The 57671-nt window shown below is 53.9% G+C and carries 38 protein-coding genes, 4 tRNA genes and 3 rRNA genes (2 of these 45 running past the window's edge); 19 read left to right on the forward strand and 26 right to left on the reverse strand.

Annotated features, from left to right (window positions below; genetic code table 11):
* The 3 genes in view from NH461_RS14090 to fabD are tightly spaced (at most 41 nt apart) and all read right to left on the reverse strand, a layout consistent with a single transcriptional unit that may run on beyond the window.
* A protein-coding gene (locus NH461_RS14090; protein ID WP_261600956.1) for an SDR family NAD(P)-dependent oxidoreductase crosses the window boundary here: on the reverse strand, positions 1-1890 show its beginning. 2880 nt of this gene lie to the left of the window's left edge; 1890 of the gene's 4770 nt are visible here — the first part of the coding sequence; it begins with the start codon at positions 1888-1890; its stop codon lies off the left edge, out of view.
* Positions 1891-1931: 41 nt separating this feature from the next.
* A complete protein-coding gene (locus NH461_RS14095) occupies positions 1932-6452 on the reverse strand; it encodes a type I polyketide synthase (RefSeq protein WP_261600957.1) in 4521 nt (1506 codons plus the stop codon).
* Between the two features lie 4 nt (positions 6453-6456).
* A complete protein-coding gene (gene fabD / locus NH461_RS14100; protein WP_261600958.1) occupies positions 6457-7719 on the reverse strand; it encodes an ACP S-malonyltransferase in 1263 nt (420 codons plus the stop codon).
* 227 nt (positions 7720-7946) lie between these two features.
* On the opposite strand from fabD, the gene NH461_RS14105 reads away from it, so the two are divergent.
* Entirely contained in the window at positions 7947-8690 is a 744-nt protein-coding gene (locus NH461_RS14105) for a thioesterase II family protein (protein WP_261600959.1), read from the forward strand.
* An 18-nt stretch (positions 8691-8708) separates the two neighbouring features.
* Here the strand turns inward: NH461_RS14105 and NH461_RS14110 are convergent, their stop codons facing one another.
* The 8 genes from NH461_RS14110 to NH461_RS14145 form a co-directional block, all read right to left on the reverse strand.
* Entirely contained in the window at positions 8709-9776 is a 1068-nt protein-coding gene (locus NH461_RS14110; protein ID WP_261600960.1) for an SGNH/GDSL hydrolase family protein, read from the reverse strand.
* Positions 9777-10467: 691 nt separating this feature from the next.
* Positions 10468-10544 (reverse strand) — tRNA-Asp (locus NH461_RS14115).
* A gap of 14 nt (positions 10545-10558) precedes the next feature.
* Positions 10559-10674 (reverse strand): 5S ribosomal RNA (rrf, locus tag NH461_RS14120).
* 149 nt (positions 10675-10823) lie between these two features.
* Positions 10824-13712 (reverse strand): 23S ribosomal RNA (locus tag NH461_RS14125).
* A gap of 304 nt (positions 13713-14016) precedes the next feature.
* Positions 14017-14092, reverse strand: a tRNA-Glu gene (locus NH461_RS14130).
* A gap of 67 nt (positions 14093-14159) precedes the next feature.
* Positions 14160-15725: ribosomal RNA gene (locus NH461_RS14135) — 16S ribosomal RNA — on the reverse strand.
* The 16S, 23S and 5S rRNA genes sit together here with 2 tRNA genes alongside, the layout of an rRNA operon.
* A gap of 524 nt (positions 15726-16249) precedes the next feature.
* Positions 16250-16477 carry a hypothetical protein gene (locus NH461_RS14140; protein ID WP_261600961.1) on the reverse strand — a complete coding sequence of 76 codons (228 nt, stop codon included), beginning with the start codon at positions 16475-16477 and terminating at the stop codon, positions 16250-16252.
* Between the two features lie 100 nt (positions 16478-16577).
* The gene (locus tag NH461_RS14145; protein ID WP_261600962.1) at positions 16578-18017 is read right to left on the reverse strand and encodes a PLP-dependent aminotransferase family protein; all 1440 of its coding nucleotides are present in this window, start codon (positions 18015-18017) and stop codon (positions 16578-16580) included.
* 577 nt (positions 18018-18594) lie between these two features.
* Here NH461_RS14145 and NH461_RS14150 point away from each other — a divergent pair.
* From NH461_RS14150 to NH461_RS14180, 7 genes are all read left to right on the forward strand, one after another.
* Positions 18595-19416: a hypothetical protein gene (locus NH461_RS14150; RefSeq protein ID WP_261600963.1), complete on the forward strand. Its 822-nt coding sequence runs from the start codon at positions 18595-18597 to the stop codon at positions 19414-19416.
* A gap of 27 nt (positions 19417-19443) precedes the next feature.
* Complete coding sequence (locus NH461_RS14155; RefSeq protein ID WP_261600964.1) at positions 19444-23298, forward strand: zinc-dependent metalloprotease; 3855 nt, start codon at positions 19444-19446, stop codon at positions 23296-23298.
* A gap of 198 nt (positions 23299-23496) precedes the next feature.
* The gene (locus tag NH461_RS14160; RefSeq protein ID WP_261600965.1) at positions 23497-24516 is read left to right on the forward strand and encodes an ABC transporter permease subunit; all 1020 of its coding nucleotides are present in this window, start codon (positions 23497-23499) and stop codon (positions 24514-24516) included.
* A complete protein-coding gene (locus NH461_RS14165) occupies positions 24517-25563 on the forward strand; it encodes an ABC transporter permease (RefSeq protein ID WP_261600966.1) in 1047 nt (348 codons plus the stop codon).
* Positions 25564-25698: 135 nt separating this feature from the next.
* Positions 25699-27507: an extracellular solute-binding protein gene (locus NH461_RS14170; protein ID WP_261600967.1), complete on the forward strand. Its 1809-nt coding sequence runs from the start codon at positions 25699-25701 to the stop codon at positions 27505-27507.
* Positions 27508-27521: 14 nt separating this feature from the next.
* The gene (locus NH461_RS14175) at positions 27522-28520 is read left to right on the forward strand and encodes an ABC transporter ATP-binding protein (RefSeq protein ID WP_261600968.1); all 999 of its coding nucleotides are present in this window, start codon (positions 27522-27524) and stop codon (positions 28518-28520) included.
* Positions 28513-29499 (forward strand): ABC transporter ATP-binding protein, encoded by a 987-nt coding sequence (locus NH461_RS14180; RefSeq protein WP_261600969.1) that lies wholly within the window; start codon positions 28513-28515, stop codon positions 29497-29499. The genes NH461_RS14175 and NH461_RS14180 overlap by 8 nt, the downstream gene beginning before the upstream one ends.
* Before the next feature lie 29 nt (positions 29500-29528).
* On the opposite strand, the gene NH461_RS14185 is transcribed toward NH461_RS14180, so the two are convergent.
* From NH461_RS14185 to NH461_RS14220, 8 genes are all read right to left on the reverse strand, one after another.
* Positions 29529-30329 (reverse strand): helix-turn-helix domain-containing protein, encoded by an 801-nt coding sequence (locus tag NH461_RS14185; protein WP_261600970.1) that lies wholly within the window; start codon positions 30327-30329, stop codon positions 29529-29531.
* 224 nt (positions 30330-30553) lie between these two features.
* A tRNA-Leu gene (locus tag NH461_RS14190) sits at positions 30554-30638 on the reverse strand.
* 85 nt (positions 30639-30723) lie between these two features.
* Positions 30724-31719: a LacI family DNA-binding transcriptional regulator gene (locus NH461_RS14195; protein ID WP_261600971.1), complete on the reverse strand. Its 996-nt coding sequence runs from the start codon at positions 31717-31719 to the stop codon at positions 30724-30726.
* 213 nt (positions 31720-31932) lie between these two features.
* Complete coding sequence (gene chbG / locus NH461_RS14200; RefSeq protein ID WP_261600972.1) at positions 31933-32682, reverse strand: chitin disaccharide deacetylase; 750 nt, start codon at positions 32680-32682, stop codon at positions 31933-31935.
* A gap of 58 nt (positions 32683-32740) precedes the next feature.
* Positions 32741-34054 carry a 6-phospho-beta-glucosidase gene (locus NH461_RS14205; protein WP_261602918.1) on the reverse strand — a complete coding sequence of 438 codons (1314 nt, stop codon included), beginning with the start codon at positions 34052-34054 and terminating at the stop codon, positions 32741-32743.
* 12 nt (positions 34055-34066) lie between these two features.
* Positions 34067-34375, reverse strand: a complete 309-nt coding sequence (locus tag NH461_RS14210) for a PTS lactose/cellobiose transporter subunit IIA (RefSeq protein WP_261602919.1) — start codon at positions 34373-34375, stop codon at positions 34067-34069.
* 60 nt (positions 34376-34435) lie between these two features.
* Entirely contained in the window at positions 34436-35770 is a 1335-nt protein-coding gene (locus NH461_RS14215; RefSeq protein ID WP_261600973.1) for a PTS sugar transporter subunit IIC, read from the reverse strand.
* Between the two features lie 123 nt (positions 35771-35893).
* Positions 35894-36199 carry a PTS sugar transporter subunit IIB gene (locus NH461_RS14220; RefSeq protein ID WP_261600974.1) on the reverse strand — a complete coding sequence of 102 codons (306 nt, stop codon included), beginning with the start codon at positions 36197-36199 and terminating at the stop codon, positions 35894-35896.
* Between the two features lie 413 nt (positions 36200-36612).
* On the opposite strand from NH461_RS14220, the gene NH461_RS14225 reads away from it, so the two are divergent.
* Together NH461_RS14225 and NH461_RS14230 are read left to right on the forward strand one after the other, a co-directional pair.
* The gene (locus NH461_RS14225) at positions 36613-37905 is read left to right on the forward strand and encodes a carbohydrate-binding protein (protein WP_261600975.1); all 1293 of its coding nucleotides are present in this window, start codon (positions 36613-36615) and stop codon (positions 37903-37905) included.
* A gap of 234 nt (positions 37906-38139) precedes the next feature.
* Entirely contained in the window at positions 38140-39552 is a 1413-nt protein-coding gene (locus NH461_RS14230) for a hypothetical protein (RefSeq protein WP_261600976.1), read from the forward strand.
* A 242-nt stretch (positions 39553-39794) separates the two neighbouring features.
* Here the strand turns inward: NH461_RS14230 and NH461_RS14235 are convergent.
* A tRNA-Leu gene (locus NH461_RS14235) sits at positions 39795-39879 on the reverse strand.
* 179 nt (positions 39880-40058) lie between these two features.
* Complete coding sequence (locus NH461_RS14240; RefSeq protein WP_261600977.1) at positions 40059-41792, reverse strand: AMP-binding protein; 1734 nt, start codon at positions 41790-41792, stop codon at positions 40059-40061.
* An 88-nt stretch (positions 41793-41880) separates the two neighbouring features.
* Between NH461_RS14240 and NH461_RS14245 the strand changes: the two genes are divergently transcribed.
* Both NH461_RS14245 and NH461_RS14250 read left to right on the forward strand, forming a co-directional pair.
* Positions 41881-42189, forward strand: a complete 309-nt coding sequence (locus tag NH461_RS14245; RefSeq protein ID WP_261600978.1) for a hypothetical protein — start codon at positions 41881-41883, stop codon at positions 42187-42189.
* A 15-nt stretch (positions 42190-42204) separates the two neighbouring features.
* Positions 42205-42699 carry an RDD family protein gene (locus NH461_RS14250; protein ID WP_261600979.1) on the forward strand — a complete coding sequence of 165 codons (495 nt, stop codon included), beginning with the start codon at positions 42205-42207 and terminating at the stop codon, positions 42697-42699.
* Positions 42700-42765: 66 nt separating this feature from the next.
* On the opposite strand, the gene lptG is transcribed toward NH461_RS14250, so the two are convergent.
* Together lptG and lptF are read right to left on the reverse strand one after the other, a co-directional pair.
* Positions 42766-43836 (reverse strand): LPS export ABC transporter permease LptG, encoded by a 1071-nt coding sequence (gene lptG / locus NH461_RS14255; protein WP_261600980.1) that lies wholly within the window; start codon positions 43834-43836, stop codon positions 42766-42768.
* Positions 43836-44936: an LPS export ABC transporter permease LptF gene (gene lptF / locus NH461_RS14260; RefSeq protein WP_261600981.1), complete on the reverse strand. Its 1101-nt coding sequence runs from the start codon at positions 44934-44936 to the stop codon at positions 43836-43838. The genes lptG and lptF overlap by 1 nt, the downstream gene beginning before the upstream one ends.
* Positions 44937-45129: 193 nt before the next feature.
* On the opposite strand from lptF, the gene pepA reads away from it, so the two are divergent.
* From pepA to NH461_RS14280, 4 genes are all read left to right on the forward strand, one after another.
* Positions 45130-46638 (forward strand): leucyl aminopeptidase, encoded by a 1509-nt coding sequence (gene pepA, locus NH461_RS14265; RefSeq protein ID WP_261600982.1) that lies wholly within the window; start codon positions 45130-45132, stop codon positions 46636-46638.
* A 50-nt stretch (positions 46639-46688) separates the two neighbouring features.
* A complete protein-coding gene (locus NH461_RS14270; protein ID WP_261600983.1) occupies positions 46689-47141 on the forward strand; it encodes a DNA polymerase III subunit chi in 453 nt (150 codons plus the stop codon).
* Positions 47142-47169: 28 nt separating this feature from the next.
* Positions 47170-50031: a valine--tRNA ligase gene (locus NH461_RS14275; protein ID WP_261600984.1), complete on the forward strand. Its 2862-nt coding sequence runs from the start codon at positions 47170-47172 to the stop codon at positions 50029-50031.
* Between the two features lie 316 nt (positions 50032-50347).
* Positions 50348-50749 carry a DUF2061 domain-containing protein gene (locus NH461_RS14280; protein ID WP_261600985.1) on the forward strand — a complete coding sequence of 134 codons (402 nt, stop codon included), beginning with the start codon at positions 50348-50350 and terminating at the stop codon, positions 50747-50749.
* A gap of 90 nt (positions 50750-50839) precedes the next feature.
* On the opposite strand, the gene NH461_RS14285 is transcribed toward NH461_RS14280, so the two are convergent.
* Entirely contained in the window at positions 50840-51859 is a 1020-nt protein-coding gene (locus tag NH461_RS14285) for a M48 family metallopeptidase (protein ID WP_261600986.1), read from the reverse strand.
* A complete protein-coding gene (locus NH461_RS14290) occupies positions 51856-53001 on the reverse strand; it encodes a YjgN family protein (RefSeq protein ID WP_261600987.1) in 1146 nt (381 codons plus the stop codon). The genes NH461_RS14285 and NH461_RS14290 overlap by 4 nt, the downstream gene beginning before the upstream one ends.
* Positions 53002-53239: 238 nt before the next feature.
* Here NH461_RS14290 and NH461_RS14295 point away from each other — a divergent pair, with 238 nt between their 5' ends.
* Positions 53240-54145 (forward strand): bifunctional helix-turn-helix transcriptional regulator/GNAT family N-acetyltransferase, encoded by a 906-nt coding sequence (locus NH461_RS14295; RefSeq protein ID WP_261600988.1) that lies wholly within the window; start codon positions 53240-53242, stop codon positions 54143-54145.
* Positions 54146-54225: 80 nt separating this feature from the next.
* Here the strand turns inward: NH461_RS14295 and rraB are convergent, their stop codons facing one another.
* Entirely contained in the window at positions 54226-54624 is a 399-nt protein-coding gene (gene rraB, locus NH461_RS14300) for a ribonuclease E inhibitor RraB (RefSeq protein WP_261600989.1), read from the reverse strand.
* A gap of 876 nt (positions 54625-55500) precedes the next feature.
* Between rraB and NH461_RS14305 the strand changes: the two genes are divergently transcribed.
* Both NH461_RS14305 and arcA read left to right on the forward strand, forming a co-directional pair.
* A complete protein-coding gene (locus NH461_RS14305) occupies positions 55501-56946 on the forward strand; it encodes a YfcC family protein (RefSeq protein WP_261600990.1) in 1446 nt (481 codons plus the stop codon).
* Positions 56947-57668: 722 nt separating this feature from the next.
* On the forward strand, positions 57669-57671 hold the 5' portion of the coding sequence (arcA, locus tag NH461_RS14310) for an arginine deiminase (protein ID WP_261600991.1). It continues 1218 nt past the right edge of the window; 3 of the gene's 1221 nt are visible here — the first part of the coding sequence; the start codon lies at positions 57669-57671; its stop codon lies off the right edge, out of view.

Below are 57671 nucleotides of genomic sequence, written 5' to 3' on the forward strand. Positions count from 1 at the left end.
CACGTCTGCCCCTTTCACATAGTAGCTGGCGAGGAAGGTTTGCTTGATCAGCGACACGCTGGCTTTACCGGCCAGCTCTGTCACCAGCTTGGCGGCCTGGTGCGTCTGCTCTTTTCGCTCCTGCTCGGTCAGCTCGCCCGGGGCCTTCTGCCGTTTGCTGTCACTGACCACCTTATGCTCTGCAAACAGGAACCAGTCTTCCGTGCATTGCTGATAGCCCGATTGCAAAACTGTCTCAATTTTTGCCCGCAAATCCGCGACGGAAGTTGCAATGATCGCGGCTCTCAGATTGTAGTGCCCGCGGCCGGTTGACGCGGTATAGCACACATCCTGAATTGCCAATGATGCCCCTTCACCGGCAAAATAGGTCCGGTAATGTTGCAGTAAGGCTTCAAAGGAAGTCGCGGTTTTGGCTGAGACCGGGAACAGATACGAGGACTCAGGCGCTGCGCTGCGAGCAGGCTGCGCCGGCGCTTCCTGCACCACGACATGGCAGTTGGTGCCGCTGAAGCCAAACGAGTTTACCCCGGCAATCCGCGGTATATCCCCGTCCGGCTGCCAGGGTGTCAACTCGCTGGAGACATAAATCGGAGACTGGGAGAAATTGATGAACTGATTCGGTTTCTCAAAGTTAATCGTCGACGGCAGCTTTTTCGCCTGCAATGCCATCACCACTTTGATCAGCCCGGCAATCCCGGAAGCGCCGACCAGGTGGCCCATATTCGACTTGGCCGTTCCGATGGCACAGAATTGCTTTTTGCCAGTAAAGCGCTTAAAGGCATTGGTCAGCGCTTTGATTTCGATCGGATCCCCCAGGGCAGTCCCGGTGCCATGCGCTTCAATGTAGCTCACATGCTCCGGGTTGATCTCCGCATCTTGCCAGGCTTTTACCAGCATCTCTTCCTGCGCCAGCGCGTTGGGCGCCGTATAGCCGTTCGAGCGACCGTCATTATTGGCCGCACTGCCTTTGATCACCGCATAAACACGATCGCCGTCCCGGATTGCCTGATCCAGCCCTTTGAGCATGACGACCCCGGCCCCTTCGCTCCAGACCGTGCCGTTGGCGCGATCATCAAACGTTTTGACGATCCCGTCGGCCGACTCATAAGTCGCCAGAGACGTATCGGCACCGATCACCGGGTTATACTGAACGCCGCTGACCCCGCCGGCCAGCGCCATGTCACACTCACCACTACGGATGGCCATACACGCCTGATGCACCGACACCAGCCCTGCCGAGCAGGCCGTATCCGTGACGATGCTGGGCCCTTTGAGATCGAACAGGTAAGAAATCCGGCTGGACAAAATCCCGGTCCAGGTCCCGGTGACCCCCAGCGGCTCGTCTTCGACCATGATGTCAAAGCTCAGGCTTTTGGTATGGTTACGGCCGACAAACACCCCGGTATTGGTGCCCAGTACTTTATCGCCGCCGTAGCCGGCATCCTCCAGCGCGTGGTAAACCTCTTCCAGGAAAATACGCTGAATTGGGTCAATCACCGCCGCTTCACGCGGGGAAATACCAAATAACGCGGCATCAAACTGATGGATTTGCTCGAAATAGCCTTGCTTCTGAAAATGAATTTTATCTTCGTGAAAATCCGTGATCGCCCGATCCGGGTACTGCTTATTGAAAACATTTTCGATGTAGTACTGAATTGCTTTTTTGCGTGCCGGTGGCAAGTCGCGGATCAGGTTGGTCCCACGGACAATGTTCGTCCAGTAGGCTTCTTTATCCGGCCCGCCCGGAAAACGGCCGGCCATCCCGATAATGGCAACGTCCTTGTTTTTCTTCGAACTGCTTTGTAACTCATTGAGCAGTTTTTTTGCTTCTTCTTTCGATAACGTATTATTCGCCACCTGGCTAAAAATATACTTTTTCACGTCAGACATAACGCTTCCTTGACCATTCATTCTAAAAACTGTTTCGAAGATTATTGAATAGACTGTGCATTCGCTTCTTCGACTGAAATATCGCCGGATTCCAATTGGCTCAATAAAGTATCGAGGTCGACCTCTGCCGACTCACGTATCTCTCGCGGGACATCCGTCGGCTGAGTCACGGCCCGGATATGCTCGGCCAGCTGCGATATCGTGGGGTAAGTGAAAATATCCGTCACATCGATGATGCTGCCGTATTGCTTCTCTATCTGCTGGATCACCTTAATCGCCAGAATGGAATCCCCGCCGACATTAAAGAAGCTGTCAAAGAGATCGATTTCCTTCAGCCCGAGTACCGACGCCCACACGGTGGCCACAAACTGGTCAATATCATCCGTCGAACCGTCCGCGCCGCCCTTCAGCACCACGGCTTCATCATCCAAATCGGGCCGGCCGGCCCGGGCCACATGCAGCGGAAAACCGAGCGTCACCGGGAGGATTTCCTCCGATGTATAAGCTGCATTAAGACGGCCCGGCATCACCACGCCTTGCGCTTGGTGCGACAACAAATGCTCGAGGATCTGGATCCCTTCCCGGGTCGTGAGAGCCTCGACCAAACCATCCAGCTTGGCATTTTTGTCCACGGCCATCCCGATTTCCGACCACGCCGGCCATTGAATCGACAGCGCCGGCAGCCCCTGCTGTCGGCGACGCGCCGCCAGTCCGTCCAACCACGCGTTGGCAAAGGTGTAATCCGATTGCCCCATCCCGGCGAACACTGCCGTCACCGAGGAGTACAAGACGAAGAAATCGAGCGGATCTTCACGGGTCAGCGCATCCAGCACACCCGCGCCCAATACCTTGGCCTGAATCACCTGTCTGAATTCATCTTCATCCTTGCGGAACATAAACCCGTCACCCGCCAGACCCGCAGTGTGGATCACGCCCCGGATCGCACCGAACTGCTGGCGGATCTGCGCCAGCGCATTTGCCATTGCGACCTGATCTGCAACATCGAGCTGATGATGGGAGGCCGAAACACCTGCGCTTTGCAACTGCGCAATCAGCTTGGCCAGACGTTGGGATTTAGGGCTGTTGCCCTGAGGCTCCGTGCGGCTGAGCAAGCACACATGGCCGACCGGCTGTGAGGCCATCAACAACGCTGCCTGCTGTGCCAGTGCCCCGGAAGCGCCGGTGATCAGATACACACCATCCGCCCGGAACGCCGGTTTGGCTTCGCGGCCCTGTGGCGCACGCTTGTGCAGAACCGGACTGAAGCAACCTTGCTTGCGAAGGACCAGTTGCCGGAACCCATCGCGCTGTACCAGAAGTGGCAATACCGCGTCAGCCCGAACCTCAGCAGACCAATCGATACAGGTTACCGACACATGCTGCAGCTCCTGGTAAACCACCTTCGCCATGGCATACAGGGCGTGGGCCGCCGGATAGATCGGCGCTTCATCCGCCAGTGCAAATCCCCCTTCTGCTATCAGGGTGATCTGAAGCGGTTTCTTGCGGTGATTCAGCACCAGCGTCTTGGCACACTGAAATAAAGTCAGCGCCGTTTGCTCAAGCGTTTCCGCCAGCGCTTCATGCCGGGCATGCCCGAGACAGACGACCAACCGTTCGGCATCTAACAACGACGCGTGAATGTCCTGCACCTCCGTCAGGCTCGCCAGGCACTGGAGCTGGTTGTCCTGTGCCAGTGCCTTCGCAAGCGCTTGCCCGGTCGGATGATCCGGACTGCCCAAGAGCACGATGTGCTCCCCTTTCGGCGCTTGTTGCACCGCCGGTGAAGACATCTCGAGCAGGGTTTCAAAGCCATCGCTCAGAACCGCACGGAAGTTTTGTTTGTATTGCTTGATCACATAATCACGGATCGCCACGACCGCCCGACCCTCGGGATCAACAACATCAATGTCGTACTTGACTGTTTGCGGAGACGGATCCTGGCCTTTTTTCATGGTTAACCAGGCGGTGAAGCGTGCCGGCAACGGGCGAAAGACCCGGACCGAACGATAAGAAAAAGGCAAATAGGTTTCCTGGCCCGCCAGCCCGTTGGCAATATTGACGCAGTGATCCAACAGTGCCGGATGAAGCTGATAATTCGCAACTTCTGCGCTGAATCGATCCGCCAGTGCAAACTCTCCGATCACTTGCGACTGCAGCCGTCGAGCCTGGATCAGGCTGTTCCAGCGCGGACCGACATCACTGACATCCATCTGGTTGATTTGTGCTTCGGTGACAGTGTCAAAATCCCGGAGCGCATCGCCGCGCGGGATGTCGATAGCCGGTAGATCCTGCGGCGCACGGTGAATTTCTGCCTGCGCGTAAGTGTTCCAGGAATCTCCCTGCTGCCCGACCACGACAAACCGCACATGTGTCTCTTCGTGGATCAGGACAAACTGGATATCACGCGCTTGCTGGGGTGCGACAATCACCGGCTGGAAGAACAAAACGTTCTGTAATTGCACCCCGTCATACCCCAGGTAAGTGGTCGCGAGATGCGATGCCACTTCAAGATAGGTCGTTCCGGGAATAATATAATTGCCGTCGATAACGTGTTCGTTTAAGACCCAATGCTTCTCAACATCAAACCGCGTTGCAAAAATCGCGCGGTCGTAGGATGCCGCCAGCAGGCAGTCAATCAGGGGATGATGAACCAGCTGCGTTCCCTGTACCCGGGCCACGGTGGGCACCGGAACCCAGCATCGTGTAGTCGCAAACGGATAAGTCGGCAGGGAAAGGCGCTGATGCCGGCCGTTGGCGTAAAACCGCGCCCAGTCCACGGTTGCGCCCTGCAGGTAATACGTCGCGGCCTTGGACGACAGCCTCCCTGGCATCTCCAGTGCCTGAAGTGCCTCTGTCAGCTGACGTAGTTCGGCATCCGTGCGCTCACCATCCTGTTTGTCGGCTTTGCCCGGCGGAACCACCTTATGGAATCCGTAATGCGGGCTGTCACTCAGGCTGGCAGATTCCAACTGCTGCAACTGTCGGATCAAATCGGCAATGTCCTGTACCTGCAATACCACCCGGTGGGGGTGGTGACTACGCCCGCAGGCCAGGGTAAAGGCCAGATCGCCTAAAGCAATGTGCTGCGCCGGACGAGAAAGAAACGCAACCAGGTCGGCAATCACCCGCTCCAGCGCCGCCAGGCTCACCGCAGAGAGCGGGATCCAATAAGCGTCTGCTTCCGATCGTGATTCCACCTGAGGTGCCCGGTATTCTTCAAAAATCGCGTGCGCATTGGTCCCGCTCAACCCAAACGCGCTCAATGCGGCGCGCCGGGGCACATCCAAGGCAGGCCAGTGTTTCAAGGTTTCGTTGACGTAGAGCGGGCTGTTGATAAAGTCGATTTGGCTATTGGGCGAATGGAAGTGCTGTGTCGCCGGTAGCTTTTTATCTTTCAGCGCCATCACGACTTTGGCCATGCCCGCCAGGGCCGCCGCATGATCCAAGTGCCCGACATTGCTTTTGACCGACCCCACCGCACAGTACTGGGCTTTCTGGGTCAGCCGCTGATAAGCTTTGCGGATCGCCGACACTTCAACCGGATCCCCCAGTTTAGTTCCGGTCCCGTGGGCTTCGTACAGCGCGATCGTTTCAGGATTAATGTCACCGGATTGCAGGACATCCCGGATCAGCTGATGCTGAGCATCCGCATTCGGTGCCGTGATCCCGACAGAGCGACCATCCTGATTCACCCCGGTCGCTTTCACCACCGCATAGATCTGATCCCCATCGTTTTCCGCATCTGCCAACGGCTTCAGAATAAAAGAAACGACCCCTTCCCCTGAACCAATGCCATCTGCGCGTTCATCAAAGGTTTTACAGCGCCCGGATTCAGAACGAAGTCCCAGCTCATTCTCCGTGGCAAACGGCAACAGGCGGACTTTGACGCCACCCAGCAGGGCGATCCCGGATTCTTTTCGCACCAATGACTGACAAGCCAGATGTAACGCCGTCAGCCCGGAAGAGCAGGCCGTATCGACAACCAGACTGGGTCCCTTCAAATCCAGCAGGTACGCCAGCCGACTGGCAATCACCGACTGAATATTTCCCGGTGCGGACAAATCCTCCAGGCTATCGGGCGCAACTTTCGCCACATATTCCCGGTAGGTCGGATCGAAGTCGCTATTAAACCCGACGAAAATGCCGACATTTTTTCCGACCAGCGCATCCCGGCCGTAACCGGCATCTTCAAATGCCCGCCAGGCACTCTGCAAGAGGAGCCGCTGGTTTGGATCCATCCCACACGCTTCGTTGTACGAGAGATTAAAAAACTCGTGATCAAACTGATCAATATGGGAGAGAAATGCAGCGGGATAAAAAGCCTCCGGACCTGCTCCGTCGGGGCCGGTATCCACAGTTCGCGCAGGCGGAAAAGACGTTATAAAATCCTGCCCAAGCTGGATCCTACGCCAGAATTCATCGAGGCTCTCCGCTGCACCGATGCGGCAATCGATCCCGATCACCGCAATATCCAGCGCCTTGGCGCGCCGTGTTCTCTGGGTTTTATCCGGCTCGGAGCAGCGACCCTCTGCTTGATTCACCTTCAGAAAATCATTAAACATCGGACTAACCTACGATCTCTGCCACAGAAAAGTCGGTGATGAGCGTCTTCAATTGCACTTCATCGGCAATCTGCTGAAAGCGTTGCTTCTGCTCAAGCGCAGACACGCCCTTGGTGTCCAGAATGGTTTTCAACAGCCCCAGCGCCGAGCGCGCCGTTTCCGGGCTGACATCCCCGGCTTCGTGCAGTGCCTTGAGCTGGTTATAAGGCTGGACCACTCCTTGCTCATAAGCCTTGAGATCATCGTTGGTATTTCGGGTACTGACCGCCACAGCCATACACTTGTTCAGTACATTAATCTGCTGATCCTGATTAAACTGCGCACGCGCCGAGCGGTTCATCAGCAGCGATCCCAGCTGCTCGCGATCCGATTTCAGATCAAAAGCAAGCGTCTCGATCGCAACATGATGTTTCGCCAGTTTCTTCAGTACTGAACCAGGGCCGAGTTCGAGCGCCAGGCTCACGCAAGCTTGCTGAACAAAATCCATGGTTTGTTTCCAGCACACCGGCTGCACTAACTGCTCAACCAACAGCCGCTTGATTTCTGAGGCACTTTCATAAGGTTGTCCGGTGACATTTGAAATGACCGAAACTGCTGGCTCCCTGAATGAATATTTCTCAATTTCCTGGGCAAACCGATCAGCCGCAGGCTGCATGAGAGGCGAGTGAAAAGCGCCGCTCACCTTGAGACGCTGGTTTTTAATACCCAGTAACTCCAGCTCTGCCTGTAAGGCTTCAATTGCCGTCACCGCACCAGACACAATAATCTGATCGCCCGCGTTGATATTCGCCGGCGTGACCTGTGCATCCGGGGTCGACACTTGCTCGCAATAACGGGCCACCGACGCATCATCTGCACCAATCACCGCCAGCATGCCCCCCTCACTGTTAGCAGCCGCTTGGGCCATCAGTGTCGCCCGTTGGTCAACCAGACGTAGCGCATCTGCAAAATCCAGTACATCCCCAGCGACCAAGGCGGCGTATTCTCCCAGGCTATGGCCGGCGACCAGCGTAGGCGTCACACCGTATTCCTCGTGAAATAATCGATAGAACGCCACATTCAAGGTCAGAATTGCCGCTTGGGCATTCTCAGTTTGCATTAAAACATCAGGTGATGCGTTAAAACATAAATCCGCAATATCCTTCGCTAAAACATCTGACGACTCAGCAAATGTTTCACGAACAACTGCATATTTATCAAATAATTCTTTTCCCATTCCAACATATTGAGCCCCTTGACCAGGGAACAACAATGCTAATTTTCTCATGCCTAACCCTTAAAACAATCATCCAATAATAATTCACTCACTTTTACATATAATGGATAACTCAATGAATAGATGTTTCTCACGTTTGGAAATATCTCCAGAAATAACCTGAAAACATATGAAAAAATCACTAAATTCACAGCACAGTTCAAACAAAACAAAAATAAGAAAAAATAAACCGTGCAAGAATGTATTATTTAACCACTCAACAATATTAAGGATTAAAAATGTCAAAGTGGTTTTACCGATTTAATTCCGACAATGTGAAAATGAGAGTGATATTCCTCCCTTATGCCGGAGGGAGCGCCTCTATTTATCAGGATTGGATCAAACATCTCTCGCCAGGAATTGAAGCCATTCTGGTTCAACTGCCTGGCCGGGCAAGCCGATTTGGGGAATCCCTCATTTCATCCATGGATGAGATCACTTCAGAACTCTCTGATATTATTGACGAATTATCCGATCTGCCTTACATTGTTTTCGGGCACAGTATGGGAAGCCGGATTGGATACCAGTTACTAACTCATCTCCGTGAGTCCGGTCACCCATTACCCAAACACTTCATTGCGTCCGGTTGCAAGGCACCACATCAGGAAAGGCATATGTCAGGAAGTCACTTACTTCCAGAAGATGAGTTCATCAATGAAATAAAACGCTTGAATGCAACGCCTGAGGAAGTACTACAAAACAAAGCATTGTTAAATCTTTGCATTCAAATATTAAGAGCGGACTTTGAAATTGCTGACCATCAATCACCCATTCCAAAATTAAAACACAGCACCCGGTGTACTTTATTTTTTGGATTATTGGATCAGGAAGTCGATATGGATGATATTGAAGAATGGCAAAAGCATTTTTCGGATAAAGTTAATGTAAAGTTATTTAATGGTGAACACTTTTTCATCCATAGCCACAAAGAAAAAGTAATCAATGAAATAAATAAAATATTTATTCAGGAAGAGAGGAATTAATCATCTCTCCCATTCATATTAATTTTTCTTGATTAAAGACAGTTCATTAATTCTTGAAACCAGATTATCCGCCATCACCCGATGCTCTGAGGCAATCGGGTGCCACATACAGCCCAGATGCTCCGTCATATAATAATGGGTATACACCTGCAGGATGCCTTGAGCGAATAGCTGAGATTCCATAGCGTGAATCGCCTCTCGATACCAATCTTTTGAAATCACAAGGATCGGAATTTCGCCGTATCTGCCACGCAGCTGCGAAATAAAGTCCACATAAGATTGAATCCAAACCCCGTAAAAGGTCGGCAGATCCGGCCATGGTTCATGCGGTTGAAGTGGGGTACTAAAGTCATTGCCGCCTAAATTAATCACGATTAAATCAGAGTGCTTATCTTCAAATTCCTCTCCGGCCGTAAATACCGAACCCGCTTTGTTCCAATAGTATGGCAGGTTATGATAAGGCTGATTTCCGTTCCAGTTTCGAACTAGTCCCAGGCCAGAATAAGCCACAATCGTTCGGCTGGCCCCTAATGCATCTGCTGCCAATGAGGCGTAAGACAGGCGGTTATTGGTCGTATTCGAAACCTCATCCAAGGTACATTCTCGCTTGTCGGACTCCACACCATATCCGACCGTAATGGAATCCCCGAAAAAGAGAAGATGCGGTTTATGCTCCCACCAACCTTGAATCATGCCGTCGGCTTCAAATCCATGTACCTGAAGCATGGCATCATAGCTTTCATTTCTTTTTACCAACTCGACACGCACATCACGTGGCTCAGTAAAACGCAACAGTTCATAATCATTCAGCCCGATCGTCGTAGTTAACTGACTTTCGACTACGTCATCCACCACGACATCAAACTGCGTTCCCCGACCATCCATCTTCACAGCCAGACGAGTCCCATTGAACTGAAATTTAATTTTAGACCCCGGCCAACTCAACTCGACATTGCCAGTATTCCAATCTTTGACCACCCGACCTTCATAATTAATCCGGTAATCCGTCGCAGACAGCGTCTCTGCATATAACTGCCCGCTCATTACCATTAAACATGCCGAAAACAGCACTTTTATCCATGACATAACCACCCCACAAAATGCAACAGAAAGCATAAAGAGATAAAAACTAGCAACCTTTTATTGCAGTAACAACGCCATCTGTAGTGAATTAACTCACTATGAACGAAGTATTTTGAGCCGCTCGGGGTGGGGCGCAAAAATACTGAAAACCAATAATGAAAGTACAGATATTTTGGATTCATATTCAGTTTCTGATGACGCCATTTATATCGGGGAATGAGGTGTGGAACTCGTACGGCGGAAGGGCGAACCGTAAATAACAAGTATAAAAAAACCAAGCATTTATGCTTGGGTTTAGTGCAAGTGGCGGAACGGCTGGGCCGGCACTCCGGCGAGACTCATTCGACCGTAGGGCGAAACATGATCTTCAGACGTAAAAAAGCCCAGTCTTTTAACTGGGCTTCTTAAAGAGTGGCGGAGCGGACGGGAATCGATGGTCCGGCATTCCGGCCCGCGAAAAAGTGCGTAGCACTTTCGGGAGCGTAAAATGTAAAAAAGCCCGAATCATTCGACTCGGGCTTAGTAAAAGTGGCGGAGCGGCTGGGCCGGCACTCCGGCGGGACTCGAACCCGCGAATGCCTACGGCAGCGTGACAGGCCGCTGCTTTCAAGGTAAATAGGCTAACCAACTGAACTACCGCTCTTGTACTGCACATACAAAAAATCCCCAGCATTGCTGCTAGGGACTTAATGATTGGCGGAGTGGACGGGACTCGAACCCGCGACCCCCGGCGTGACAGGCCGGTATTCTAACCAACTGAACTACCACTCCGCACTAAATTGGAAGCCTGGCGATGTCCTACTCTCACATGGGGAGGCCCCACACTACCATCGGCGCTGCTGCGTTTCACTGCTGAGTTCGGCATGGGATCAGGTGGGTCCGCAACGCTATGGTCGCCAAGCAAATTCGACGTGAAGGGATTCACTAATATCGCGATGCCATGGATGGCAAGGAGCGATGTGACCCTACACTAAATCTGGAAAAGTTAACTAGTTTCTCAAACACATCATTCAAGTGCTCGTGGAGTCCGTAAAACCCCTTGGGTGTTGTATGGTTAAGCCGCACGGGCAATTAGTACAGGTTAGCTCAACGCCTCACAGCGCTTACACACCCTGCCTATCAACGTCGTCGTCTACGACAACCCTTCAGAAGGCTTAAAGCCTTAGGGATGACTCATCTTGAGGCTCGCTTCCCGCTTAGATGCTTTCAGCGGTTATCGATTCCGAACTTAGCTACCGGGCAATGCGTCTGGCGACACAACCCGAACACCAGCGGTTCGTCCACTCCGGTCCTCTCGTACTAGGAGCAGCCCCTCTCAATCATCCAACGCCCACGGCAGATAGGGACCGAACTGTCTCACGACGTTCTAAACCCAGCTCGCGTACCACTTTAAATGGCGAACAGCCATACCCTTGGGACCGACTTCAGCCCCAGGATGTGATGAGCCGACATCGAGGTGCCAAACACCGCCGTCGATATGAACTCTTGGGCGGTATCAGCCTGTTATCCCCGGAGTACCTTTTATCCGTTGAGCGATGGCCCTTCCATTCAGAACCACCGGATCACTATGACCTGCTTTCGCACCTGCTCGAACCGTCATTCTCGCAGTCAAGCGGGCTTATGCCATTGCACTAACCTCACGATGTCCGACCGTGATTAGCCCACCTTCGTGCTCCTCCGTTACGCTTTGGGAGGAGACCGCCCCAGTCAAACTACCCACCAGGCACTGTCCGCACCCCCGATAAGGGGGCGACGTTAGAACATCAACACTACAAGGGTGGTATTTCAAGGACGGCTCCACAGATACTGGCGTACCTGCTTCGAAGCCTCCCACCTATCCTACACATGTAGGGTCAATGTTCAGTGCCAAGCTGTAGTAAAGGTTCACGGGGTCTTTCCGTCTAGCCGCGGGTACGCAGCATCTTCACTGCGATTTCAATTTCACTGAGTCTCGGGTGGAGACAGCGTGGCCATCATTACGCCATTCGTGCAGGTCGGAACTTACCCGACAAGGAATTTCGCTACCTTAGGACCGTTATAGTTACGGCCGCCGTTTACCGGGGCTTCGATCAAGAGCTTCTCCGAAGATAACCCCATCAATTAACCTTCCGGCACCGGGCAGGCGTCACACCGTATACGTCATCTTTCGATTTTGCACAGTGCTGTGTTTTTAATAAACAGTTGCAGCCACCTGGTATCTGCGACTCTCAATAGCTCCATCCGCGAGGGACTTCACCGTCAAGAGCGTACCTTCTCCCGAAGTTACGGTACCATTTTGCCTAGTTCCTTCACCCGAGTTCTCTCAAGCGCCTTGGTATTCTCTACCCGACCACCTGTGTCGGTTTGGGGTACGATTCCTTACTATCTGAAGCTTAGAGGCTTTTCCCGGAAGCATGGCATCAATGACTTCAGTGCCGTAGCACCTCGACATCGGGTCTCAGCCTTGAGATGGTCCGGATTTGCCTAAACCATCAGCCTACACCCTTGAACCTGGACAACCGTCGCCAGGCCCACCTAGCCTTCTCCGTCCCCCCATCGCAATAGTAAGAAGTACGGGAATATTAACCCGTTTCCCATCGACTACGCCTTTCGGCCTCGCCTTAGGGGTCGACTCACCCTGCCCCGATTAACGTTGGACAGGAACCCTTGGTCTTCCGGCGAGGAGGTTTTTCACCCCCTTTATCGTTACTCATGTCAGCATTCGCACTTCTGATACCTCCAGCAGCCCTTACAGACCACCTTCAACGGCTTACAGAACGCTCCCCTACCCAATGTAGTAAACTACATTGCCGCAGCTTCGGTGTATCGCTTAGCCCCGTTAAATCTTCCGCGCAGGCCGACTCGACCAGTGAGCTATTACGCTTTCTTTAAATGATGGCTGCTTCTAAGCCAACATCCTGGCTGTCTGAGCCTTCCCACATCGTTTCCCACTTAGCGATAACTTTGGGACCTTAGCTGGCGGTCTGGGTTGTTTCCCTCTCCACGACGGACGTTAGCACCCGCCGTGTGTCTCCCGGATAGTACTTACTGGTATTCGGAGTTTGCAAAGGGTTGGTAAGTCGGGATGACCCCCTAGCCTTAACAGTGCTCTACCCCCAGTAGTATTCGTCCGAGGCGCTACCTAAATAGCTTTCGGGGAGAACCAGCTATCTCCAGGTTTGATTGGCCTTTCACCCCTAGCCACAAGTCATCCGCTAATTTTTCAACATTAGTCGGTTCGGTCCTCCAGTGCGTGTTACCGCACCTTCAACCTGCCCATGGCTAGATCACCTGGTTTCGGGTCTAATCCCAGCAACTGCACGCCCAGTTAAGACTCGGTTTCCCTACGGCTCCCCTAGATGGTTAACCTTGCTACTGAAATTAAGTCGCTGACCCATTATACAAAAGGTACGCAGTCACACCACGAAGGTGCTCCTACTGCTTGTACGTACACGGTTTCAGGTTCTATTTCACTCCCCTCACAGGGGTTCTTTTCGCCTTTCCCTCACGGTACTGGTTCACTATCGGTCAGTCAGGAGTATTTAGCCTTGGAGGATGGTCCCCCCATCTTCAGACAAGATAACACGTGTCCCGTCCTACTCGTTTTCACTTTAAATGCGTTGTCGGCTACGGGGCTATCACCCTGTATCGCGGCACTTTCCAGAGCCTTCACCTGACGCATAAAAAGCTTAAGGGCTAATCCGGTTTCGCTCGCCGCTACTGCCGGAATCTCGGTTGATTTCTCTTCCTCGGGGTACTTAGATGTTTCAGTTCCCCCGGTTCGCCTCAACACGCTATGGATTCACGTATTGATAACTGCTTCTGCAGCTGGGTTTCCCCATTCGGAAATCGCAGACTCAAGTGGCTCTTACTGCCTCATCTGCGCTTATCGCAAGTTAGTACGTCCTTCATCGCCTCTGACTGCCCAGGCATCCACCGTGTACGCTTAGTCACTTAACCATACAACCCCAAAGGGTCTGTATCGTAAACAACCAAGGTTTCCATCTGAGTAAAAGATGGAATAGTTTGTTTTGCCGGACTCTTTGTCTGTCTTCACTTTGAAAAGTGAAAGCAAACTTACACAAGACACTTGAATGTGTTTTGCTTGAGAACTCGTTTCTCTTTCGAGAAACAATAATTTCAATTCATCCATCGTGATGACGAACCAATCGAATTTACTAGTCAGCTTTCCAGATTGTTAAAGAGCATGTGTTTGCCTTTCGGCATCCACTTTCTAATCACACTCGTAAGTGTATTTAGAAAGTGGCGTCCCATAGGGGAGTCGAACCCCTGTTACCGCCGTGAAAGGGCGGTGTCCTAGGCCTCTAGACGAATGGGACACTGTTGTCTTTTACTATTAACCAGGCAATCTGTGTGGACACTGCATCAAACAATGTGTCATATCGTTAAGGAGGTGATCCAGCCCCAGGTTCCCCTAGGGCTACCTTGTTACGACTTCACCCCAGTCATGAACCACACCGTGGTAAACGCCCTCCCGAAGGTTAAGCTATCTACTTCTGGTGCAGCCCACTCCCATGGTGTGACGGGCGGTGTGTACAAGGCCCGGGAACGTATTCACCGTGGCATTCTGATCCACGATTACTAGCGATTCCGACTTCATGGAGTCGAGTTGCAGACTCCAATCCGGACTACGACGCACTTTTTGGGATTCGCTCACTATCGCTAGCTTGCAGCCCTCTGTATGCGCCATTGTAGCACGTGTGTAGCCCTACTCGTAAGGGCCATGATGACTTGACGTCGTCCCCACCTTCCTCCGGTTTATCACCGGCAGTCTCCCTGGAGTTCCCACCCGAAGTGCTGGCAAACAAGGATAAGGGTTGCGCTCGTTGCGGGACTTAACCCAACATTTCACAACACGAGCTGACGACAGCCATGCAGCACCTGTCTCAGAGTTCCCGAAGGCACCAATCCATCTCTGGAAAGTTCTCTGGATGTCAAGAGTAGGTAAGGTTCTTCGCGTTGCATCGAATTAAACCACATGCTCCACCGCTTGTGCGGGCCCCCGTCAATTCATTTGAGTTTTAATCTTGCGACCGTACTCCCCAGGCGGTCTACTTAACGCGTTAGCTCCGAAAGCCAGTGTTCAAGACACCAACCTCCAAGTAGACATCGTTTACGGCGTGGACTACCAGGGTATCTAATCCTGTTTGCTCCCCACGCTTTCGCATCTGAGCGTCAGTCTTTGTCCAGGGGGCCGCCTTCGCCACCGGTATTCCTTCAGATCTCTACGCATTTCACCGCTACACCTGAAATTCTACCCCCCTCTACAAGACTCTAGCCTGCCAGTTCCAAATGCGATTCCGAGGTTGAGCCCCGGGCTTTCACATCTGGCTTAACAAGCCGCCTGCATGCGCTTTACGCCCAGTAATTCCGATTAACGCTCGCACCCTCCGTATTACCGCGGCTGCTGGCACGGAGTTAGCCGGTGCTTCTTCTGTCGCTAACGTCAAACAACTAAGCTATTAACTTAGCCGCCTTCCTCACGACTGAAAGTGCTTTACAACCCGAAGGCCTTCTTCACACACGCGGCATGGCTGCATCAGGGTTTCCCCCATTGTGCAATATTCCCCACTGCTGCCTCCCGTAGGAGTCTGGACCGTGTCTCAGTTCCAGTGTGGCTGATCATCCTCTCAGACCAGCTAGGGATCGTCGCCTAGGTGAGCCGTTACCCCACCTACTAGCTAATCCCACCTGGGCTAATCCTGACGCGAGAGGCCCGAAGGTCCCCCTCTTTGCTCCCATCTCGTAAAAGACAGGAGATTATGCGGTATTAGCCATCGTTTCCAATGGTTATCCCCCACATCAGGGCATATTCCCAGGCATTACTCACCCGTCCGCCGCTCGCCGCCCAACAAATCACCCGAAGGGTCAATGTTGTCGCTGCCGCTCGACTTGCATGTGTTAGGCCTGCCGCCAGCGTTCAATCTGAGCCATGATCAAACTCTTCAATTAAAGATTTTTTTGGCTCAATGAATACTGATTTCTTGTTTCCGCTTTTTAAGAAAAAGCAGAAGCAAAAATAAATTGACTGTGCCGATATAGCCGAAGCTATGTCGTTTTGGTCACTCAGTTCATTGATAACCTGTTTGCTTTCGCTTTTTAAAGCGAAGACAAATAAGCTTTGACTATCATTTCACGAGTGCCCACACAGATTGCATGGTCAAATTGTTAAAGAACAATTCCTCATTCGCTTTTGCTCTGAGGAGGTGCGCCATTCTAAGGATTCAAAGGGATGTGTCAAACACTTTTTGAAACTTAATTTTGAAGGCTTTCACCGTCCCAACGCGTTGCTTGCTTTCTTGCTTTAAGAAGCCGCTCTCCGTGTCGGTGAGGCGGCATTATAGAGAGTTCAAATCGCATGGCAAGCCATTATAAAAAAAAACATCCCTAACCGCCCCGACAGCTCGCAAATAAAACAACACCGAACTTTTAGCTCAATAAACAAACGAATTCATTATCTGCTTTTCAACGTCTGCTCAATGTGCGTCGCCGTGTTCATTGGCTTCGTCCTTTGCCGCTGCATAACGAAACGACACCACACCAATGGCAAACAACGCAAAAGGGATCAACGCCGCGGTATATTCAACCCAAAGTTGTTCCGCCAAGCTTTTTGAAAGGATCAAATGACCAAACACTACCAAAGCCGCACAGATGATGGCGACGCCAATTAACTTCACTTGATCACGTTGAGGTTGCACTTTCATCGTTTCTCTCCTGATTTTAAATAACCCGGTGATCAGAACACAGTCCAGAATGCTCGATGTAGTACAGTTCCTCGGGAAATGACTTAGTACAGCCCCGCGATCAGTCTTTTTCGCATAATTCCGTTAAGTAAGCCGCCAATTGATATAAAGCCGCTTGATTTTTCTCATCCCACGGATAGGCGCAATTAATCCGCATACAGTGCTGATAGCGCTGGTCTGCAGAGAACAGTGTGCCCGGTGCAATACTGATCTGATACCGGTCCAACAAATCCGCAAGGATTTCAGAAGTGTTAATCTGTTTCGGCAAAACCACCCACAGGAAATAACCGCCAGTCGGGCGGGTGATCTGAGTTCCGGTGGGAAAACTCTGTTCGATCGCCCCCAGCATTTGTTGCTGCCGTTGCTCCAGGGTCCGTCGTAATCGGCGGAGATGGTTATCATAGCCCCCATGTTGAAGGTACTGCGCCAGGGCCAGTTGATTGGGCGCCCCGACTGAAAGCGTGGACATAAACTGAAGCTCTTCAACTTGCCGGGCATAACGCCCCGCGGCGACCCAGCCTACCCGCAAACCGGGCGCCAGGCACTTAGAAAATGACGAGCAATGTAAGACCAGCCCCCGATCATCCAACGCCTTCATCGGCATCGGCTTCTCGGTCCCAAAATAGAGTTCGGCATACACATCATCTTCAATCACCGGAATATCATTCCTGGCCAGGACCTCATATAAAGCCTGTTGCCGACCCGCCGGGATCGTCGCCCCCAGCGGATTTTGAAACTTGCTCATCAACCAGCAAGCTTTCACGTCATTTTCGACAATGGCTTGCTCAAGACCTTCCGGCGACATGCCTTCACGCGGATGTGTCGGGATTTCCACCGCTTTCAGTTTGAATCGTTCAATGGCTTGCAGGGCACCGTAAAACGCCGGCGACTCAATCGCCACACAGTCTCCCGGCTGAGTCACCGCCGCCAGACACAGCCCCAACGACTCCATCGCCCCCGAGGTAATGACGATATCATCCAGTGAAACATCGATCCCGTCTCTTAAGTAGCGCTGGGCAATCGATCGCCGAAGCTCCAGACTTCCCGGTGGCAGGTCGGAGATGGCGCTATGGGCCGGCATGCTTTTAATCGCCTGCCCCAGTAAGCGTCCGATGGTATGAATCGGGAAGAGCGACGGATCCGGAAAAGCCGAACCGAATGGCACCACATCCGGCCGCTTACAGGCCCGCAGCACTTCAAAGACATGCCGGTTGATTCGAATCGAGCGATTCACAACCTGAGGGATCACCTGCTCCGGCTCAGCCAGGCGGTTAAAATGCGCCGCGACAAAATATCCCGCTTTGGCCTTGGCATAGATCCACCCTTCGGCTTCCAAATGCTCATAAGCCTTCAACACGGTCATGACACTGACAGACTGCGCCTTACTCATCACTCGGACCGAGGGAATACGCTCGCCCGGCAGCCAAATCTTTTCTTTGATTTGCCGCTTCACCTGATCGACGATGCCGCCATAACGGCTATTGGGTACATGCGATGACAAGGAGCCCACTCTCTTATTGATTTTCAGATAGTTAGAATATTAACGGCTGAATCAAAACGGTCAGAGTAAGAAGGCCGGGTTTCTCTGCTAAGTGTGATAGAGGACAGAAAAAGAGGGCAGATCCATCCGCCAATCAGCCCAAGGCTGCGATGTTCCGTTCATGAAATTCCCTGTTTGCTCTGACATCACCCAGGCGACATCAGCGTCGAACCGTCCCTTATCCAGCGAAAAGCGGCCACCACGGCAATTTTCTGCGGTTCACCAACATCAAACCCCGACATCGAGATGAAATACTAAAAAACAACCCAGAAGCAGGGATACCCACTAGATGTAAAATCAGCACGCGATGAACTCCTGATTATATGAGTTTCATAGCATTCTGTGAGGTTGAGCACTCTGCGCCAGGTTTCATTATTCAGTACCCGACGAATTAACTGGTGATACTTTCTCAATAGCGATTTCTTGCTTTAAGCATGTCGATTAGTATTCCTGCTCTAATCATAACTAAAACAATACGATTCTCATGCGGCCATATGGAGTGCCGCAATGCATACACTCACAGGGAATAGAGCAAGTCATGAAGTACAACTTGGCAATCTATGCCATGGTGCCTGCTTTGCTATCGACAGGAATTTATGCGCAAGAGCCAGTTCAACCGTTGCCGCCCACGACAAAACAGTGGGGTGCAACCTTTGGAATGGACTACAGCAGAAATGCCTATGACAGTAACAGTTATCTGGCAGACCGTAATCTCACGGCATCCGCGACCATCACTTATAACCTGAGTCAATCCACCAAATTCTCTGCTCTCATCTCCGGCCGACACAGCTATGACGGTGAACGGGGAGATTATTGGGATGATATCTGGCTGACCGCGACCCGGAGCAACCTCTGGTCACCGACAGACACCTTGTCGATGTCTGTCGGCGGACGTGTACTGCTCCCGATCTCAGACACCGCTTCGAAAACCGATCTGCAAACCGCGCTTCGCGGCGATATTCAATTTTCCCTGACCCTGGATCATCTGCTGCCGGGGTTGGCGTTTCACGACTCCGTTCGGTTGCAGAAAAACTTCCATCGATACACCACCGCTGGCGATCTCCCGCTCGAGGAATACCGGCTCAGTAACCTGTTTGCGCTCGAGTATACCGTCGATAAATGGTTCTTCAGCACCAATTTTGTCAGTGCTGAATCCTGGAGCTATCGCGGCACCCGCCACTCGCCCGAGCTGACCCATGCAGCCGAGGTCGGGTATCAAATCACTGACGCCTTTAGTGCCGCGCTCGGTATGACCAACAGTGCGACCTACTACGACCCGGATCGAGGGCCGAACCCGCTCAACGATTTGTTTGATCTGGAAAAGCCGACTTACTACATCACGCTGAATTACACCCTGTAATCAAAGAATAAAAAAGGTAAACACAACATGTATAAGAAATTAGCGATTGCAGCCATGGTGAGCATTGCGCTCTATGGCTGTGGTGCCGAAGAGCGGGGTTATGACACATTGCCTCGGGCTTCAGAGCAAATCACCAAAAATTCACTGGATACCGAATCACTATGGCTGTATATGCCATCCACCGGTGCGACCCCGCGCTATGCCGCAACCCAGCGTGGTTTCTTCCAGGGCACCCCGAAACTGGTCAAGCTCCGTTTTGACAAACAAAACGGGATTGTCGCCGAAGAAGTCGACCGCGATACCATCAAGTCCGGCGAGGAAAGCCGCTACGCTGACGTGATCAACCAGGCTCCGGTCTTGAAAATTCCCGGCACCTTCCAGCAATACCGCTGTGCCGAAGATAGCTACGATGAGTGCACCAACAAGGAAGAGCTCAACGAAGATGCTGATCTGAACTGGGAAGATGCGACCCATTTCACCCCGGATTATGCCGGCATTGAATCTTTGGCCGTCGATACCCTGAATGCCTGGTTTACCGCTGATAACGTCGATGAAACCGCCGATCCCCGTGTGATCCACTGGGAATATGATGCGGCCAACGGCACGATTAATGTCGAGGTGGAGCGCACCTTTACCGCCAGTGTGGATGACTTCTACCAGTTTGGCGATCAGTTCGAAGATTTGTCTTTCAAAACCCGTTTTTTCTACTCTTTGGTGAAATTAGACAAACTGGCCAGCAAAGATTACCAGACCATCCACTCCCCGGACCGGGACTCCATGCGCTTTGGTTTCTTCAAAGATACCAAAAATGAACGCTCCCTGACTGGCGAGAGCGACCGCCAGGGCCACAAGTTCAACCTGCTGAACCGATTCAATCCCAACAAAGCATCAATCGACTACTACCTGAGTGACAGCTACTTCGAGAAAGAGAATAAGTTCTATCTGGATGTCACGCTGGAAACGATCGCGGAAATCAACACCACCCTGGCCGGGACCGGCGTACCGCCGATCAAAATTGTCAATCCGACCGACAAAGCAGGGGTTCATACCGGCGACTTGCGCTACAACGTACTGAACTTAATCACCGACCCGGTCGATAACGGTCTGCTGGGCTATGGCCCGTCGGCAACAAACCCACTCACCGGGGAAATCGTTCATGCCCATGTCAACCAGTATGCCGGGGTGATCCGCTCCACATCGCGTCGGATGTGGAACGAGCTGGCCAAATATTATAACCGCGGTGAAATCGAACGGCCGGATACCTTTGTGCCAAGCACTACCCCAGACCAGAACACATCCGTGGCCGCGTCTGCATCCACAGCCGGCTTCATGGGGGTGGGTGGCGTCGAAAACCGCCTGACGACCCAACTGCATACAGAGTCTCTGGCATCAACGGAGCCAAAGGCTCAATATGAACCTCAATTCATCAATGGCACGCCGTACTGGCTATCCCCCGATGAGCAAGAGCCACAAAGCTTCAGCAAATCGCTGGCCAATCATCAGCATCAGCTCCATAAAATGGCTGAGCAGAACATGTATGCCGCTGAGTTTATGTGGGTGAGCACCCAATCAAAAGGGCTGATCAAAGGCATTGACTATCTGGCCGGCAACTATTTCGACAATTCGGGGCTCGACCAGAGTGCGCCGGACTATGCCGATCATGCCAACAAAACGCTGAAACGCTGGGATCAACTCAATGCGGACCAGCAACAGAAAGTCAGTGACGCCATCACTGAGCACATGTTCAAATCAACATTGGTGCATGAGCTGGGCCACAACTTGGGCCTTCGCCACAACTTCATGGGCTCCGTTGATAAAAACAACTTCTACCACCAGGACGAAATTGCCAAATTCGGCTATGACAAAGTGCCGGCCTATAGCTCCATCATGGACTACGGTGCCTCAATTTTCGATGAGCTGCCCATTTACGGTAAATACGATATTGCCGCCCTGAGATTTGGCTATAGCCGGAAAGTTGAGGTCAATCAGCCGGGGAATCCGGGCGAACCGGCAACCACCAAGCTGGTCAGCCTGAATAAGATAGATGAAGCGCTGCGACAAGATCAGCAGGCCTACCCGTTAGGCGCACTGAATCAAGTACAGGCTGAACTATCCTTCGGCGAGCAAGTGAAACCCTATAACTTCTGTACCGATGAGAATGTGACAACCACAACGACCTGTAACCGCTTTGACGAAGGTACCAACATTCTGGAAGTCACTCGGTTCCGGATCCAGAAATACTGGGATAACTACGAGCTAATCAACCGCCGGGATGGCCGTGATAACTTCTACGATTACAAGTTACAGGAATACACTATCGGCCGTTGGAGCCAGTTCAATGAAATCCGAGAAGTGGTCGAAGATCTCGGTGAAATTGACTATCAATTGGCGCAGTTACGCGGTGCCGAAGACAGTTACGGTCAAAATGTTGCCAACTACTACACCGACAACTGTACCCGCGCCTCAACCCGCAACAATTTGCCACAGGGCGCCCAGATGGTGTGTGACACCTTTGACGCAGCATTGGAAGCGGCGGACTTTTTCGTCAAAGTGATGAGCACCCCGGATCACATCTGCGAGCTGAAGGTGACGCCTTCGGGCAGTCAGCCGATTTACCGCTTTGTGCCCCTGTCCGATCTCTGGAGCAGCTACGGGCCGGGGATCCAGCATAAGACCGACCTGCCGCGATCGTGTTTTGATCCGGATTTAGTCGCCGCTATGACAAACGGGTACGATAAAATCACCGTGCTTTCCGAAACCCGGGATGGCCGCTCGCACGCCAATATGCGCGCCAACAACCCGTACCAGACCTCAGCCACGGCCGTCGATCTGCTCGGGATCTGGCCGGACAAACTTCTGGCAGCCCAAATGCTGGTCAAACGTGGTGATCAACGGTTCAGTAGAGATAAGTCGAATATGGCCCTGTTGGATGTCTCCGATCCGCGCAGCGGCACCCAGGGCACCCCTCAGAAAGTCCAGGCTTACCTCGGCTACCTTGGCTTTGACTACGACCAATACCCGGCGCCGATTTTTGTTGACCAGGATGGTAACCGCAAGGCTACCGTCACGCCGTTCCGGCCGGATATCAAACGGGCGATTGATGTACCGCCATATCTGTCGGGACTGAAACGTTACTTCCAGATGTCACGAACAACGGTCACCCCGATGTATTCGGCTCTACTGCATAACTTTGTTGCTTTTGGCACAGTCCAAGAATATGGCCTGTCCGACAGCTCACAATACCTAATCGACGCGATAACGCTTAATCGACCAGGTTCGGATATTGATATGGAAAATGGTTTTGAATTCAGTCTCAAAGCCAAAAATTATGCTGTAACACGCCGCAACCGACTGGGTTTCCGTATGGCTGAAAAAGCCCTGTTGATCAATGGTAAACCAGAAGAACTGGCCAAGCTGGAGAACGCACACTCCACCACCAAACAAAACTTGAAAACATACGGGATCAGAAGCCTGAACGATTTCACCCTGTTTATGTTGCGTGATACTGAAGCAGTCAACCTGCTGCAGACAACGCCGTATTTTGAATCCCTGTTCAGGGGATCCATTTTCTCCCCGGCTAAGTTTACCTATGACAAGACCAACGACTGTTATTCACCGACAACCAATGACAGTCGCTGCCACACCAAAGATAACCTACTGGCCGCCTGGAATGCCATCCGCAGCTACAAGGATGAGGATCCGGAGTACCTGGACGCTTTGCTGAGCAGCGCGGATAGTTATGCAACTGGAGTTGCAGAGGCTATCCAGACCCGGCCGGAAGAAGCCAAGGTCTACGATGTCGACCCGGAAATCATCTGGCTATGGAGCACCCGCGAATACATCCAGTATCGCCATGCGCTAGAGCAGTTGCCGGTTCTTTAGACTTACTACGAAGTCATCCAACCCAGCCGGATATCTCAGATATCCGGCTTTTTGACTCATCTGCGGTACGCAACACAGAGCGCCTGATTTCACCTGCAAGGTGGAACCAGCGCACGTTCCCAGATGAAACCGGCCCAGCCAGGGTACTCAACACCCGGTTGCCGGAAAGCCTGACGATAGGATGTAAAGGAGTCTGCTTTGCTTGCATATTTTAGCCGACGATTACTACTGATCATTCCCACCTTTATCGGCGTGACCCTGCTGGTCTTCGCCCTGACCCGGTTTGTCCCCGGCGGTCCGGTGGAACGAATGATTGCCCAGATGCAATCCCAATCCATGGAAAGCGGCGGCGGAAACCAACAGGGATCACAAACGCTGTCTGAGGAACAGATTGCCGAACTGAACGCCTTCTACGGGTTGGACAAACCGATGTTTGAAGCCTATACCGAATGGCTGGGTAAGCTGATCACCCTGGATCTGGGAGAATCCACCCGCTATTACGAGCCGGTGTGGGGTATGATCAAAGAACGCCTGCCCGTCTCCCTGTTCTACGGACTGCTGACATTTCTGATCAGCTACCTGGTGTCGATTCCGCTCGGGATCCTCAAAGCCATGAAACACGGCTCCCGGTTCGACCATGTCAGCTCGGTGATGGTGTTTATCGGCTACGCCCTACCCAACTATGTGGTCGGGGTCTTTCTGCTCTCTTTCTTCGCTTTTCACCTCGACTGGTTCCCGATGGGCGATTTTGTCAGTGATGATTTCGACGACCTGCTGTGGCCGGACAAAATTGCCGACCTGTTCGCGCATGCAGCCCTGCCCCTGCTGTGCTATATCATCGGCGATTTCGCCATTCTCACCATGACGATGAAAAACAACCTGCTGGAAAACCTGGCGGCAGATTATGTCAAAACCGCCATTGCCAAGGGGCTGCCCTTCCGGCAAGCCGTGCGCAAACACGCCCTGCGCAACAGCCTGATCCCGATTGCCAGCCATTTGGGGAACGTGGTTTCGGTCTTCGTTGCCGGCTCGTTTCTGATTGAGGTGGTATTCAATATCGACGGCATCGGCCTGCTGGGGTACGAGTCAATTATCGAGCGGGACTACCCGGTGGTGATGGGGATCCTGGCGATATCATCCCTGCTGTTGATGCTGGGCAATATCCTCTCGGATCTGTGCGTTGCCCTGGTCGATCCACGGGTTCAATTCGGGAGTTAAATGATGGCGTTCAATCCACTGACCCTAAAAAAAATCAACCGCTTCCGCTCGATCAAACGAAGCTACTATTCCTTTGTGCTCCTGACGGCCCTGATCCTGCTCTCCTGTGTCGCTGAGCTACTGGTCAACAGCCGGGCGCTGGTTGTCGCCTATGAAGGCGAACTGTTCTTTCCGACCTACACCGAAGTGAACACTGGAGAAACATTCGGCCTGAACTACGGCTACGAGGCCAATTATCGCGAGCTGAAGCAACACTTTGCCGCACAAGGCAAAGGCAACTGGGTTCTGATGCCGGTGGTTCCCTGGAATCCTTACGAGCAGGACTTTGACGGGACAAGCTATCCGCCGAATCCGCCGTCGCTGGACCGGCAGCATTATCTTGGTACCGATGAGTCCGGGCGCGATGTTCTGGCCCGGCTGTTCTACGGTTTCCGCATTGCCATCTGGTTCGCCATGCTGACCCTGATCCTGTGTTACACCATCGGCGTGTTGGTGGGATCGCTGATGGGATACCTCGGCGGTAAATTCGACCTGGTGATGCAGCGCGTGATCGAGGTGTGGTCCATGGTGCCGTTTCTCTACGTCATCATGATCATGGTCTCCATTATCCAGCCCAGCTTTTTCCTGTTTGTCCTGATCAATGTGATGTTCGGCTGGATCAGTATCACCTGGTACATGCGAACCATGACCTATAAAGAAAAAGCCCGGGAATACGTCCTGGCTGCCCGGGCGCAGGGCGCCAGCCTGTGGCGGGTGATCGTCCGGCATATCCTGCCCAATACCATGGTGATGGTGATCACCCTGGCGCCGTTCGGCATCGTTGCCAATATCACCACGCTAACGGCACTGGACTATCTCGGGCTGGGCCTGATGCCGCCGACCCCGAGCTGGGGCGATCTGTTGCAACAGGGGAAATCAAATCTGGATGCGTACTGGATCATCGGCTCGGTAGTGTTCGCCATTGTGTCGATCCTGACCATGGTGACCTTCATCGGCGAAGGGATCCGCGAAGCGTTCGATCCGAAGAAATATACCCGGTATGTCTGATACCAACACCACATCCGATGGATGGCGACACAGACATTAACCGAGACAAGCATTGATAAACACACCCCTTTATCAACACAACGACCGTGCAACAGTCGCAAGGCGCGACCGTTGACAGGTATGGATGGAATGACCATGAAACAATTTTTGATGGCCCTACTGCTCACAGCACTGACGGTGCTGTACCAGAGCGGGGGGCTGGCCGCAGAGCTCCCGTCGGGGCTCAAGTGGATATCCAATTCGGATCAGCCACTGTTTGCCGACAGCCGGGCCAAACCGGGCGGCACTTATCGGCTCCATATTTCAAGCTTTCCGCTGACCCTGCGCACCATCGGCCCCGATGCCAACGGCAGCTTTCGCCCCTTCCTGCTTGACGGCAACCCGGCGCTGCTGCAGCAACAGCCCAATACCCGGGCGTTTCTGCCGGCAATTGCCAAACAATGGGCCTTTGGTGACGATCACCAAACCCTTTATTTCCGGCTCGATGAACAGGCCCGCTGGAGCGACGGAAAGCCCATCACCAGCCGGGATTTTGCCTTTGTGTTCGACTACATGAGAAGCGAACATGCCAAGGCACCATGGTACAAGGAGTATTTCACCAATAAGGTGGCGGGGATCACCGTCTATGATCCATACACCTTTGCCCTCCACTCTGCCGATCCACTGGCGGACGACGAGTTGCTCATGCGGTTGAACCTGATGCCCAAACCGGCGCACTTCTATCCGGGCGGGCAACTGCCGAAAGACTTCGTCCGCCGTTACAACTGGAAAGCCGAGCCTGTGACCGGGCCATATTACGTGAGCAAAATCCGCAAAGGCCGGGCGATCCATCTGAAAAAAGTCGACAACTGGTGGGGCTATACCAACCGGTATTACCAGCACCGCTACAACGTCGACAAAATTATTCTCAAGGTGATCCGCGATACCGACATTGCGCTGAAATACTTTGAGCGCGGTAAACTGGATGCTTACAACATGATCTTTCCGTCGCTGTGGCATAACAAAGCCAAAGGACCACTCTATGATCAGGGCTACATCCACAAATCATGGTTTTATAACAAATCGCCGCAAGGCGCGGCCGGCGTATGGCTGAACCTGCAGGCGCCGTTGATGGCCAATGACGCCATCCGTCACGGCATCGCTCATGCGCTGAATGTCCCGAAAATGATTGCGGTTGCGCTGCGCGGGGATTATGTCCACCAGCAAAGCTTCGGCTCCGGTTATGGTGACTACGATAACCCGGAGATCCAGGCGAAACCCTTTGATCCGGCCCAGGCTGCCGAGTATTTCCGGCAAGCCGGGTTCAAGCACCTGGACAGCGACGGCATCCGCATCAACGATCAAGGAGAGCGCCTGAGCATCACCCTGACCTACCGCACCAAAATGCATACGGCACGGGTGGTGGTGCTGAAAGAGGAAGCCAAAAAAGCCGGACTGGAGATTGAACTCAAACTGGTGGACGGTGCCACCGGGTTCAAATCACTGTTGGAGAAAAAACATCAGGCGGCATTTCTGGGGATGGGAACGGACGCCCTGCCGGTTTACTGGCAGTTCTTCCACTCCGCCAATGCCAAGCCGCAGACCAACAACTTTACCAACTACGCCGACCCGGACATGGACCGCCTGATAGAAGCATTCGACACTGAGTTCGATGTCCGCAAAAAAGCCGGGCTCTCGCGCCAAATCCTGCAAAAAATAGCCGATTGCGACTGCGTCATCCCGACCTATGCCGTGCCGTTTACCCGCGGTGCCCACTGGCGTTATGTCAAATTGCCGCAAGGTCTGGGGACCGAGTTGTCCCAGGATATCCTGGATGCCAACCGGATCGAACTCGGTCTGTTCTGGATCGATCTGGATGAGAAAAGGGCCACCAAGCAAGCGTTGGAGGATGGGCGCACCTTTGAGCCCGTGACGACGACCGACCGACGATTTATCCAGGGATGAAGGGAGCCAACATCATGTGTGATACAGAAAACAATATTCTGACCATCAAGGATTTAGAAACCACCTTCACCACAGACGAAGGGGATATCAAAGTGCTGGACGGCGTCTCATTCACGGTCGCCCAAGGCAAAACCATCGGGGTGGTCGGCGAATCCGGCTGCGGCAAAAGTGTCACCGCAGCATCGATCATGGGGCTGCTGCCCCGTCCATACGGCCAAGTGACCGGTGGCTCTATCATGTATCAGGGTACTGACTTGGTCAGCATGGCCCCGGCCGATCTCTATCAGACCCGCGGTGCCAAGATCTCGATGATTTTCCAGGATCCGATGACCGCCCTGAACCCGGTCCACACCATCGGTCGCCAGCTCTGTGAAGTGTATGAACTGCACCGGCCGGAGTTATCCAAAACCGAGCGCAAGCAAGCAGCCCTGTCGATGCTTGAGCAAGTCGGCATCCCGGCCGCTGCGCAACGCTTCCATGTCTACCCGCATGAGCTTTCCGGCGGGATGCGCCAGCGGGTCATGATTGCCATGGCCCTTGCCTGCAAACCGGATATTCTGATTGCCGATGAGCCGACCACCGCGCTTGATGTGACGGTTCAGGCCCAGATCCTGGAGCTGATGCGCACCATTCAGGCCGAAAACAACATGGCCATCATCTTCATCACCCACGATTTGGGCGTAGTCGCCGAAATGTGTGATGACGTCGTCGTGATGTATGCGGGCCGGGTGGTCGAACGCGCCGATGTGTTCACGCTGTTCGAATCCCCGCAGCACCCCTATACCCAGGGACTGCTGCGCGCGATCCCCCGTCTTGAAGGTCAACCGAAAACCAAACTGGAAACCATCCCCGGCTCAGTCCCTTCACTGCAGGAAATGCCTTCCGGCTGCCGGTTCCGCAATCGTTGCCATGACCAGAGCGAGCGTTGCGGCGAAACCGTCCCGCAGCCGCACACCGTCTCCCCGGGGCACGATGTGAGCTGCCTGATGATCAATGAGGTAAATCATGGCTGAAACAATTCTGAAGTTAGTCGATCTGAAACAGCACTATCCGGTCCGCGGCTCACTGTTTGGTCCAGCCAAATCCGTCTATGCCGTCGATGGGGTGTCTTTCGAAGTCAACGCCGGGGAAACCCTGGGACTGGTCGGCGAATCCGGCTGCGGTAAAAGTTCGGTCGGGCGGACCCTGCTGAAACTGCACGAACCCACGGCCGGGCAAATCATCTACAACGGGCGGGATATCACCGGCCTGAGCGCCTCGGACATGGTTTCCCTGCGCAAAGAGATGCAAATTATCTTTCAGGATCCGATGGAGAGCCTCAACAGCCGCCACACCATCGGAACCATCCTCGCCGAGCCGTTCGAGATCCACGGCATCGGCTTGCCGGATGAGCGGGAAATCTGGGTTCAAGAGTTGCTGCAAAAAGTCGGGCTACCGGCTTCTGCGGCCAGCCGATATCCGCATGAATTTTCCGGCGGACAGCGCCAGCGGATCGGCATCGCCCGGTCTATCGCCCTGAATCCGAAGCTGATTGTCTGTGACGAGGCCGTATCGGCGCTCGATGTATCGGTCCAGTCGCAAATCATCAATCTCCTGCTGGATCTGCAAAAGCAAATGAACCTGGCCTTGATCTTCATTGCCCACGACCTGTCGGTGGTGCGACATATCTCAGACCGGATTGCTGTGATGTATCTGGGGCGTATCGTCGAAATTAGCGATACCGAAACGCTGTTCCGTCATCCGCAACACCCTTATACCCAAGCACTCATCGCCGCGATCCCGATCCCGGACCCGCGCCAACGGGGCAAACGCGTCATGTTGCAAGGGGATGTGCCATCACCGATGAACCCACCGCCCGGCTGCCATTTTGCTTCCCGGTGTACGCACGCCACCACACACTGTACCCAAAGCTACCCGGCACTCACGGAATCGGCCACGGCTGAAAACGGCACCCGGCATTTCGTGGCCTGCCACCTGGCCAAGCCCGCCTGAACCACGGAGAAGCCACCACGCCGGGGCCATCACGTCCCCGGCGCTTCACACCTGTCAATCGCAGCTTTCACGTCCTGAAGAAACGAATGGGGCAAGGAGCCGATCCCTTCGGAGAACACCAGCGGCTGGTGCTGGGTGACAAACAGCAGCACATTACGCAGCAGATCTGCCTCCGTCTCACTGTTTTGCATATTTTCACTGTGGTATTTGAGGATCTCTTTGGCCAGCAGTTGGTTGAGCTCGCCAAGCTGCGCCTCGGTTAAATACATCCGGGAAAACCCGACCCGGACACAGTCCGGATTATCCAGGGCCTGCTCCTTGAGGATCGTCTTGTACTTTTGGCTCAACTTGGAGTTTTCGGAAAACCGGTAATAAAACGGTCCTACCAGCTGGATCTTGTTGTCTTCAGCCAACTTCACCAGGCCCAGCATTTCCAGAGCACGCAGGTAGCCGTAAGTCGAGGATTTGTTCAGACCATACTTCTTACGCATGTACGTATAGCTGTCCTGTTGCCGCAGGTGTCGCAGTTCGCGATAAAAATCATAGAGCTGGGGAAACTGGTAGAAGATTTCATCCTGGGTTTGGCTGAAAAAGCTGTCGTTATCATGCTGCAGCTTGATCGCCAGTTTCTGCAATTCATCCAGGGTCGTTCCCACTTCCTGGCAATAGTCGAGCAACTTCTCCAGAGTAATGTTCGGGCTGTACAGGTGACGCTTGAAGGTCGACAGGGGCACCCCGAGCCGTTCGGCCAGCTCTTTGTAGGTGAGTCCCTTGGCCTTGATGATATTTCTCAGTGCCGCCAGTAGATACTCTGAATTTGCTGCGCGCATAAGGCCCCGACTCCTTTATCATTATTCTGTGCGAGTGGCTTGTATTCGGTAAGCGATGTGACACGTTTTGGCAGGCGTCGACGCAATTACCCTTCCAATAACCTACTTAATTACAATTGACAGAGTCAATAACACTGAAGATAAAAGCAGAAAAAGACGAAGCGGGAACCCGGAGCCAGAAACGACAAAGCCCCAGCTTTCGCTGAGGCTTTGTCGTTTGAAAATGGTGCCCGAGGACGGACTTGAACCGTCACTCCCGAAGGAAACGGATTTTGAATCCGTCGTGTATACCAATTTCACCACTCGGGCAATGCGTCGTATTATACGCAGCTCGATTTGAGATACAAACGCTTCTCCTCCGCAACCGAGCTGATTGATTAGAAATCGTCCGTTTTCAGCGTGGATGGACACTGTCTCGCAGCCGGAGCTCCGGTTGAAAATGGCAACAGGTCTCACTCGACTGCCCCTGGATTTGGCTGATCAACAACTCAACCGCCGATTGCGCCATCTCACGGATTGGAAAATGCACCTCCGAAACCGGCGGATACAAGCTGGCACACAAGCCGACACTGTCAAAACTGATCAAAGACAGTTGCTGGGGAATCGCCATATTATGCTGATGGAAAAACAGCAACGCCCCGAGCGTCATTTCTTCGCTGCAGGAAAAAACCGCGGTTATTTCCGGGCAGGCGCGATAAATCGCCTGCGCAGCCCGATAGCCACTCTCGCGGCTGTAATTCCCCTCTTCAGCCCAGCTCGGCTCCTGGGTGATGCCGGCTTCCAGTAAGGCTTCCACGTATCCTTGATAACGCTGAAAACTACTGGCCCGGCTCAAAGACCCGGAGATACAGGCAATTTTACGGTGACCCTGCTCGATAAGGTAGCGCACCGCCTGCTTGGCAGCCAGCCGGTGGTCAAAGGTAATACAGCGCGACTCCAATCCGGTCACCTGCCGATCCAGCAACACAAACGGAATGGGCTCCCGCGCCAGTTCGCGCAGTTCTTCATCCGACAGATAGCGACTGTTCAGGACATACCCGTCACAGCGTAAATGATGGAACCGCCGGATCGCCTCCCGCTCCCCCTCGGCAGACAGGTGCCCCTGCGCGGTGATCAGGAACTTACCGTGTTTATCCAACTCAGCCTGAACCTGCTCCATCATTTCCCCGAAAAACCCACCGGTGTAATAGGTCACCAGGAGCCCGGCCATATTGGAAGAAGCGGTCGCCAAAGATCGGGCGATGGCACTGGGACGGTAGTTCAGCTCAGCCATGGCCGATTCAACTTTGCGTTTCGTATCTGCGCGAAACTTACCTTCACCATTGATGATCCGTGAAACGGTGGAGCGGTGCACTCCAGCCAGCGATGCAACATCTTGAATACTTGCCATATAAAGGGCCACCTTGGTCTGCCAATGCCGGAATATTCTCTCAGGGCATGAAAACACTGATCCCCCGACAAAATATCGGTATCGTCATCAATGAGCAACGAAAAAATAGCAGGCTGCCAGATGCTCGCCTAGTGACAGGGGGATAGGCGCTGGCAGCCGCTATTCGACTCAATTTACGGGCGCCCGGATCAGCCCGAGGCGACGGCGCTCCGTTTAAAACTGCGGTCTACGGGCAAAGATTGAAAAGTCACTGATCCGGATACCCAGGGTATCCAGAGCCGCCTTCAGAGCCGGATCGGTGAGAATTGCCAGCTCCTGCGCCCGCTCGACCTGATAGGAGCTGATCTCGAGCAATGGCTGATCCACATAGGCCGGGTGCGTCATGATTTCCAGCACATCGCATTGCCCCTGATACGGTTTGATCAGCGCCAGCAAGCGCTCAACACTCAGATCACGGCCATAAAAATGATACTCAAACTGATAGCGACATTCGCTGCTCGTGCCATCGAGATAACCCGTCGCCCGAAGTGGCACGGGGTAATCCTGCAGCACTTCCGCCACGACTGGAAAAATCTCCGGATGCGAATGGGCATGGTGGTGACTGTCCACGTGGCTGAGTTTCAAGCCGCTGGCCTGAAATGCGTCGAGCTGGGCAATGACTTCATCCGCAATGTCACGGCTGGAAAACCCGCGTCGATGCCAGAACTGATCAGGACGATAAAATTGACCATCCTCCCCCACCAGCGATGCTGCTGCGGTTAACGGACGCCCTAAGGTAAAGCGCAAATGCAGTCCCACATTCAGCGCCGACGTTTGCCGCGCCAGGGCCACCGCCTGAGGCTCCGCCGGCATCCCGACCATCATCGTCGTCGAACGCACCACCCCTTGGCGGCAAGCCTCAACGATTCCCAGATTGACGCCGGGTGTCAGACCATAATCATCTGCATTAAAAATGACGTGCATAACCTTTCCAGATAGCTAAGCGGCAAATGCACAGGCCATTTGCCGCTGATACGCCCGCTTACTGATGAAACTGCGGTAGGTAATCATGATTGGTTTTGAGGATCTCATCGAAGATCAACTTTGCCTTGTGAATATCCGGTACCAGCGGATTACTCGCCAGCGCCATCAATCCTTTGTCATAATCACCATGAACCGCGGCCTCTACAGTCAGCTGCTCATAGGCTTTCACCTGACTGATCAAGCCCAGCACCTGCGGCCCTAACCGGCCCACGGCAATCGGGCGGGCTCCCCAGCTGCCGACCACGGCGCTACACTCAATCACCACATCATCCGGAAGCGACGGAATGGTGCCGTTATTGCAAACATTGACAACATGAATGGACTTCTGATCGTTATAAATCGCATCCACCAGGTTCAGTGAAGCATCCGAGTAATAAGCCCCACCTCGCTTCTCGAGCTGCTCCGGCTTCTCCGCCAGAGACTCATTCTGATAAAGTTCAAACAGTTCCTGCTCCGTCTTCATCACCTGCTCAGCACGGGTGCCTTCCTTCTGAGCCGTGGCTTTCTCCTCGGCCAGCATCACCTCGGTCTGATAGAAGTAACGGTGATAGGGGCAAGGGATCGCGCCCAGGGCATTCAGGAAGTCCGGGTCCCAAGGCTCTTCACTGATATTTTTCATGCTGTAGCTGGCGCCGTCTCCGACCTTCTTCAGCACGTCAGCCGTAATATCCCGGCCATGTAACCACGCCCGGTGTGCCCACACCAAATGATTCAGCCCTGCACATTCCAGCGTCAGCTCTTGTGGCTGACAATCCATCATCTCGGCAATCATCATTTTCATGGAAACCGGCACATTACATAGCCCGATGGTCTTCACCCGGGTATATTTCTGCACCGCTTCCGTCACCAGACCAGCCGGATTGGTAAAGTTCAGCATCCAGGCATTGGGCGCCAACGCTTCAATATCTTTACAGATGTCCAAAATGACCGGGATGGTCCTGAGTGCCTTGGCAAAACCACCCGGCCCAGTTGTTTCCTGGCCAATCACATCATATTTCAGAGGGATCCGCTCATCATTGGCTCGGGCCTGGAGCCCCCCCACACGAAATTGCGTCATTACGAAATCAGCACCTTGGATCGCAGCCCGGCGATCCATGGACGCAGTCACGGTAATATCCGCCCCTGCTTTATCCACCATACGCCGAGTCAGTGCCTCAATCACGGCCAGCTTCTCTTTCCCCGCTTCCACATCAACGAAATGCATCTCTTTCACCGGGATCCGATCGAGCCGTTTTAAAACGCCTTCAACCAACTCAGGGGTATAACTACTGCCACCTCCGATAATGGCGAGCTTCAGCGGAGATTTAGTCATCATATGTTCCTATTATTTCGCCAGGTTTTCGTACATACCCACCATCTCGGTCACCAGTTCATGGGCCAGAATCGTGGTCATCAGGTGATCTTGTGCATGCACCATCACCAGGGTCATCGGCACCTTGCCTTCGCCCTGATCGGCTTCAATCAACTGGGTTTGGGTCAGGTGTGCTTTGTTCAGGCATGCCTTTGCTTGTTTCAGTAAATCACGTGCCTGGTCCAGCTCGTGCTTTTTCGCCTTGCCCAACGCTTCATAACACAGACTGCGCGCTTCACCGGCATTGACGATAATTTCCATGACAACAGCTTCTTGATCCATCATTTCTCTCCTCAAATGGCTAAATAGGGGCTACGGAAGATCCCGTAGCCCAACACGAAATTATGCGGTTGCCGGTGTACCTTCCGCGGCATCCTGTTGCTCTTGCTCTGCAGCAACTTTCTTCTCATCTTCAAGCAATTGTTTTTCGAACATTTTGAAGAATGGCAGGTAAATCAGCAGATCAATAATGAGCAGGCCAACCACCAGTAACACAGGGGCAAATGTCCAGCCCGTCCCCCAAGATGCGCCGATGATCGCAGGGGTCGTCCATGGTGTTGTGGCAACGCCCATGCCGACAAAGCCCATTTTCACGGCGGTGAAGGCAATGATTGCGTTGACGATTGGGGCGAATACGAAAGGAACAAACAGCATTGGGTTCATCACAATTGGCGCACCAAAGATGATGGGTTCATTAATCTGGAAGAAACCAGGCACCGCACTCATACGTCCCAAGCTACGCAGGTGAACGGAGCGGCTGAATACCATCAGAATCGCCAGTGCCAGGGTTGCACCCGAACCACCGATGAAGATGTAGAAATCCCAGAATGGCTGCGTAAAGATATTTGGAATCGGCTCACCCGCAACAAACGCCGCCGTGTTGGCGCCAATGTTAGTCAGGAAGATTGGTGACAACAGACCCACAACGATTGCGGCACCGTGGATCCCTGCAAACCAGAGTAACTGTGACAGCAGTAGTGCACCGATGATTGCCGGTAGGGTATTCGACGCAGAGACAAGTGGTCTGAACAGGTCCATCACCACATCAGGGATCAGCATGCCAGACTGGCTTTGGACGAACAGGCTGAGCGGGTACAGCGTCATGAAGACAATCAAGACCGGGATCAGCATCTCGAAACAACGCGCAATCGCAGGAGGGACCTGCTCCGGCATCTTGATCGTGATATTGTGTTTTTGCAGGAAGCGAACCAGCTCAACAGCAAAGAAAGCACTCAAGACCGCAGTAAAGATCCCGGTTCCGCCCATGTGGTTCGCGGGTAAGGCTCCATCCGTAACCGGCGCACAAATCAGGAGGAAACTCATCAGCGACAAACAGGCACACGTAATACCGTCCATCATATAGGCGCGCGCCAAACTATACGCCACCCCGAGGGACACAAATATCGTCATAATGCCCATCGACATATTGTAGGGCATCATGATGGCATCAAAGTTTTCTGTCGCAAAATCCAGCCAGGCACGACCAAAAGCATTCGTGGTATCTTCCGCAAACGGCGGAAATGCAAAAATCAGAATAAAACTACCGACAATAATAAATGGCATTGCGGTAATAAAACCATCCCGCATGGCACGCACATGTATCTGCGAACCGACCTTCGCCGCTATAGGCGCGACTTTGTTTTCTACGACGTTCATCAACTTATCGTAAAGCTTCATAATCATTAATCCTTTGATTTAAAGATAAAGAACCCCGCCCCGCATTGACGAATGCAGAGTCAAAATAAATCTGTCCTTAAATTTAATTGAGCCGAATATAATTCGGCTCAATGCATGGGTTACTTACTTCATGAGCGACAAGGCCTGATCGAGCACCTCTTCTCCCTTCATCATGCCGTAAGCCATCGGAGAAATAGCATCCACTTGCTTCCCATGCAGGCTCGCTGTTTTCCGCAACTCTTCAAGCTGAAAGCGGACCTGAGGCCCGAGCAAGCATACATCATACTGTTGAATCTTCTCTTCAAACGTCGCCACCGGATGGGCTTCAATCTGGCATTCCATCCCACGCGCTTCCGCGGCTTTCACCATTTTCTGAACCAACATACTGGTCGACATACCGGCACTGCAACACAAAAGAATTTTTTTCATCCCACTCTCCACCTTTTAATTATTCCGCTTTTTTAGCGACGTAAAAATTGTAACCAAATTAGATAAAAGTAAAAAGCGCAACCGGTTGCATTAACGTGAAGAAGTTCTCAAATCACAAAAGAATTAATATTTAAAAAACGAAGCGGCGCACGTGAAATATGACGTTCAAAAGAATTGAATGATCAAGAAATCTGAAAATATAAATCTAAAAGTGCGAAGTGAATCCAAACAATTTTGAAAATGAAAATTTCAATTTAAATACATTGTTTTATAACACGCATATCAATTATACCGCTGTAGATCTCCCTCATCCCTTCTTGAGCTAATGATAGACAAGAGTGGATATCCACTTCGGCGTTGATGCCGTCTCTACACCAAAATGTTGAAAACTCTATCCAAATAGGAATACAGTCATGAAGAAAACATTACTTTCAGTTTTGTGCTCAGGCACCTTGCTTGCTGCTGCCATATCAGCGCAGGCGGCCCCGAAAGGCACCATCTATCTGACGTTTGACGATGGCCCGGTCAATGCCACCATTCCGATGGTGAAGGTCATGAATGATGCCGGCGTGAAGGGGACCTTCTATATTAATGCCTGGCACCTGGACGGGATTGGTGATGAGAATGAAGATCAAGCCGTAGAAGCCCTGAAGTACCTGCTGGATACCGGCCACGTCGTCGCCAACCACAGCTATGATCACATGGTCCATAACTGCCTGGGCGAAAACGGCGACAACACCGCAGCTGCCTGTAACGTAACCGGCAACCACCAAATCGACTCCTACCAGGATCCGGTGTATGACGCCTCCATGTTCGATAAAAACCTGACCGTCATCGAGTCCTATATTCCGAATGTTCATTCTTATCCGAATTATAAGGGTGAAAACTTGGCACGCTTACCCTATACCAATGGCTGGCGCGTTGCGAAGAACTTCAAAGGAGATGGCTTGTGCGCAACCTCTGACGATCTGAAACCTTGGGAGCCAGGCTATGTCTGCGATCCGGCCAATCCATCAGACAGCGTCAAAGCGTCTATCCAGGTGGCCGATATCCTGACCAACAAGAATTATCAATTACATGGCTGGGATGTGGACTGGGCACCGGAGAACTGGGGGATCCCAATGCCGGCCAACAGTCTGACCGAAGCAGACGTCTTCCTGGGTTATGTTGATGCCGCCATCAATGCCTGTGCGCCAACCACCATCGAGCCGATCAACTCAAAGACCCAAACTTTCCCATGTGGTACCTCACTGCATGCCGACAAGGTGATCGTCCTGACCCACGATTTCCTGTTTGAAGATGGCAAGCGGGGCATGGGCGCGACCCAGAACCTACCGAAACTGGCGAAGTTTATTAAGATCGCAAAAGAAGCGGGCTATGTCTTCGATACCATTGACAACTATTCACCACAATGGACTGTCGGGACCGCCTATGCTGAAGGGGATTACGTCCGTCACGATGACATCCTGTACAAAGCCGTCACCGCGCATACCGCACAAGCCGACTGGGCGCCGTCATCAGCCTCCAGCCTGTGGGTGAACAGCATGCCGGCCATCGTCTGGCGTACCAATGTCAGCTATGAAGTCGGTGATGTCGTCACCTATAAAGGCGAACGCTACAGTGTCGAATCTGCACATATTTCACAAGCGGCCTGGACCCCGGAGACAGAGCCGACATTGTTTACCAAACTCCCGGCCATGTTCTAACCCGACTGAACACCGGGGGAGCCGCATCGTTTCCGCGGGATGACGTCGACATAATAAGAGGAAGCCGCCCTGGCTTCCTTTTTGTCGTTCGAAACCTCACCGAATTCAACCCGGCCTCCGCCATGGAACACAACTTGTTGCGTATTTGCTAGCAAGATCAACCAAAGAAAATGATAAGCAATATCATTTTCATGTAGAATTCTCAGCCTTATACGCAACCAGGTCAATAACCCCATGAATAAAAGCATCGCCTTCACCCTCTTACTCATCCTCACCGGCTGTGATGATACATCGACCTCCCTCGCCCCCACGAATAAAACCGAACAACCGGTCGTCGCACACCAGGAGCAAGAACAACCCCAGCAAGCACAGGCCATCCAGCTCACCACGGCGCCTTCATTCTCGGTCCGCAAACCGGGCCGCCATATTCAGGATCAACTCGCGTTTCACTTTACCAAGACCGTCAATGCGAGCTTGGTGGTCCGCGACCCAAATGGCAACGAGATCTTCAACAGCAGTTCACATGAAGCAACATCCGAGCATACCTTCAACCTCGGCTCCACCTATAACGCCACCCCACTGAACTACGGGGTGTACCAGTACACCTTAACCGCAACTCTGAGCAACGGCTCAGAAACTCAAACCATCGAGGGCCAGTTTGAAAAAGGATTGCGGCCAATCCATGAATTCGACCATAAAATTTCGGATCTCAGCATTGACCAAGACACCCTGTATGTTGCAACCGGTGACTACATGCGCCCCATCGAAATCCACACCATCAGTACACAAGATGACACGGTCAACACCCTGGCCATTGCTGGTGCTGATCTCCCAAAACCGATTTATGATATTCACCGGATCGGAGATTCCCTGTATTTCGGCGGACGCAAGCAGGACTGGATCGGGGGCAACTTATTGGTCCAATACCATCTTGGCACTCAGACTATCACCGTCCTGGATGACGCCTTGGCCTGCCAACGAGACAACAACGATGAATGCAGCGCCGTCTTCAGCCTCACCTCACAGGGCGAAACACTGTACATCGGGACCAGCGACGGCCTCTATACCTACCGCAATAATCATTTTGCCAAAGTAACCCGGCATGGTCTGGATGCGTACAGCGATATCAAATCTCTGTTTGTGGACAGTAAACAGCGGGTTTGGGCCGGTTCAATGGCGACAGGCGGGCTGACGTACCTACATCAAGACACTTGGCATCCAATGACGGAAGGCAACAGCAAAATGCCGGCTGGCGGGATCATGGCCTTTGCTGAAGGCGCGGAAGGTGAGATTTATATCGCCAATAACATCAATGGGTTAACCCGTTATCAACCTGGCTCGGGTGAGATCGCCCAATTTACTCCCTATAACTCCAACATCATCGACCATAACCTGGTTTCCGTCGCCTATACCGACGGCATCATTGTCGGCTCCCATGACTATGGGATCGCGAAATCAGTCAACGGCACCGTATGGACCACCACCGATCACACCAACTCCTTGATGACGCAAATCAAAACGGATGCCTGTGAATTTGACCCGGATGCCGTCGGTTGCCAGAAAGTTCTGGTGGTTGAGCGCATTGTCGAAAGTCAGGATGGCCGCGTCTTTGCCGCAATCGGTAAAAGCGTTTATGAACTCTACTAACTGACCAGCACTCTGCCTGTCACTGTCCGATCCATACCTGACGCCCATACACCAGACATGGATGTCTCTTCGGGCAAAGCAAGAATCATCACCATAAGTGCAGAGAAGAAGAAGTGACGGGCAGCGCAGCAAACCAACGACGTCTCGCCAAAAACTGACAACCCATACCGCGCCTGATGGAATTGTCAGACGATAGAAACAACAAAGCCCCGACCGAAGTCGAGGCTTTGTCATATAAGATATGGTGCCCGAGGACGGACTTGAACCGTCACTCCCGAAGGAAACGGATTTTGAATCCGTCGTGTATACCAATTTCACCACTCGGGCAAGTGCTGGCTATTATACGGATACGGGGTTGATATACAATCATTTTTATCACGCCGAACGGCTATTCACTGACAACTGCTGAAAGTTTATCCAACTGAGTATCTCCACCCCACCCAGTGCTGCTCAAGCGAGCCTCGGCAACTTGCCGAGGCGTTGAGAACATCACGGAGATCGCGAGATCAGGTCGCCGCCTGAGCCTCCGGTTCCTGCTCCTGTCGTTCCTGCTCAATTTCCAAGTCCCGCATTTTGAACTTCTGCAGCTTGCCGGTGACCGTCATGGGAAAATGCTCAACGAACCGGATCACTTTGGGAATTTTAAAGTGGGCCAGTTCGTCCTGACAGAACGCCTGCAGCTCTTCAGCACTCATGTCTTCCCCGGGATGCAGTTGAACCCAGGCCACCACTTCTTCGCCATAGAACGGCTGTGGTACCCCGAACACGGCAACCTGCTGAATTTTCTCATTGGAATACAGGAACTCTTCAATTTCCCGCGGATAGATATTTTCACCACCGCGAATAATCATTTCTTTAATTCGCCCGGTGATCCGCACATAGCCGTCTTCGTCCATGATCCCGAGATCCCCGGAATGCAGCCAGCCCTGGGGGTCAATAGCCTCCCGGGTTGCAGCCTCATTGCCGTAGTATCCCCGCATCAGGTTATAACCGCGAAAACAGATTTCCCCCGGTTGCCCCAGCGGCACAGTCGCCCCCGTTTCAATGTTGACGACTTTTACTTCCTGGTGCGGCAGATTCTTACCCACCGTTTCAGTGCGGCGCTCCAGTGAATCATCAATCTCGGTTAAATGGCTCAGCGGCGCCGCTTCCGTTTGCCCGTACCCAATCAGGATCTCACGGCAGTTGAGCTCTTCCATCACCCGCATCATCAATGCCGGCGGGCAAGTCGCCCCGGCCATGATCCCGGTCCGCAGTGAGCTGACATCAAAGTGCTGAAACTCAGGGTGATCCAACTCAGCTATAAACATGGTCGGGACCCCGTGCAAGGCGGTACATTGCTCCTGATCTACGGCTTTGAGCACGGAGAGAGGATGGAAGTGTTCGGCCGGGATCACGATACAAGCCCCGACAGACAAGCACAACAGGTTCGCCAGCACCATGCCGAAGCAGTGATAAAACGGCACCGGCACACACAAGCGGTCATGCTCGGTAAAATGCATCGCCTGCGCCGAGAAGTAGGCATCGTTGAGGATATTCAAATGACTGAGTACCACAGCTTTGGGAAACCCGGTCGTGCCCGAGGTGTACTGAATATTGATGGGGTCGTCGCAATCGAGGGTATCGCTCACCGCATCCAGCTGAGCATCTGAAATGCTGCGCCCGGCTTCAATCACATCCCCCCACACCGCAAATCCCGGTGCCGGACGCTCGGTTTGCATCGGTTGCAGCGGATCGTAGACCACCACCTGGCGCAGGAAAGGAAATTCCGCATGCACCGGCGGGGAAGCAAAATCACAAGAAGCGCTGCTGAGCGCTGGCAATAAATCGGTCAGAATGTCGAGATAACAGCTGTCGCGAAACGACGGGATCACAAACATCCCCTGGACTTCAGAACATTGCAGCGCGTAGGCCAGCTCTCGCTTGCGGTAGGCCGGATTGATATTGACCAGCACAATCCCGACCCGGGCCGTGGCCATTTGCAACAAAATCCACTCCAGATTATTGGTCGACCAGACCCCGACCCGATCCCCTTTGCCAAATCCGGCGGCCAGCAGCCCCTTTGCCAGCAGATCAATTTCATCGGCCAGTTCACGGTAGGTGAGGCGGCGCTGTTGCGGTATCGCCACCACGGCCTCCTGGTCCGGAAAAGCCGCGGCAATATCAGCAAATTGCTGCGAAATCGTTTTTCCAAGCAGCGGCTGGTTGCCGCCTCGATGAAAATAACTCTTAGCTGCCATATTATCTCCCTATATTGGTAGGCACATTGTCAGCGTGTTCCTGTGCGAAGACTGCAATAACTCCGGACGACTCTCGCCCCGGTTCCAAATGCGGTACAACTGTTCAGGCCTGATTCTGCGCGATACCTTTCCCTGCGCCTCTGTCCTGATGGCGTATGGCCAATCACAGGGCACGGAAAAACAGCAGGCATTCGCAAAGCCGTATAGAGAACATAGCCAGCTTCTTCGCGACCAGGCGGACAACTCCGGCAGGGAATCGCGAAAATACGAACTGGATAGCAAAGCCATTATTTTCACAGGAAAAATAAAGAAAACCAGCTACCTCTCATTTCCCGCTGTCCGGCCATTTCCCGGTTCAGGAGAAATTGCTACACTGCGCCCAGCCTTATGTGATTAACTTTTGGACACTCCCGTGAAAAAGACCAAACAACAGGACGTTTCTTCTGCCAAAGTCTATCCCGGCCTGCTGCGCCGCCTCGGTGCCTGGCTCTATGATCTGCTCGTCGTGGCTGCCATTCTGATGCTGGCCGGCGGTGTGGCCACCGCGCTGGTCGCCACCCTGCTCCACTTTGGCGTGATCAGCCTCGGCCCGTACGAAGATGCCAGCGCCTATATGAGCCAGCACCCGGTCGTCAGTGTGATTTATTCGATTTACCTGGCTGTGGTGATCGCCGGATTTTTTGCCTTTTTCTGGTGCCGCGGCGGCCAGACGCTGGGGATGCGCGCCTGGAAGCTCCGAGTACAAAACAAAGACGGCTCCAATCTTCGCCTGACCCAGGCGCTCATTCGCATGGCCACATCGGCCTTTGGCCTCGGCAATCTGTGGGCCCCGTTCAACAAAGAAAAACAATCGCTGCAGGATCTGATGGCCAACAGCGAAATGATTGTGCTGCCCAAGCCCAACTAATGCGATGGGCAACCCATAAAAAAAGGAGCTCGAAAGCTCCTTTTTTGTTTCCGTGTACGGGGGCCGTTATAACTTACGCCGCAGCAAATACAGCGTGATGAACAGAAAGACCAGACTCGGTCCCAACGCGCCGACAATCGGATGCAGGCGATAGACGATACTGAGCGGGCCGAACACCTCGTTGGAAATATAGAACGCAAACCCGAAGATCACCCCAGACAGGACCCTGGCACCCATGGTCACCGAGCGCAAGGGCCCGAACACAAAGGACAGCGCCAGCAGCATCATCACGGCAATCGACACCGGCTGCAGCGCCTTGCGCCAGAAAGCCAGCTCATAGCGCGACGCATCCTGCTGCGACTCCTTGAGGTACGACACATAGTTATACACCCCGGACAACGCCAGCTCTTCCGGCTTCACGGTCACCACCGCCAGCTTGTCCGGCGTCAGTGTGGTCTGCCAGGCCAGGGTGGCGTATTCCCGGTTTGACTGCTGGATGTCATCAATATCAGTCACCGTGACATCGGCCAGCATCCAGCCTTTTGCTGCATCATACGAAGCGCTGCGGGCAAACACGGTCTGTGCCAGTTTATCCTGCTCGTCAAACTGCCAGACATTGACCGCATCGAGCTGGTTTTGCTCATGGACCCGGCCGATATAAATAAAGTCATTGCCGTCTTTGGCCCACACCCCGCGCTGCACCGACAGCATATTCCCACCGGACGTCCACAGCGCCCGCAACTCACGCGCGGCCTTCTGCGCTTCCGGCGCGCCCCACTGGCCCAGTAAGGTCACAATCAACATCAAAGGAACCGCCGTCTTCAGCACCGACAGCCCGATATCCAGTTTGGAAAAACCGGCCGCCTGCATCACCACCAGCTCCGAGCTCGAAGCCAGGGCGCCCAGGCCAATCAGGGCGCCCAGCAGCACCGCCATCGGGAAGAACATCTCAATATCACGCGGTACGCTCAGCAGCACGTATACCAGCGCTTTCCACAAATCGTAAGTACCGTCCCCGACCTTGCGCAGCTGCTCGACATATTTAATGATCGCCGACAGGCCCACCAGGGTCGACAATGTCAGGGTGGTGGTTGCAATAATCGTTCGGCCAATGTACCAGTCCAGAATCTTAAACATCAGCCGCGTCTCCGTAATTTTTCTCTCAGCTGTCGCACCGGTAACGTATCCCAGGCATTGAGGGCCACGGCAATCAACAGGATGGCGAGGTTGATCCCCCACAACCCGATCTCCGACGGCAACACACCATCTTCAACACTGGATTTGGCGGCACTGATCGCCAGGAAATAAGCCAGGTACAGCAACACCGCCGGCACCAGCTTGGCAAAGCGGCCCTGACGCGGATTCACCGCCGACAGCGGCACCACCACCATCGTCAGCAACGGAATACAGAGCACCAGCGACACCCGCCACTGGAACTCGGCCTTCGCCGCCAGCTCCGGGCGCTGCATCAACGCCAGCGTCGGCAGCGCATCCCAGTCCCGGCTCTTCTCGCGCACGGCCCGCTGGCCGATCAGCGCCTGATAGCCGTCAAATTCAGTGATGGCATAATCGAGCCGGGTCGGGATCCCTTCATAACGGGTGCCGTCCTGCAGATCCAGCACCTGACGGCCATCCGCCAGCTCACTGACATAACCCCGGTCAGAGACCAGCACGCTCGGGCGCAACGCTTCCCGGGCCGTCAGCTGCGCCACAAAGACATTGTGCAGCTTGGTACCGCCATCGGTGATGTCATCGACAAAGACCACGCCTTTCCCGTCCGGCGCAGCCTGAAATTGCCCCTTCACCAGCAAATCGAGGCCGGAGTCGGCTTCCACCTGCTCCATCACCCGGGTCTCCTGCTCCACACTCCACGGCGCCAGCCACAGGGCATTGAAGCCGGCAACCGAGCCGGTAATGATCGCCAGCCACAACGCGGCGCGGATCAGGAACTTATTGCCGATCCCGGTGGCATTCATCACCGTAATTTCACTCTCGGCATACAGGCGGCCGAAGGTCAGCAAAATCCCGATATACAAACTGAGCGGCAGCATCAGCAATGCCATCGACGGCATGTACAGCCCCATCAGAGTCAGGATCAACTCAGTGGGGATCGACCCTTCGGTGGCCGAAGCCAGCACTCGAATAAATTTTTGGCTGATAAAGACAAGAAAGAGCACCAAAAGAACCGCAAATTGGCTCTTTAATGTCTCACGTGTCAAATACCGAACAATAATCACGCGTTATACACCCATAGAAAACTTGTTTTTTTGCTGGAATCACTATAGTTTTTCGGTTAAGTAGTTATTTTTTAATCTTTCGGCTAATCGTTAGCCTGCACTTTGATCCTATACCGAAATCACGGTCCAACAAGTAAGTGCGGCATTATCTAACATTTAGCTTTAATTGTCTTTATAGGATGTAGGAGTACGCATGGAGTTCAGTGTAAAAAGTGGTAGCCCGGAGAAACAGCGCAGTGCCTGTATCGTCGTCGGCGTCTTCGAACCACGCCGCCTCTCTCCAATTGCTGAGCAACTTGATAAAATCAGTGACGGCTATATCAGCTCGCTACTGCGCCGTGGCGACCTGGAAGGTAAGCCGGGCCAAATGCTGCTGCTTCACCATGTCCCCAATGTATTATCTGAGCGTGTATTACTGGTTGGTTGTGGGAAAGAGCGTGAGCTGGACGAACGCCAGTACAAGCAGATCATCAAGAAGACTATCAGCACCCTCAACGAAACCGGCTCCATGGAAGCGGTGTGCTTCCTGACTGAGCTGCACGTGAAAGGCCGCGATACCTACTGGAAAGTCCGCCAGGCCGTCGAAACCACCAAAGACAGCCTGTACACCTTCAACCAGTTCAAGAGCAGCAAGCCGGAAACCCGCCGCCCGCTGCGTAAGCTGGTGTTCAATGTGCCGACCCGTCGTGAGCTGTCACTGGGCGAGCGTGCGATCTCGCACGGTCTGGCCGTGGCCTCCGGGGTGAAAGCCGGTAAAGATCTGGGCAACATGCCGCCAAACGTCGCCAACCCGGCTTACCTGGCCTCCCAGGCCCGCCGCCTGGCCGACGATTTCGAAACCGTCAGCACCAAAATCATCGGCGAGCAGGAGATGCAAGCGCTGGGCATGACCTCTTACCTGGCTGTCGGTCAGGGCTCTAAAAACGAAGCCATGATGTCAGTCATTGAGTACAAAGGCAGCCCGGATCCGGACGCGAAACCTGTGGTACTGATCGGGAAGGGCCTGACCTTCGACTCCGGCGGTATCTCCATCAAGCCGTCCGCCAACATGGATGAGATGAAATACGACATGTGCGGCGCGGCAACCGTCTTCGGCGCCATGAAGTCGCTGGCCAAGCTAAACCTGCCGATCAACGTCGTCGGCATCCTGGCCGGCTGTGAAAACATGCCGGGGGGCAATGCCTACCGTCCGGGCGATATCCTGACCACCATGTCCGGCCAGACCGTCGAAGTCCTGAATACCGACGCCGAGGGCCGCCTGGTGCTGTGTGACGCGCTGACTTATGCCGAGCGCTTCGAACCGGACTGCGTGGTGGATGTCGCCACCCTGACCGGTGCCTGCGTGGTGGCGCTGGGCAACCACATCAGCGGCCTGATCGCCAACCACAACCCGCTGGCGCACGAGCTGATCAATGCCTCTGAGCAAGCCGGTGACCGTGCATGGCGCCTGCCGATGAGCGATGAATACCAGGAGCAACTAGCCAGCCCGTTTGCCGATATGGCGAACCTGGGCTCTCCGGGTGCCGGCACCATCACGGCCGGCTGCTTCCTGTCCCGCTTTACCAAGAAGTACAACTGGGCACACCTGGATATTGCCGGGACAGCCTGGAAAGGCGGGAAAGAGAAAGGCGCGACGGGCCGTCCGGTCCCGCTGCTGGTCCAGTTCCTGCTTAACCGTGCCGGCCAGGAAAACGTCGAATAAGATGACACCCAGGGGCCGATACGGCCCCTTTCTTTTTGAGAGCAACCGCAATGACTCATGCTACTTTTTATATTATCGATGACAGCCGAAACGCCACGGATCGCGACTATCCGCTGCATTTTGCCTGCCATCAGGCAGCATTGAGTTATCAACAGGGGCACAAGGTTTACCTGCTGGCCGCCTCTAAAGCGCAGGCCGAGCAAATCGATGAGTATCTGTGGCAGCAAGAGCCGGATAACTTCGTCCCGCATAACCTGGTGGGTGAAGGCCCGCGCGGCGGATCGCCGGTAGAAATCGGCTGGCCGGGGTTACGCCACAGCGGACGAAGGAGCGTGCTGATAAATTTGAGTCAGGATGCACCAAATTTTGCTGTTACCTTCTCACAAGTGGTAGACTTCGTTCCTTGCGATGAAAAACTCAAGCAGCAGGCCCGCGAACGCTATAAGGCCTACCGGCTTGCCGGTATTCAGCTTCAGACCGCCGCTGCCCCTGAGACGCCCTAATTCCCATATAGATCCTTCTAAGAGCGCTATGGAAAAGACATACAACCCACAATCAATTGAAAAAGCGCTGTATCAGCGCTGGGAAGAGGCTGGCTACTTCAAGCCTCACGGTGATACGACGAAAGATGCCTACAGCATCATGATCCCACCGCCAAACGTCACGGGCAGCCTGCACATGGGCCACGCGTTCCAGGATACCATCATGGATACCCTGATCCGCTGTGAGCGTATGAAAGGCAAAAACACCCTGTGGCAGGTCGGTACCGACCACGCCGGTATCGCCACTCAAATGGTTGTGGAGCGTAAAATTGCCGCCGAAGAGGGCAAAACCAAGCACGATTACGGTCGTGATGCCTTCATCGACAAAATCTGGGAATGGAAAGGCGAGTCTGGTGGCACGATCACCAAACAGCTGCGTCGCCTGGGCGCCTCGGTCGATTGGGATCGCGAGCGCTTCACCATGGATGACGGCCTGTCAAACGCCGTTCAGGAAGTTTTCGTACGCCTGTACGAAGAAGATCTGATCTACCGTGGCAAGCGTCTGGTGAACTGGGATCCGAAACTGCACACCGCGATTTCCGATCTGGAAGTGGAAAACAAAGACAAGAAAGGCCACATGTGGCATTTCCGCTACCCGCTGGCCGACGGCGTGAAAACTGCGGAAGGCAAAGACTACATTGTGGTCGCGACGACGCGTCCGGAAACCATGCTGGGTGATACCGGTGTGGCCGTGAACCCGGAAGATCCGCGCTATAAAGATCTGATTGGTAAAGAAATCATCCTGCCAATCGTCGATCGTCGTATCCCAATCGTCGGTGACGAGCACGCGGACATGGAAAAAGGCACCGGCTGTGTGAAAATCACTCCGGCGCACGATTTCAACGACTACGAAGTTGGTAAGCGTCACAGCCTGCCGATGATCAACATCCTGACCCTGGATGCCAACATTCGCGATACCGCGGAAGTCTTCACCACCAATGGCGAGCCAAGCGATGCCTACAGCGCAGCGCTGCCAGCCAGTTACCACGGCTTAGAGCGTTTTGCCGCGCGGAAAGCCATCGTGGCAGAGTTTGATACCCTGGGCCTGTTGGACGAAATTAAAGATCACGACCTGACCGTGCCTTACGGCGACCGTGGCGGTGTGGTGATCGAACCGATGCTGACCGATCAGTGGTACGTCCGCACGGCGCCGCTGGCCAAGCCTGCAGTTGAAGCAGTCGAGAACGGCGACATCCAGTTCGTACCGAAGCAGTACGAAAACATGTACTTCGCGTGGATGCGTGACGTGCAGGACTGGTGTATTTCCCGTCAGCTGTGGTGGGGCCACCGGATCCCGGCCTGGTACGACAATGACGGCAACGTCTACGTCGGCCGCACCGAAGCAGAAGTGCGTGAGCAAAACAACCTGGCACCGGTTGTGGTGCTGCGCCAGGACGATGACGTACTGGATACCTGGTTCTCCTCTGCACTGTGGACCTTCGGCACCCAAGGCTGGCCGGAAAACACCGAGGCCCTGAAGACCTTCCACCCGTCGGATGTGCTGGTGTCCGGTTTCGACATCATCTTCTTCTGGGTTGCGCGCATGATCATGATGACGCTGCACTTCGTGAAAGATGAAAACGGCAAACCGCAGGTACCGTTCAAGACCGTTTACATGACCGGCCTGATCCGTGATGAAAACGGCGACAAAATGTCGAAATCCAAGGGGAACGTGCTGGATCCAATCGACATGATCGACGGCATCGATCTGGAGTCGCTGGTCGAAAAACGCACCGGCAACATGATGCAGCCACAGCTGGCCGCCAAGATCGAGAAGAACACCCGCAAGACGTTTGAGAACGGGATTGAACCATACGGGACTGACGCCCTGCGTTTCACGCTGGCAGCCATGGCTTCGACCGGCCGTGACATCAACTGGGACATGAAGCGCCTGGAAGGTTACCGTAACTTCTGTAACAAGCTGTGGAACGCCAGCCGCTACGTGCTGATGAACACCGAAGATCAGGATTGCGGCTTCGCCGAAGGTGCCGAGCTGGAATACTCACTGGCAGACCAGTGGATCGAATCTCAGTTCGAACTGGCCGCGAAAGATTTCAATGCCCACATTGAAAACTTCCGTCTCGATATGGCGGCGAACACTATCTATGAGTTCATCTGGAACCAGTTCTGTGACTGGTACCTGGAGCTGACCAAGCCGGTCCTGTGGAAAGGCAGCGAAGCGCAGCAACGTGCAACCCGCCGTACCCTGATCACCGTGCTGGAGAAGACGCTGCGTCTGGCCCACCCGGTGATCCCGTACATCACCGAAACCATCTGGCAGAGCGTCAAGCCATTGGTAGACGGTGTTGAAGGCGACACCATTATGCTGCAGGCGCTGCCGCAGTACGACGAAGCCAACTTCAATGCCGAGGCCCTGGCGGATATTGAGTGGGTGAAGAGCTTCATCACCAGCATCCGTAACCTGCGTGCCGAGTACGACATCGCACCGAGCAAGCCGCTGGATGTGATGATGAAAGCCGCAGATGACAAAGACGCAGCGCGTCTGGAAGCCAACAAGGCCGTACTGGTGTCCCTGGCGAAACTGGAAGATATCCGTGTGCTGGCCGCCGGCGAAGCAACCCCGGCCTGTGCTACGGCGCTGGTTGGCAAGTCTGAGCTGATGATCCCAATGGCCGGTCTGATCGACAAAGACGCTGAGCTTGACCGCCTGGCGAAAGAAATCCAGAAGACCGAAGGCGAGATCAAACGCATCGAAGGGAAACTGGGCAATGAAGGCTTCGTCGCCAAAGCGCCGGAAGCCGTGGTTGCCAAAGAGCGTGAGAAGCTGGACGGCTACAAAGAAACATTGGTGAAACTGGCAGAGCAGCAGGCGACCATCGCGGCGCTGTAAGCTCTCTCGGACAGATCCGCCGAACGCAGGCGGGTCTTGCCAAACCGATCAAGGCTGACGAGCATTCGTCAGCCTTTTCTTTTTTCCGGCTTCGCTGCTCAGATGTTCAATCCCTGCTTCTGCATCCTGGTCGCCAGGCCATCACGACCAGTCCCTCCCTGCGATTCCTTCACTGCAATTCCTTCACGGCCATGTCCCGACTGTGATTCCTTCACAAACAGATGATAGCCTTCAACTATCAATTTAATAGTAACAATCAACTTTCACTATTGATAATCATTCGCAATACTCAGGGTATCCAAACGAGGAAGCCGTGATGAAAAAGACCCTGAGTTTTGCCGCGATTCATTTTACTGTTGCATTGAGTGTCGCCTACCTGCTGACCGGCGATCTCATTCTCGGCAGCCTGATGGCAATGATCGAGCCGATGGTCAACACCGTTGCCTTCTACTTTCACGAAAAAGTCTGGCAATGGGCGCCGCTGAAACGCTCACAGTTCAGCAACCCGGGTCGTAAAACCCTCAGCTTCGCCGCGGTCCACTTCAGTGTCGCCTTCACCGTGGTCTACCTGCTGACCGGCGATGTGCTGATCGGCAGCCTGATGGCGATGATCGAACCGGCCATCAACACCCTGGCCTACTATGCCCATGAGCGTCTGTGGCAGCGCCGGGAAGCCCGGCAAGTCCACCCGCTCAACGGCTTCGCCTGCCATCACTAGCTCAGTGGTGCCTCGTCCATCAAAAAATAAAAGGCCGACCCGCAATTCACGGGCCGGCCTTATCCGGCATCACAATCTACATTGCAGATCTCAGCGCGACTGCGCTTCAGCGGCCGCAGCAATCGCGTCAAGCCGGTGCTGCATGCCCGGATGGGTACTGAGCCATTCCGGCCCATCTTTCCATGCGGTCGCCGCTTCCAGACGCTCAAACATCTGCTGCATCGGCGTCACGCTGCCATACACCCGCTGCATCTGCGCCAGCGCATAAGTATCGGCCTCGGCCTCATCCGCCCGGGAATAGCCCTGAGTCAGGATAAACACCCCGCCGCCCAGAAAGTTATCCGCCAGTCCGGTACTTTCGCCCGTCATCAGCGCCACAGCGGTGGAGATCAGTGCCGAGCGCACCAGGGATGTCATGACATGCTGGTATTCCAGATGGCCCAGCTCATGCAGCAAAATGCTGTTGAGCTGCGCCGGCGTGTCGGCCAGTGTCACCAAGGAATCCATCACCACGATCGTCCCGTCGCTCAGGGCCAGTGCATTCGGCCCGGCCTCCCAGCGCCGGAGCTGCAACCGGGGAACCACCGGGGTCGGCGGCACCTGTGCCACCAGTGTGACAAACTGCTGGTGCAGCTCTTGCTGGCGTGCCTCACTGAGTGCCGTCGGCTGGAGCAGATGTTCATCCAGCGCCGCCAGCGTCTGCTCCCCGACATGAGCTGCCACCGCTTCCGGCAGCAGATGAACCAGTACGCGGCTCAGCCCCGGCAGGCCATGGCTGAACATCAGCACCATCAGCAAGGCCACGGCCAGCACACTGCCGCCGATGGCCAGCCAGTGTCGCTCCCACCAATGCAGCCGGTTGCCCCGCCGGGCCCCTTTCAGGGCCGCAGCCAGCGCCTGGCTGTCCTGTGGAATAAACTGGTGCCCGTCAGGGAACGTCAGGGTCAGCGGCAACCGGCCGAGCGACGGGGTCATGTCGACCCGGGAGATGGGCCAATCCCAACTCCCGGCATCGCAGCACAGACGGAGCTGCTGCTGCGGCAACAGCGTCAGCTCGGCATCGAGCTTACTGGCACTGTTCGGCGGATGGCAAAAGCCGCGCCAACTCATCCGATCCCGACCCCAAGATCAAAGGCATTCGCCACTTCATCGGCAATCGCAGCACCTTGTGCCATCTCTTTACCTTCGGCCTGCAACAGCGCCAGATCGCCGATGACATAAGTTACCCCGGCCAGGTAACGCGCGGTTCTCACTTTGACCCAAGGCCGGGCCAGACCCAGCGTGACGATCAACAACAGCACATTACTCAGGATCAGGCCAACCAGCCCGGCCACGGTCATCCGCGACGCCAACTGATACACAGGCTCTCCCTCAATACTCACCTGGCCGAACAGGTAATTGCGGATCCGCGCCCGGATAAAGCCATTGACGATCATTGCAGCCAGCGCCATCAGGCCGTAGATGACAAAAATCATCACCTGCCACTGCGACATCCCGCCATCCAGCGCTGCCGGATCCTGGAACGTCGCCAGGGCATTGATCCCAAAGGCCAGCGAAGTGAGCAGCAACAGCACCGCAGTCATCCCGACCCACAGCAATCCGGCCAGCAAGTAGGTCTTGATATACGCCTTGAGTTCAACCTCAGCACGGAACTCCCGGTTGCCGTAGCGGTAACCGTTCAGGTAGTAGGCTGCAATCTGTGACGCCACCCAGGCGTAAATCACAAAGGCCAACACGAAAGTCAGCAGGAACAGTACTCCGCCAGCCACCGGGCTGTTTACCACCACCGAGAAGGAAAGAAATAGTGCCCCGCCCACCAGCAGGTAGCAGAGGATCGGCCAGCCCAGGAACACGCCATACGCGGCCTTCAGCGTCCCGGCGAAATCGAAGCGCACATTACGGTAGCTGGTCATGCGGGCATCAAATCGCGCATTGTTGCGCAGCAGCCAGGGCATCAGAGCAACCCCCACCAACATCAGCACCATCGCAACCGGCGGGAAGAACTGGCTGGCGACCACCCAGATCAGGACACAGATCATCGCAATGATCCGCCCGATCAAAATCTGTTTTGGGGTGGCGTGATAATCAAACCGATCGCCAGCCAACTCGGTGTTGCCGTAAAAATATTTATTCGTGCGGACCGTGGCCCAGGCTGAATAAATCCCGAGCGTAACCACCGACAGTAATACATTGACGATCCAGATGCCGAAGAACTCCTTGCCCTGGCCGTGAAACCTAACCTGATTTTCCATTCTTATGATCTCTACTGTGAACAAAAAAGACTGGGTACCGCCCAACCAGCCCCAATCAAACCAGCAGAAATTATCACACAACAAGCGCAACAATGCTCATAGTGATATTGAAAAATACAGGGATAAGAGCCACTTGCGTACGCAGATCACCGGAAGCTTCCTGCGCCGCTTGATCTAATTGCGACACACAACTAAACTAAGTTGCGAATCACAACCAAATAAGCCCATGAGGTACTGAATGGACGCAAACACCCTGAGACAACTCTCCCGCCAGCTGGTCCGTCAGTTGGGAATGCTGGACGGCCAGTGCGGCAATATGGCCTTAACGCCGGTCCAGGCCCACACCCTGATCGAGCTGGCCGACCAACCCGCCACGGTCAACGAGATGGCCACCCGGCTGCAAGTGGATAAATCGAACGCCAGTCGCAATCTGGCAGTCCTGCTCAACCAGCAATGGGCCGAAACCCGGCCTAACCCGCAAGACGGGCGCAGCCAGATCTACCAGTTGACGCCGCAGGGCGCGCAGCAGCTTGAGCAACTGCACGGCGTGCTCAACCGCGAGGTGGATGCATGGCTGGCACAAATGGATACCGATGAAGTGGCGCTGCTGGGCCGGAGCCTGTCGCGTTACAGCAAATCAATTCAGGCGGCGGCGAAACAGGCCGGCTATCAGATCCGCCCCATCACTGCGCTGGACAATGCCGCTGTGGCGGCGGTCATTCGCCGGGTCTCAGCAGAATACGGCCTGACCGCCGACAAGGGATATGGGGTTGCCGATCCGACTTTGGATCAGATGAGCGCCGTTTATCAGGGCGACGGCTGTGCTTACTGGGTGATTGAGCATCAGCACCGGATCCTCGGCGGCGGCGGCATTGCCCCGCTGGCCGGGGAAGCGACGCTGTGTGAGTTGCAAAAAATGTACTTCCTGCCCGAACTACGCGGCCGGGGGCTGGCCCGCAAGCTGGCGGTCCAGGCCCTGCGTTTTGCCCGGGCGCAAGGCTACCGCGGCTGTTATCTGGAAACCACCGCCAATCTGAGCGAAGCCATCGCACTTTATGAATCCCTTGGCTTTGTCCGGATCCCGCAAGCGCTGGGCAACACCGGCCATGACGCCTGTGAAGTGCGGATGCTGAAAACGTTCTAGGCCGCCAGCGCTGAGCGGTGCGATCAAAAAAAGCTGGCCCGGGCCAGCTTTTTGACATTCAGAGATAATCGCCCGGAAGCTTACGCGTCGTCGTCTTCCGCGTCTTCATCTTCTTCGCCCGACTCGAAGTAAGTCCCCCAGCCGTCGTAATCAATCTCGTATTTTTCAGCCAGTTGGATCAGCTTTGCCGCCTGCTCATCGATCAGCTCCGCATTCAGGGCAGATTCCATCACAGCATCAAAACAAACCACTTTGCCGCCACCGTCTTCCGGGGCCAGCTCCAGCTCTTCGGCTTCCATCACTTCAAAGCCCATTTTGAACGCTTCAACCGCTGCGGCTTCCAGCTCTTCAAACGTATCGGCTGAAAAATGGTGCTCAATAGAATACAGGGCATCCGGATCACTGCCATCTTCCAGCAGGGCCGCAATAATCTCGCGGGTTTCTTCCTTCTGCTCTTCAATCAATTCAGCATAAGTCATGGGTTCACTCCAGCTAGGCATAAAATTTTCCGCAAATATGGCACGGATTGCCGCCAATTACCATGCTGACAGGCAAATTTGATATGTATCAAACAAAGACCGGATTTTCCGCCTCCGGCTTCCGGACGCCAAACTGCATAATATTCCCGGCGACCACTTTCCCGTCCGGCGTGATCCCCATCTTTACCCATCAAAACAGCATAGCCAGATCCCGGTGCGCCGCCGCTCGGGACGCATGGCCTGACCCGGTAGCATGCAACGACAGGGCCGATTGCATAAAACCAACCTCGCCAGGCATTCCCCAACAGCATAATCACGCACAACCGTCCTCAAAATACCCTCACCGTCGCAATCGGTGGTTCTGCCGCCACATTCGTCCGGCAAAAAAGTGTGAAGCCCTCCAAAGTTAAACCGGATCAGTCGGCTTAAAATCATCGCAGATAACAAAAAAAGCAGACTCGCCGTTCAGCGGTGAGCAGTGAAACAATAGAGAGATACGATCATGAGAAAATTCCATTCTGGCCCCGGTCGCCGAAGGCGATCCTTACCGCGCCGCCTCCGCTGCGTACTGACGCCGACCAGCCCACGGTGTTGCCAGGGCGCCCCCTTGGCAACACCGCGGTGCAGCGAACGGCTCCCGTCAGCGTAGAGGCGACTTCAACCGCACACGTCCGTTTCGGCTTGCGCTCAGCCCTCAATCGCTGAACCAGCCACCGGATCCCTTGCCTGACCCGCACCGGGCACAGGCAAACCGCACCCCAATCTGTACTGGGCCAAACCCGCTTTGGCATCCAGAGAGCACTGTCATGCCGGTCAACGGGCCGGCGCACAACATGACCAGAGGTGTGCCGCGGCACACTCGGTAAGGAGATGACAATGACGACGCAAACCGTACACAAAGAAGAAAAAGGCGGCTTCTTTGCCAACTTCAAGTTCCCCTCCGCCTACACCATTCTGTTCGCCCTGATTGCCCTGGTGGCCCTGATGACCTGGATTGTCCCGGCCGGGCAATACGAGCGGGTGATGAACGAAGAGCTGGGCAAGCAAGTGCCGGTCACCGGAACCTACCAACCGGTCGACAGTAACCCGCAAGGGGTGGTCGATGTCCTGCTCGCCCCGATTGACGGCTTCTACGACCACAACAGTTACGAAGCCGCCGCCATCGATGTCTCCCTGTTTATCCTGGTGATAGGTGGATTTTTGGGCCTGGTAACCAAAACCGGCGCCATTGATGCCGGGATCGAGCGCGTCACCGCCCGCCTCAGAGGCCGGGAAGAGCTGATGATCCCGATCCTGATGGCCTTGTTTGCCGCCGGCGGGACGATCTACGGCATGGCGGAAGAATCCCTGCCCTTCTATACCCTGCTGGTTCCGGTCATGATGGCTGCCCGGTTTGACCCGCTGGTCGCCGCAGCCACGGTCCTGCTGGGCGCCGGGATCGGCACCCTGGGCTCCACCATCAACCCGTTTGCCACGGTGATCGCGGCCAACGCGGCCGGGATCCCGTTCACCGATGGCATTCTGCTACGCGTCGCCATCCTCGCCATCGGCTGGCTGATCTGCGTCTGGTACGTGATGCGCTACGCCAAAATGGTCCGCGCCGATCAAAGCAAATCCATCGTCTACGACAAGTTCGAAGAAAACCGGGCCCATTTCCTCGGCAACCAAAGCGAAGAAATGCTTGAGTTCACCCCGACCCGCAAAGTGATCCTGACCATCTTTGCCGCGTCCTTTGGCATCATGATCTACGGGGTCGCCGTGGCTGGCTGGTGGATGGCGGAGATCTCCGGCATGTTCCTCGCTTCCACCATCATCATCGGCCTGATTGCCCGCATGAGTGAGGAAGAGTTTACTTCGAGCTTTATTGATGGGGCCCGCGACCTGCTGGGCGTTGCCCTGATCATCGGGATTGCCCGCGGTATCGTGGTGATTATGGACCGGGGGATGATCACCGACACCATCCTGAACTCGGCCGAGCATGCCGTCACCGGCCTCTCCTCGGTGATCTTCATCAATGTGATGTACTGGCTGGAGATCCTGCTGTCCTTCCTGGTACCGTCTTCATCCGGCCTCGCAGTCCTGACCATGCCGATCATGGCACCCCTGGCTGATTTCGCCGGCGTCGGGCGGGAGCTGGTGGTCACGGCGTATCAGTCTGCCTCCGGCATCGTTAACCTGATGACCCCGACCTCCGCAGTCGTCATGGGGGGGCTGGCCATCGCCCGGGTGCCTTATGTCCGGTGGGTCAAATGGGTGGCGCCGCTGCTGGGGATCCTCACGGTCCTGATCATGGCGATGCTCAGTGTCGGGGCGATGCTCTAACCCCGAATATTGAACATTGATAGCTTAAAACCGCCTGCGGGCGGTTTTTTTATATCCTTTCCCCGGTCTGAAATATCTCGTCAGATTCAACTCAAAAATCACACCTCAAATATAAAGACAAAAACCCTCTCACCAAAATCATAGTCCAACCCCAAAATATACGCCCCAAAAATTAGCCCAGAAATAAATAAAAAACTCATTGCTAAATAATAAACCCATATATCCCCGGAAGTAGCATCACGATTTAATTCATGTATAAAAACTACAAAAACAGCTCGTTAAAAATTAAAAGGAAAAATATTTGTTATCAAAAAGAAATATTCAGCCGGGGTTGATATAGCTAGCTAAAAAAAGTGCATAAGTTCATCCTGCTCATCACTTTCGCTTGTGGCAATAGAGTGAATAAACTTCCACCCGCAATCAGGTAGACCATAAAAACCAATCAAAAACAACAACATAAACTCAACCCCGCATTTAAATATCGCCAAATCGCCCATAAATACCCGGTCATTGAAACTCAATAACACCTGCATAGATAATGTTAATAAAATCTATTTCCAGCCACTTTAAACAATAATCAAATTGTGACCCACCTCTAAGACCCCAAGGTTTGAAAGCGTAGAATGAATAACAGAAACAAAGCGGAACAATAATAAAAACCGTGAAATAAAACTCCTACAAATAAACCAGTCACCCTGGAAAAATAATAGAGAGAAACGATCATG

Source organism: Photobacterium sp. TY1-4, assembly GCF_025398175.1.
In the GTDB taxonomy this organism is placed as follows: Bacteria; Pseudomonadota; Gammaproteobacteria; order Enterobacterales; family Vibrionaceae; genus Photobacterium.

Excerpts from the sequence above, each read along its gene's own strand:
- NH461_RS14205 (WP_261602918.1), bottom strand. The coding sequence starts at position 34,054 with ATGACTAAATCTCCGCTGAAGCTCGCCATTATCGGAGGTGGCAGTAGT.
- NH461_RS14195 (WP_261600971.1), bottom strand. The coding sequence starts at position 31,719 with ATGGCAAGTATTCAAGATGTTGCATCGCTGGCTGGAGTGCACCGCTCC.
- NH461_RS14270 (WP_261600983.1), top strand. The coding sequence starts at position 46,689 with ATGACTCATGCTACTTTTTATATTATCGATGACAGCCGAAACGCCACG.
- NH461_RS14295 (WP_261600988.1), top strand. The coding sequence starts at position 53,240 with ATGGACGCAAACACCCTGAGACAACTCTCCCGCCAGCTGGTCCGTCAG.
- NH461_RS14290 (WP_261600987.1), bottom strand. The coding sequence starts at position 53,001 with ATGGAAAATCAGGTTAGGTTTCACGGCCAGGGCAAGGAGTTCTTCGGC.
- NH461_RS14155 (WP_261600964.1), top strand. The coding sequence starts at position 19,444 with ATGTATAAGAAATTAGCGATTGCAGCCATGGTGAGCATTGCGCTCTAT.
- NH461_RS14180 (WP_261600969.1), top strand. The coding sequence starts at position 28,513 with ATGGCTGAAACAATTCTGAAGTTAGTCGATCTGAAACAGCACTATCCG.
- NH461_RS14210 (WP_261602919.1), bottom strand. The coding sequence starts at position 34,375 with ATGGATCAAGAAGCTGTTGTCATGGAAATTATCGTCAATGCCGGTGAA.
- NH461_RS14165 (WP_261600966.1), top strand. The coding sequence starts at position 24,517 with ATGATGGCGTTCAATCCACTGACCCTAAAAAAAATCAACCGCTTCCGC.
- fabD (WP_261600958.1), bottom strand. The coding sequence starts at position 7,719 with ATGAGAAAATTAGCATTGTTGTTCCCTGGTCAAGGGGCTCAATATGTT.
- NH461_RS14175 (WP_261600968.1), top strand. The coding sequence starts at position 27,522 with ATGTGTGATACAGAAAACAATATTCTGACCATCAAGGATTTAGAAACC.
- rraB (WP_261600989.1), bottom strand. The coding sequence starts at position 54,624 with ATGACTTATGCTGAATTGATTGAAGAGCAGAAGGAAGAAACCCGCGAG.
- NH461_RS14275 (WP_261600984.1), top strand. The coding sequence starts at position 47,170 with ATGGAAAAGACATACAACCCACAATCAATTGAAAAAGCGCTGTATCAG.
- NH461_RS14230 (WP_261600976.1), top strand. The coding sequence starts at position 38,140 with ATGAATAAAAGCATCGCCTTCACCCTCTTACTCATCCTCACCGGCTGT.
- NH461_RS14220 (WP_261600974.1), bottom strand. The coding sequence starts at position 36,199 with ATGAAAAAAATTCTTTTGTGTTGCAGTGCCGGTATGTCGACCAGTATG.
- NH461_RS14185 (WP_261600970.1), bottom strand. The coding sequence starts at position 30,329 with ATGCGCGCAGCAAATTCAGAGTATCTACTGGCGGCACTGAGAAATATC.
- NH461_RS14305 (WP_261600990.1), top strand. The coding sequence starts at position 55,501 with ATGACGACGCAAACCGTACACAAAGAAGAAAAAGGCGGCTTCTTTGCC.
- NH461_RS14225 (WP_261600975.1), top strand. The coding sequence starts at position 36,613 with ATGAAGAAAACATTACTTTCAGTTTTGTGCTCAGGCACCTTGCTTGCT.
- NH461_RS14105 (WP_261600959.1), top strand. The coding sequence starts at position 7,947 with ATGTCAAAGTGGTTTTACCGATTTAATTCCGACAATGTGAAAATGAGA.
- chbG (WP_261600972.1), bottom strand. The coding sequence starts at position 32,682 with ATGCACGTCATTTTTAATGCAGATGATTATGGTCTGACACCCGGCGTC.
- NH461_RS14285 (WP_261600986.1), bottom strand. The coding sequence starts at position 51,859 with ATGAGTTGGCGCGGCTTTTGCCATCCGCCGAACAGTGCCAGTAAGCTC.
- NH461_RS14245 (WP_261600978.1), top strand. The coding sequence starts at position 41,881 with ATGCGGTACAACTGTTCAGGCCTGATTCTGCGCGATACCTTTCCCTGC.
- pepA (WP_261600982.1), top strand. The coding sequence starts at position 45,130 with ATGGAGTTCAGTGTAAAAAGTGGTAGCCCGGAGAAACAGCGCAGTGCC.
- NH461_RS14095 (WP_261600957.1), bottom strand. The coding sequence starts at position 6,452 with ATGTTTAATGATTTTCTGAAGGTGAATCAAGCAGAGGGTCGCTGCTCC.
- NH461_RS14215 (WP_261600973.1), bottom strand. The coding sequence starts at position 35,770 with ATGAAGCTTTACGATAAGTTGATGAACGTCGTAGAAAACAAAGTCGCG.
- NH461_RS14150 (WP_261600963.1), top strand. The coding sequence starts at position 18,595 with ATGAAGTACAACTTGGCAATCTATGCCATGGTGCCTGCTTTGCTATCG.
- NH461_RS14140 (WP_261600961.1), bottom strand. The coding sequence starts at position 16,477 with ATGAAAGTGCAACCTCAACGTGATCAAGTGAAGTTAATTGGCGTCGCC.
- NH461_RS14110 (WP_261600960.1), bottom strand. The coding sequence starts at position 9,776 with ATGTCATGGATAAAAGTGCTGTTTTCGGCATGTTTAATGGTAATGAGC.
- NH461_RS14240 (WP_261600977.1), bottom strand. The coding sequence starts at position 41,792 with ATGGCAGCTAAGAGTTATTTTCATCGAGGCGGCAACCAGCCGCTGCTT.
- NH461_RS14170 (WP_261600967.1), top strand. The coding sequence starts at position 25,699 with ATGAAACAATTTTTGATGGCCCTACTGCTCACAGCACTGACGGTGCTG.
- NH461_RS14280 (WP_261600985.1), top strand. The coding sequence starts at position 50,348 with ATGAAAAAGACCCTGAGTTTTGCCGCGATTCATTTTACTGTTGCATTG.
- lptG (WP_261600980.1), bottom strand. The coding sequence starts at position 43,836 with ATGTTTAAGATTCTGGACTGGTACATTGGCCGAACGATTATTGCAACC.